58 protein-coding genes and 2 pseudogenes are annotated in these 54,348 nt (G+C 63.9%); 29 read left to right on the top strand and 31 right to left on the bottom strand.

All coding sequences use genetic code 11. The annotated features are described in order from the left end of the window. Positions 1-115 precede the first annotated feature (115 nt). Positions 116-895 (bottom strand): Rossmann-fold NAD(P)-binding domain-containing protein, encoded by a 780-nt coding sequence (locus tag IE122_RS11520; protein ID WP_189621318.1) that lies wholly within the window; start codon positions 893-895, stop codon positions 116-118. Positions 896-971: 76 nt separating this feature from the next. Here IE122_RS11520 and IE122_RS11515 point away from each other — a divergent pair, with 76 nt between their 5' ends. From IE122_RS11515 to IE122_RS11505, 3 genes are read left to right on the top strand one after another with little or no spacing between them, the layout of a single operon-like run. Further along, the gene (locus tag IE122_RS11515; protein ID WP_229814055.1) at positions 972-1,748 is read left to right on the top strand and encodes an ImuA family protein; all 777 of its coding nucleotides are present in this window, start codon (positions 972-974) and stop codon (positions 1,746-1,748) included. Then, positions 1,630-3,219, top strand: coding sequence for a Y-family DNA polymerase (locus IE122_RS11510; protein ID WP_229814054.1), 1,590 nt, complete (start codon positions 1,630-1,632; stop codon positions 3,217-3,219). Before IE122_RS11515 ends, IE122_RS11510 begins: the two co-directional genes overlap by 119 nt. Beyond that, positions 3,216-6,449, top strand: a complete 3,234-nt coding sequence (locus IE122_RS11505) for an error-prone DNA polymerase (RefSeq protein WP_189621317.1) — start codon at positions 3,216-3,218, stop codon at positions 6,447-6,449. The genes IE122_RS11510 and IE122_RS11505 overlap by 4 nt, the downstream gene beginning before the upstream one ends. Before the next feature lie 100 nt (positions 6,450-6,549). On the opposite strand, the gene IE122_RS11500 is transcribed toward IE122_RS11505, so the two are convergent. The 6 genes from IE122_RS11500 to IE122_RS11475 all read right to left on the bottom strand — a co-directional run bounded on the left by IE122_RS11500 (position 6,550) and on the right by IE122_RS11475 (position 13,075). After that, the gene (locus IE122_RS11500) at positions 6,550-7,722 is read right to left on the bottom strand and encodes an MFS transporter (protein WP_189621316.1); all 1,173 of its coding nucleotides are present in this window, start codon (positions 7,720-7,722) and stop codon (positions 6,550-6,552) included. Positions 7,723-8,021: 299 nt separating this feature from the next. Next, a complete protein-coding gene (gene pnp, locus IE122_RS11495; protein WP_189621315.1) occupies positions 8,022-10,325 on the bottom strand; it encodes a polyribonucleotide nucleotidyltransferase in 2,304 nt (767 codons plus the stop codon). Between the two features lie 170 nt (positions 10,326-10,495). Then, complete coding sequence (gene rpsO / locus IE122_RS11490) at positions 10,496-10,765, bottom strand: 30S ribosomal protein S15 (protein WP_189621314.1); 270 nt, start codon at positions 10,763-10,765, stop codon at positions 10,496-10,498. 5 nt (positions 10,766-10,770) lie between these two features. Next, the gene (gene truB / locus IE122_RS11485; RefSeq protein ID WP_189621313.1) at positions 10,771-11,763 is read right to left on the bottom strand and encodes a tRNA pseudouridine(55) synthase TruB; all 993 of its coding nucleotides are present in this window, start codon (positions 11,761-11,763) and stop codon (positions 10,771-10,773) included. Then, entirely contained in the window at positions 11,763-12,272 is a 510-nt protein-coding gene (locus IE122_RS11480) for a DUF2239 family protein (protein WP_189621312.1), read from the bottom strand. Before IE122_RS11480 ends, truB begins: the two co-directional genes overlap by 1 nt. Before the next feature lie 98 nt (positions 12,273-12,370). After that, positions 12,371-13,075 carry a site-2 protease family protein gene (locus IE122_RS11475; protein WP_189621311.1) on the bottom strand — a complete coding sequence of 235 codons (705 nt, stop codon included), beginning with the start codon at positions 13,073-13,075 and terminating at the stop codon, positions 12,371-12,373. Positions 13,076-13,303: 228 nt separating this feature from the next. Here IE122_RS11475 and IE122_RS11470 point away from each other — a divergent pair, with 228 nt between their 5' ends. Continuing rightward, entirely contained in the window at positions 13,304-14,902 is a 1,599-nt protein-coding gene (locus IE122_RS11470) for a DUF1963 domain-containing protein (RefSeq protein ID WP_189621310.1), read from the top strand. 6 nt (positions 14,903-14,908) lie between these two features. Here the strand turns inward: IE122_RS11470 and rbfA are convergent, their stop codons facing one another. After that, the gene (gene rbfA / locus IE122_RS11465) at positions 14,909-15,301 is read right to left on the bottom strand and encodes a 30S ribosome-binding factor RbfA (RefSeq protein WP_189621309.1); all 393 of its coding nucleotides are present in this window, start codon (positions 15,299-15,301) and stop codon (positions 14,909-14,911) included. Positions 15,302-15,411: 110 nt separating this feature from the next. Here rbfA and IE122_RS11460 point away from each other — a divergent pair, with 110 nt between their 5' ends. Further along, the gene (locus IE122_RS11460) at positions 15,412-15,735 is read left to right on the top strand and encodes an RcnB family protein (protein WP_189621308.1); all 324 of its coding nucleotides are present in this window, start codon (positions 15,412-15,414) and stop codon (positions 15,733-15,735) included. 456 nt (positions 15,736-16,191) lie between these two features. Here IE122_RS11460 and IE122_RS11455 read toward each other — a convergent pair whose 3' ends face one another. Both IE122_RS11455 and IE122_RS11450 read right to left on the bottom strand, forming a co-directional pair. Beyond that, positions 16,192-16,584 carry an ArsR/SmtB family transcription factor gene (locus IE122_RS11455; RefSeq protein ID WP_189621307.1) on the bottom strand — a complete coding sequence of 131 codons (393 nt, stop codon included), beginning with the start codon at positions 16,582-16,584 and terminating at the stop codon, positions 16,192-16,194. Beyond that, positions 16,581-17,204, bottom strand: a complete 624-nt coding sequence (locus tag IE122_RS11450) for a peroxiredoxin (protein ID WP_189621306.1) — start codon at positions 17,202-17,204, stop codon at positions 16,581-16,583. Before IE122_RS11450 ends, IE122_RS11455 begins: the two co-directional genes overlap by 4 nt. A gap of 87 nt (positions 17,205-17,291) precedes the next feature. On the opposite strand from IE122_RS11450, the gene IE122_RS11445 reads away from it, so the two are divergent. The 8 genes from IE122_RS11445 to IE122_RS11405 all read left to right on the top strand — a co-directional run bounded on the left by IE122_RS11445 (position 17,292) and on the right by IE122_RS11405 (position 25,030). Continuing rightward, a complete protein-coding gene (locus IE122_RS11445) occupies positions 17,292-18,209 on the top strand; it encodes an MBL fold metallo-hydrolase (protein WP_189621305.1) in 918 nt (305 codons plus the stop codon). After that, on the top strand, positions 18,206-18,649 hold the full coding sequence (locus IE122_RS11440) for a YeeE/YedE family protein (protein ID WP_189621304.1): 444 nt from the start codon (positions 18,206-18,208) through the stop codon (positions 18,647-18,649). The genes IE122_RS11445 and IE122_RS11440 overlap by 4 nt, the downstream gene beginning before the upstream one ends. Then, positions 18,646-19,056 carry a DUF6691 family protein gene (locus IE122_RS11435; RefSeq protein WP_189621303.1) on the top strand — a complete coding sequence of 137 codons (411 nt, stop codon included), beginning with the start codon at positions 18,646-18,648 and terminating at the stop codon, positions 19,054-19,056. Before IE122_RS11440 ends, IE122_RS11435 begins: the two co-directional genes overlap by 4 nt. 36 nt (positions 19,057-19,092) lie before the next feature. Further along, the gene (locus IE122_RS11430) at positions 19,093-20,673 is read left to right on the top strand and encodes a bifunctional protein tyrosine phosphatase family protein/NAD(P)/FAD-dependent oxidoreductase (RefSeq protein WP_189621302.1); all 1,581 of its coding nucleotides are present in this window, start codon (positions 19,093-19,095) and stop codon (positions 20,671-20,673) included. 4 nt (positions 20,674-20,677) lie between these two features. Further along, positions 20,678-21,463 (top strand): sulfite exporter TauE/SafE family protein, encoded by a 786-nt coding sequence (locus IE122_RS11425; RefSeq protein WP_189621301.1) that lies wholly within the window; start codon positions 20,678-20,680, stop codon positions 21,461-21,463. Between the two features lie 24 nt (positions 21,464-21,487). Further along, complete coding sequence (locus IE122_RS11420) at positions 21,488-22,894, top strand: cytochrome ubiquinol oxidase subunit I (protein ID WP_189621300.1); 1,407 nt, start codon at positions 21,488-21,490, stop codon at positions 22,892-22,894. Next, the gene (cydB, locus tag IE122_RS11415; protein WP_189621299.1) at positions 22,891-23,889 is read left to right on the top strand and encodes a cytochrome d ubiquinol oxidase subunit II; all 999 of its coding nucleotides are present in this window, start codon (positions 22,891-22,893) and stop codon (positions 23,887-23,889) included. The genes IE122_RS11420 and cydB overlap by 4 nt, the downstream gene beginning before the upstream one ends. Positions 23,890-24,139: 250 nt before the next feature. Beyond that, positions 24,140-25,030 (top strand): plasmid partitioning protein RepB C-terminal domain-containing protein, encoded by an 891-nt coding sequence (locus tag IE122_RS11405; protein ID WP_189621298.1) that lies wholly within the window; start codon positions 24,140-24,142, stop codon positions 25,028-25,030. 291 nt (positions 25,031-25,321) lie between these two features. Here IE122_RS11405 and IE122_RS11400 read toward each other — a convergent pair whose 3' ends face one another. Continuing rightward, a complete protein-coding gene (locus tag IE122_RS11400) occupies positions 25,322-25,780 on the bottom strand; it encodes an HxlR-like winged helix-turn-helix transcriptional regulator (protein ID WP_189621297.1) in 459 nt (152 codons plus the stop codon). A gap of 134 nt (positions 25,781-25,914) precedes the next feature. On the opposite strand from IE122_RS11400, the gene IE122_RS11395 reads away from it, so the two are divergent. The 5 genes from IE122_RS11395 to panB all read left to right on the top strand — a co-directional run bounded on the left by IE122_RS11395 (position 25,915) and on the right by panB (position 28,468). After that, positions 25,915-26,352, top strand: a complete 438-nt coding sequence (locus tag IE122_RS11395) for an MAPEG family protein (protein WP_229814075.1) — start codon at positions 25,915-25,917, stop codon at positions 26,350-26,352. Then, a complete protein-coding gene (locus IE122_RS11390) occupies positions 26,349-26,657 on the top strand; it encodes an antibiotic biosynthesis monooxygenase (protein ID WP_189621295.1) in 309 nt (102 codons plus the stop codon). The genes IE122_RS11395 and IE122_RS11390 overlap by 4 nt, the downstream gene beginning before the upstream one ends. 40 nt (positions 26,658-26,697) lie before the next feature. After that, positions 26,698-27,096 (top strand): VOC family protein, encoded by a 399-nt coding sequence (locus IE122_RS11385; RefSeq protein WP_189621294.1) that lies wholly within the window; start codon positions 26,698-26,700, stop codon positions 27,094-27,096. Positions 27,097-27,151: 55 nt separating this feature from the next. Beyond that, positions 27,152-27,592, top strand: coding sequence for a cupin domain-containing protein (locus tag IE122_RS11380; protein WP_308430416.1), 441 nt, complete (start codon positions 27,152-27,154; stop codon positions 27,590-27,592). 78 nt (positions 27,593-27,670) lie between these two features. Continuing rightward, a complete protein-coding gene (panB, locus tag IE122_RS11375; protein ID WP_229814052.1) occupies positions 27,671-28,468 on the top strand; it encodes a 3-methyl-2-oxobutanoate hydroxymethyltransferase in 798 nt (265 codons plus the stop codon). A gap of 50 nt (positions 28,469-28,518) precedes the next feature. Here the strand turns inward: panB and IE122_RS11370 are convergent, their stop codons facing one another. Genes IE122_RS11370 through IE122_RS11340 form a run of 7 tightly spaced genes read right to left on the bottom strand, consistent with a single transcriptional unit; the run spans position 28,519 to position 33,492 of the window. After that, positions 28,519-29,052: a response regulator transcription factor gene (locus IE122_RS11370; RefSeq protein WP_189621292.1), complete on the bottom strand. Its 534-nt coding sequence runs from the start codon at positions 29,050-29,052 to the stop codon at positions 28,519-28,521. Further along, positions 29,049-30,389: an ATP-binding protein gene (locus tag IE122_RS11365; protein WP_229814051.1), complete on the bottom strand. Its 1,341-nt coding sequence runs from the start codon at positions 30,387-30,389 to the stop codon at positions 29,049-29,051. The genes IE122_RS11370 and IE122_RS11365 overlap by 4 nt, the downstream gene beginning before the upstream one ends. Further along, positions 30,386-30,565 (bottom strand): hypothetical protein, encoded by a 180-nt coding sequence (locus IE122_RS11360; protein WP_189621291.1) that lies wholly within the window; start codon positions 30,563-30,565, stop codon positions 30,386-30,388. The genes IE122_RS11365 and IE122_RS11360 overlap by 4 nt, the downstream gene beginning before the upstream one ends. 5 nt (positions 30,566-30,570) lie before the next feature. Beyond that, a complete protein-coding gene (locus IE122_RS11355; protein WP_189621290.1) occupies positions 30,571-31,620 on the bottom strand; it encodes a cytochrome C in 1,050 nt (349 codons plus the stop codon). Beyond that, complete coding sequence (locus IE122_RS11350; RefSeq protein WP_189621289.1) at positions 31,617-31,946, bottom strand: c-type cytochrome; 330 nt, start codon at positions 31,944-31,946, stop codon at positions 31,617-31,619. Before IE122_RS11350 ends, IE122_RS11355 begins: the two co-directional genes overlap by 4 nt. Continuing rightward, entirely contained in the window at positions 31,943-33,088 is a 1,146-nt protein-coding gene (locus tag IE122_RS11345; RefSeq protein ID WP_189621288.1) for a cytochrome c, read from the bottom strand. Before IE122_RS11345 ends, IE122_RS11350 begins: the two co-directional genes overlap by 4 nt. Then, positions 33,088-33,492, bottom strand: a complete 405-nt coding sequence (locus tag IE122_RS11340) for a hypothetical protein (protein ID WP_189621287.1) — start codon at positions 33,490-33,492, stop codon at positions 33,088-33,090. The genes IE122_RS11345 and IE122_RS11340 overlap by 1 nt, the downstream gene beginning before the upstream one ends. A gap of 264 nt (positions 33,493-33,756) precedes the next feature. On the opposite strand from IE122_RS11340, the gene IE122_RS11335 reads away from it, so the two are divergent. The 9 genes from IE122_RS11335 to IE122_RS11295 all read left to right on the top strand — a co-directional run bounded on the left by IE122_RS11335 (position 33,757) and on the right by IE122_RS11295 (position 42,609). Further along, complete coding sequence (locus tag IE122_RS11335; protein WP_229814049.1) at positions 33,757-34,152, top strand: DUF2946 family protein; 396 nt, start codon at positions 33,757-33,759, stop codon at positions 34,150-34,152. Positions 34,153-34,230: 78 nt separating this feature from the next. Beyond that, positions 34,231-34,761, top strand: a complete 531-nt coding sequence (locus tag IE122_RS11330) for a DUF2244 domain-containing protein (RefSeq protein WP_189621285.1) — start codon at positions 34,231-34,233, stop codon at positions 34,759-34,761. 3 nt (positions 34,762-34,764) lie between these two features. Continuing rightward, a complete protein-coding gene (locus tag IE122_RS11325; RefSeq protein ID WP_189621284.1) occupies positions 34,765-34,962 on the top strand; it encodes a hypothetical protein in 198 nt (65 codons plus the stop codon). Beyond that, positions 34,959-35,450, top strand: a complete 492-nt coding sequence (locus IE122_RS11320) for a copper chaperone PCu(A)C (RefSeq protein WP_229814047.1) — start codon at positions 34,959-34,961, stop codon at positions 35,448-35,450. Before IE122_RS11325 ends, IE122_RS11320 begins: the two co-directional genes overlap by 4 nt. Then, positions 35,437-36,066 (top strand): SCO family protein, encoded by a 630-nt coding sequence (locus IE122_RS11315; RefSeq protein ID WP_189621283.1) that lies wholly within the window; start codon positions 35,437-35,439, stop codon positions 36,064-36,066. The genes IE122_RS11320 and IE122_RS11315 overlap by 14 nt, the downstream gene beginning before the upstream one ends. 41 nt (positions 36,067-36,107) lie before the next feature. Further along, a complete protein-coding gene (locus tag IE122_RS11310; RefSeq protein ID WP_189621282.1) occupies positions 36,108-38,147 on the top strand; it encodes a TonB-dependent receptor family protein in 2,040 nt (679 codons plus the stop codon). A gap of 20 nt (positions 38,148-38,167) precedes the next feature. Beyond that, positions 38,168-40,264 carry a TonB-dependent siderophore receptor gene (locus IE122_RS11305; RefSeq protein WP_189621281.1) on the top strand — a complete coding sequence of 699 codons (2,097 nt, stop codon included), beginning with the start codon at positions 38,168-38,170 and terminating at the stop codon, positions 40,262-40,264. Positions 40,265-40,275: 11 nt separating this feature from the next. Next, entirely contained in the window at positions 40,276-41,154 is an 879-nt protein-coding gene (locus tag IE122_RS11300) for a DJ-1/PfpI family protein (protein WP_189621280.1), read from the top strand. A gap of 39 nt (positions 41,155-41,193) precedes the next feature. Next, positions 41,194-42,609, top strand: coding sequence for a TonB-dependent receptor (locus IE122_RS11295; protein WP_189621279.1), 1,416 nt, complete (start codon positions 41,194-41,196; stop codon positions 42,607-42,609). On the opposite strand, the gene trbG is transcribed toward IE122_RS11295, so the two are convergent. From trbG to trbB, 6 genes and pseudogenes are all read right to left on the bottom strand, one after another. Then, complete coding sequence (gene trbG, locus IE122_RS11290; RefSeq protein WP_189621278.1) at positions 42,501-43,559, bottom strand: P-type conjugative transfer protein TrbG; 1,059 nt, start codon at positions 43,557-43,559, stop codon at positions 42,501-42,503. The genes IE122_RS11295 and trbG overlap by 109 nt on opposite strands. Continuing rightward, a complete protein-coding gene (trbF, locus tag IE122_RS11285) occupies positions 43,556-44,239 on the bottom strand; it encodes a conjugal transfer protein TrbF (RefSeq protein ID WP_189621407.1) in 684 nt (227 codons plus the stop codon). The genes trbG and trbF overlap by 4 nt, the downstream gene beginning before the upstream one ends. 259 nt (positions 44,240-44,498) lie before the next feature. After that, a pseudogene (locus IE122_RS11280) lies at positions 44,499-45,530 on the bottom strand (conjugal transfer protein TrbE); the annotation flags it as partial. A gap of 10 nt (positions 45,531-45,540) precedes the next feature. Then, the gene (locus IE122_RS11275) at positions 45,541-45,822 is read right to left on the bottom strand and encodes a VirB3 family type IV secretion system protein (protein ID WP_189621277.1); all 282 of its coding nucleotides are present in this window, start codon (positions 45,820-45,822) and stop codon (positions 45,541-45,543) included. Then, positions 45,822-46,154 carry a TrbC/VirB2 family type IV secretion system protein gene (locus tag IE122_RS11270; RefSeq protein ID WP_189621276.1) on the bottom strand — a complete coding sequence of 111 codons (333 nt, stop codon included), beginning with the start codon at positions 46,152-46,154 and terminating at the stop codon, positions 45,822-45,824. The genes IE122_RS11275 and IE122_RS11270 overlap by 1 nt, the downstream gene beginning before the upstream one ends. Then, entirely contained in the window at positions 46,151-47,137 is a 987-nt protein-coding gene (gene trbB, locus IE122_RS11265) for a P-type conjugative transfer ATPase TrbB (protein WP_189621275.1), read from the bottom strand. Before trbB ends, IE122_RS11270 begins: the two co-directional genes overlap by 4 nt. A gap of 404 nt (positions 47,138-47,541) precedes the next feature. Between trbB and IE122_RS11260 the strand changes: the two genes are divergently transcribed. Both IE122_RS11260 and IE122_RS11255 read left to right on the top strand, forming a co-directional pair. After that, positions 47,542-47,790, top strand: coding sequence for an AbrB/MazE/SpoVT family DNA-binding domain-containing protein (locus tag IE122_RS11260; protein WP_189621274.1), 249 nt, complete (start codon positions 47,542-47,544; stop codon positions 47,788-47,790). Next, entirely contained in the window at positions 47,783-48,172 is a 390-nt protein-coding gene (locus IE122_RS11255) for a type II toxin-antitoxin system VapC family toxin (RefSeq protein WP_189621273.1), read from the top strand. The genes IE122_RS11260 and IE122_RS11255 overlap by 8 nt, the downstream gene beginning before the upstream one ends. Positions 48,173-48,181: 9 nt before the next feature. Here the strand turns inward: IE122_RS11255 and IE122_RS11250 are convergent, their stop codons facing one another. From IE122_RS11250 to IE122_RS11225, 7 genes and pseudogenes are all read right to left on the bottom strand, one after another. Next, positions 48,182-48,622 (bottom strand): CopG family transcriptional regulator, encoded by a 441-nt coding sequence (locus tag IE122_RS11250; protein ID WP_189621406.1) that lies wholly within the window; start codon positions 48,620-48,622, stop codon positions 48,182-48,184. Positions 48,623-48,627: 5 nt separating this feature from the next. Continuing rightward, positions 48,628-50,619: a conjugal transfer protein TraG gene (locus IE122_RS11245; protein ID WP_189621405.1), complete on the bottom strand. Its 1,992-nt coding sequence runs from the start codon at positions 50,617-50,619 to the stop codon at positions 48,628-48,630. A gap of 90 nt (positions 50,620-50,709) precedes the next feature. Further along, positions 50,710-51,327: pseudogene (locus IE122_RS18635) on the bottom strand (DUF3363 domain-containing protein); the annotation flags it as partial. 22 nt (positions 51,328-51,349) lie between these two features. Then, positions 51,350-52,384: a DUF3363 domain-containing protein gene (locus tag IE122_RS18630; RefSeq protein WP_444544220.1), complete on the bottom strand. Its 1,035-nt coding sequence runs from the start codon at positions 52,382-52,384 to the stop codon at positions 51,350-51,352. Positions 52,385-52,615: 231 nt separating this feature from the next. Then, positions 52,616-53,338: a lytic transglycosylase domain-containing protein gene (locus IE122_RS11235; protein ID WP_229814043.1), complete on the bottom strand. Its 723-nt coding sequence runs from the start codon at positions 53,336-53,338 to the stop codon at positions 52,616-52,618. After that, positions 53,325-53,672, bottom strand: a complete 348-nt coding sequence (locus IE122_RS11230; protein WP_189621272.1) for a DUF736 domain-containing protein — start codon at positions 53,670-53,672, stop codon at positions 53,325-53,327. The genes IE122_RS11235 and IE122_RS11230 overlap by 14 nt, the downstream gene beginning before the upstream one ends. 68 nt (positions 53,673-53,740) lie before the next feature. Continuing rightward, complete coding sequence (locus IE122_RS11225) at positions 53,741-54,277, bottom strand: S26 family signal peptidase (RefSeq protein WP_189621271.1); 537 nt, start codon at positions 54,275-54,277, stop codon at positions 53,741-53,743. Positions 54,278-54,348 lie beyond the last annotated feature (71 nt).

Raw genomic sequence — 54,348 nt, 5'->3', positions numbered from 1 at the left:
ATCCATGAGGAACGCCTGCGACGCGGCGCGATCTCTCTGCGTCTCTGCGTGCCCTATAACTCCTCCGCGTCTCCGCGCCTCCGCGTGAAACTCCTGCTTCTAACGATCCGCCAAGTCAGGGGCGCAGCGCCGCCAGCCCTTCGGCATAAGTCGGATAGGCGGGCCGCCACCCCAGCAGGCGGCGGGCCTTGCCGCTGGCGACGCGGCGGTTCTCGGCATAGAAGGCGCGCGCCATGGGCGAGAGGTTGGCCGCTTCCAGCGACAGCAGCGGCGGCGGTTCGCGGCCGAGCAGGCGGCAGGCGTGCTCGATCACCCGGTTCTGCGGGCAAGGCAGATCGTCCGCCAGGTTCCACGCGCCGGGCGGCGCATTGAGGCCGAGCAGCACCGCCGCAACGATATCGTCGGCATGGATGCGGCTGAACACCTGACCGGGCAGGTCGATGCGGTGGGCGCGCCCTTCGGCCAGCCGGTCGAACGGGCTGCGGCCGGGGCCGTAGATGCCCGGCAGTCGCCAGACCCGCGCTCCCGCCGCCAGCCATGCGGCATCCGCCTCGGCCCGCGCGGTGCGCCGGCCGCGTCCCACCGGCGCGCTTTCATCGACCCATGCCCCGCCGCTGTCGCCATAGACCCCGGTGGAGCTGAGATAGTGCAGCGTCTTGCCGCGCAGTGCCTCACCATAACGGTCCAGCACCGGATCGAGTCCCTCCCCGCCGGGCGGGACCGATGACAGGACATGTCCGGCATCGGCCAGCGCCAGCCGGACCGAGCCTTCATCCTCGAACGAAAGCGTACCGTCGCGGCCGGTGGAAATGACCTCCCACCCCCGCGCCGACAGGGCGGTGGCCAGACGCGCGGCGGTATAGCCGAGGCCGAAGATGAAGAAACGCGGTGACATGCGGGGAACCGTAGTGTCGCCGGCGGCGATCGCAAGGCTGCTTGATCTTGCCCTGCCGTGAGAACATAATAGGAACATGAAGAGATTCGTTCCTGCTCCCGCCTGCGATGGCACGGCCGCTGCGGCGGTCGCGCGGCGGGCTTTCGGTGTCGCGTCGCTGGATGCCGCGCTGGGGGGCGGGCTGGCGCTGGGGCGGGTGCACGAAATCTATGCGGCAGAGGCGGATGATCTGGCGGCATCGGCCGGGTTCGTGATGGCGCTGGCGACGGGGCTGGCGGGTGCCGAAGGGATGGTCTTGTGGCTGCGGCCACAACGGGCGGTGGGGCAGGGCGGGGTGGCGCAGGCCATCGGCTGGGCCGAACTGGGCGGCGTCCCGGACCATGGCCTGATCGGCGTAGTCCGCGATTCCATGGCCCTGCTGCGTGCCGCCGTCGATGCCTTGCGCTGCCCGGCGCTGGGTGCGGTGGTGGTGGAAGGCTGGGGCGCGATGCGCGAGCTGGACCTGACCGCCAGCCGCCGCCTGGCGCTTGCGGCGGAAAAATCCGGGGTGCCGCTGCTGTTGCTGCGGCCTGACGCGGTGCCGGTGCCCAGCGCGGCGCAAACGCGCTGGCAGGTGGCGGCAGCTCCCTCGCGCGCGCTGCCCGGCCATGCTCCCGGCGGGGCGACCTTCGATGTGACTTTGCTGCGCCAGCGATCCGGTCCTTCCGGCCTCGACTGGCGGCTGGAGTGGGACCGTGACCGACGTTTGTTCCGTGAAGCGCCGCCATCTGGCGCTGTGGTTCCCGTTCCTGCCCACCGACCGGCTGCGCATCCAGCAAGCGCCGGCGGAGGGGGCGGACGGCGCGCGGCCTGACGCGCCGCTGGCGCTGATCGCCAGGGAACGGGGTGCGCTGCGGCTGCGCGCGGTCAACGCCGCCGCCCGCGATCAGGGGATCGTGCCGGGGATGGCGCTGGCCGATGCCCGGGCGCTGCATTCCGCCCTGGTCACCGCCGATATGGATGAGAGCGCCGATCGCCACTGGCTCAAACGGCTGGCGGAACACTGCCTCGGCTGGTCGCCGCGCGTCGCCATGGCCCCGCCTGACGGCATCACCCTGGACATCACCGGGGCCGAACACCTGTTCGGCGGCGAAAGCGGGCTGGCCGCGCAGACCGAGGATGCGCTGGCCGGCATCGGGATGAGCGTGCGGCTGGCCCTGGCCGATACCCCGCAAGGCGCGCAGGCGCTGGCCCGCCATGCCCGCCTGCCGGTGGTTGACGAGCGGCAGGCGCTGCGCGCGCTGCCGGTGCTGGCGCTGGGGCTGGATGAAGAGGCCACGCTGGCGTTGCGCCGGGCCGGGCTCAGGACCATCGGCGATGCCGCCGCCCGCCCGGCCGCCAGCATCGCCGCGCGGTTCGGTGCCCCGGCGGTGACCGCGCTGCGCCGGCTGCTGGGCGATGAAAGCGCGCCGATCGATCCGCTGGCCCAGCCCGAACCGCTCCACTTCGAGCGCCGTTTCCCCGAACCGGTGGCGCTCCAGGCCAGCATCGCCGCCTGCTTCCTCGACCTGCTGCGCGAGGCGGCGGACATGCTGGAACGGCGCGGTCTGGGCGGGCGGCGCTTTGTCCTGACGCTGTTCCGCAGCGATGGCGCGCGCCACCGGCTGGCAATCGAAACCGGCCTGCCGACGCGCGATCCGGCCCCCGTGCTGCGCCTGTTCGACGAGCGCATCGCCACGCTTGCCGATCCGCTCGATCCCGGCTTCGGCTATGATCGCATCACCCTGTTCCTGCCGGTGACCGAACCGCTGGCCGCCAGCCAGGCCACGCTGGACGGGAGCGGCCGGGAGCCCGCGGCGCTGGCCGATCTGATCGACCGGCTGAGCACGCGGCTGGGGCCCGCCAGCCTGTGCCGTCTGGTCCCGCGTGACAGCCATATCCCGGAACAGAGCCAGTTGGCGCTGCCCGCCATCGAAGCCCGCGCGCCGCTGCGCTGGCCCACGCCCCCTGCGGGCGAGCCGCCGATGCGCCCGCTGTTCCTGTTCGATCCGCCGCAACCGGTCGAAGTCATCGCCGAAGTGCCTGACGGGCCGCCGCACCGCTTCCGCTGGCGGCGCAAGCTGCACGAGGTGCGGCTTTACGAAGGGCCCGAACGGATCGCCTCGGAGTGGTGGCGGCTGCCCGATGGCCACAAAAGCCGCAGCGAAGCGCCGGAGAAGGGCGGGCTGACGCGCGACTATTTCCGGATAGAGGACGTGCGCGGGCGGCGGTACTGGATTTTCCGCCACGGCCTTTACGCCGAAAAGCCCGATCCGCGCTGGTATCTGCACGGGCTGTTCGCATGACCGCCGCGCCGCCCTTTGCCGAACTGATCGCGGCGACCAATTACAGCTTCCTGCGCGGGGCCTCGCACCCGGCGCAGATGGTCGTCCAGGCGCACCATCTGGGGATGGCGGGGCTGGGCATCGCCGATCGCAACACCGTGGCCGGGGTGGTCCGCGCCCACATGGCCTGGCGCGACATCGGCGGGCCGGGGGGCGGCTTTCGCCTGGCGGTGGGCGCGCGGCTGGTGTTTGCCGACGGCACCCCCGACGTGATCGCCTACCCTGCCACGCGCCACGGCTGGGGGCGGCTGACACGCCTGCTGACGCTGGGCAACCTGCGCGCGAGCAAGGGCGATTGCACGCTGCACCTGGCCGATCTGCTGGACCATGCCGATGATCTGCTGCTGATCGTCACCGGCCGCGAACGGGCGCCGCTCGAACGGCTGGCCCAGGCGCGGCCCGGTGCGGTGTGGCTGGCGGTGACGATGCCGCGCGCCGGTGCGGATGCCCGGCGACTGGCCGAAGCGCAGGCGCTGGGCGCGGCCTGCGGCGTGCCGCTGCTGGCCACCTGCGATGCGCTGTACGATCATCCCGATGCCCGCCCGCTGCACGATGTGCAGACCTGCATCCGCGAAGGGACGACGATCGCCGCCGCCGGCCGCCGCCTGCTGGCCAATGCCGAACGCCATCTCAAATCCCCAGCCGAAATGGCGCGGCTGTTCCGTGCCTACCCCGAAGCGCTGACCGCGGGGACCGATCTGCTGGCGCGAATCGCCTTCACGCTCGACGATCTGCGCTATGAATATCCGCACGAACCGGTGCCCGAAGGCTGGCAGCCGCAGGACTGGCTGGAACATCTGGTCCACGAAGGCGGGCGGGCATGGTTTCCCGAAGGCCTGCCGCCCGCTTACCGCGCCGTGCTGGATGAGGAGTTCCGGCTGATCCGCAGCAAGAACTACGCCTGCTATTTCCTCACCGTCCATGACATCGTCCGCCATGCCCGCACGCTCGATCCGCCGATCCTGTGCCAGGGGCGGGGCAGCGCCGCCAATTCGCTGGTCTGCTATTTCCTCGGCATCACGCCCATCGATCCGGTGCGCGAGAAGCTGCTGTTCACGCGGTTCCTGTCCGAACAGCGCAACGAACCGCCCGATATCGACGTGGACTTCGAGCATGAGCGCCGCGAGGAGATCATGCAGTATATCTACGCGCGCTATGGCCGCGAACGGGCCGGCATCGCCGCCACCGTGATCCATTACCGCCCGCGCAGCGCCATCCGCGAAGTGGGCAAGGCGCTGGGCCTCACCGATGACGTTACCGCGCGGCTGGCCTCCACCATCTGGGGCAACTGGGGCGATGACGTGCCCGAGGAGCGGCTGGCCGAAGCCGGGCTGGATGTGGCCAATCCGATGGTGGCGCGGCTCAAGGCGCTGGTCGACCGGTTGCTCGAATTCCCGCGCCATCTCTCGCAGCATGTCGGCGGCTTCGTGCTCACCGAGACGCGGCTGGATGAACTGGTGCCGATCCACAACGGGGCGATGCCCGATCGCACGTTCATCGAATGGGACAAGGACGATATCGATGCGCTGGGCCTGATGAAGGTGGATGTGCTGGCGCTGGGCATGCTGACCGCGATCCGCAAGAGCTTCGATCTGCTCAGCCGGCACGGGCTGGGCGATTGGGCGCTGGCCACGGTGCCGCGCGAGGATGAGGCCACGTATGCCATGCTGCGGCGGGGCGACAGCATCGGTACCTTCCAGGTGGAAAGCCGGGCCCAGATCGCCATGCTGCCGCGCATGAAGCCTCGGAATCTTTACGATCTGGTCATCCAGGTGGCGATCGTCCGCCCCGGGCCGATCCAGGGCGGCATGGTCCACCCCTATCTGCGGCGGCGCAACGGTGAGGAAACGTTGATCTTTCCCAGCCCCGCGCCGCCGCACAATCCCGGTGAACTGCGCGATGTGCTGGGCAAGACGCTGGGCGTGCCGCTGTTTCAGGAACAGGCGATGAAGCTGGCCATCGTCGCCGCCTGTTTCACCCCGCCGCAGGCGGACGGCCTGCGCCGGGCGATGGCGACGTTCCGCCATCACGGGACGGTACACAATTACCAGGACCTGCTGATCGACGGCATGGTCCGGCGCGGATACCAGCGCGATTTTGCAGAGCGCTGCTACGAACAGATCAAGGGCTTTGGCGAATACGGCTTTCCCGAAAGCCATGCCCAGGCCTTTGCCTGGCTCGCCTATGTGTCCTCATGGCTCAAGTGCCACCAGCCGGCGGCGTTCACTTGTGCCCTGCTGAACAGCCAGCCGATGGGCTTCTATGCCCCCGCGCAGCTTGTCCGCGATGCGCAGGACCATGGCGTCGATGTGCGCGCGATCGATGTGAACGCCAGTGATTGGGACTGTTCGCTGGAAGGGCCGGCCGGGGGGTGGCCGGCGCTGCGCCTCGGTTTTTCGCGGATCGACGGGTTTCGCCAAGGCTGGGGCGAAGCGATCATGGCGGCACGCGGCGCCGGTGCGTTCGTTTCGGCCGAAGACCTCGCCCGGCGCGCCGCGCTGCCGCCTGCGGGCTTGCGCAAGCTGGCCGATGCGGATGCTTTCGGCGCGCTGGCAGCATCCCGGCGCGATGCCTTGTGGGAAGTGCGCCGCACCCCGGCCGCGCAACTGCCGCTGTTCGCTTTTGCCGATGCGCCGGAACTGGGGCGCGAACCCGATGCGCGCCTGCCGACGATGCCGTCGTGCGAGGAAGTGGTGGCCGATTACCAGACCGCGCGCCTGTCGCTCAAAGGCCATCCGCTGCAGTTTCTGCGCGATGATCTGGCCCGCGAAGGCGTGCTGACCTGCGCCGATGCCAACGCCGCGCCCGATGGCCGCAAGGTCCGCGTCGCCGGGGTGGTCCTCACCCGCCAGCGCCCGGGCAAGGGCAACGCGGTGTTCATTACCATCGAGGACGAGACCGGGGTGGTCAACGCGCTCCTGTGGTCGCGCGATCTGGAACGGCAACGCCGCGCGGTGATGGCGGCGCGGCTGATGCTGATCGAGGGGGAGATCCAGAAGAGCAAGGAGGGCGTGGTCCACCTGATCGCAGAGCGGATCCTCGATCGCACCGCCATGCTCGATGCGCTGGCCGATGGCGGCCGGCCGCTGCGGGTGACCGATCGCGACGAAGTGCGCAATCCCCAGGGGTCACGCGGCCACGGCCACCCGCGCAACGTCCGCATCCTGCCCAGGTCCCGCGATTTTCATTAGGGCATCTAGCCTTTAATCAGCACCACGAACGGAGAATGATTCAGACTTCGCCAGCTTGGCTCCAGGCAGGAAATCATCGGCGGGCCCTGATGCGCTCCCGTTACGAAGCGGGCACCAGGCGCGGCGCGGTTACTTTGGCCACGACGAGGAAAACGATGGCGATGGCTGCCGAACCGCCGCTGATCGTCGCCGCCACCAGATCATAGCTTCCGGTTGCATCGCGCAGCACGCCCGCAAGCTGCGGGAGGGCGACCGTGAGGGGTGCCATGAGAAGACTCGAAAGACCCAGCACGCGCGCCAGTGAAGCCTGGCCGAAGGACATGCCGAACAGCGTGCTCGTGGCGGGAAAAACGCCGGCGGTGCAGGCACCGATCACGATCGCGGCAGCCGTCATGAATGCCAGTTCGGGTGCGACAAGCAACGCGAGCCAACTCACCGAAAATCCTGCGCCGAGGAGGGCCAGCGTGCGGGACGCGCCCAACCGGCCGCACAACATGCCGACCAGCAGCGATCCGATAACGCTGGCACCGCCCAGCAGCGACATCACGATGGCGGCCTGTGTCGCCGGAATGCCCTTTTCCAGACCGAATGCGAACAGGTGCGACATCCCGCTGATCGCCGCGGCATTGAGCGTGCCGGCACCCAGCACGATCACCCAGAAAAGCGGTCGGGCAAGCGCACCCCTCGTCGTAATCGAAGCGGAGCTCGCTGCGTCCGATGACCCGGTGGACGTATCTTCCGGCGCTTCTTTCACGCCCAAGACCAGCGGAAGGACCAGAAGATGCAGTGAAGCAAGGATGATATACAAAGAAGTGAGGCCGTAATGGCTGATGACTGCCTGGCCTGCGAGGGGCATCAGCGCCAGGAACAAAGGTATATTGACGAATCCGAGCGCCGGGCCGGGGTTTTCGCGAAACCAGTTGCTTGCCAGAACGGCGGCCGGAAAGGGGCCGAACATCGCCAGCCCCGCGCCGATCGGCAGGGCATAGGCGAACAGCACGGTCAGCATGTTCGAGGCGAAAGCGAGCAGTGCATAACCGAGGCCCGATATGACGACCCCGGTCGCCATGGTTCGCCGCAAGCCGAAACGGCTGATCATGGTTGCGACCAGCGGACTTGCGAGGCTGATGACGAGCACCGCGAGAGCCAGCCCCAAAGACGCAGTTGCAAGGCTGACATGAAACTTTTGCTGCAGGGGCAGGACGGTGACGCCGAACGCACCGAAGGCGCACCCGGATGCTACATTCTGCGCAAAGAAACCTCGAACCGCCATCGATCGGCGTAGGGTGGCATGCGATCGCGCTATCACCGGGGGATCCTCTTCAGCCGTTTGTTGTAATTTTCCCCGCAGCTTAAATCACGGCGTTACGATCCATCTATATTCCCAAATCCGACTTTAATTACCGATCGTCCAAGGGACGGCGTGGCCCGCCGCCGCATGCGGAAGGGCGGCTGTCGATGTAGCGGTCCGGTCAGGCCCGTTCAGTCCCGGGGTGTTCCAGATGCGCCCGCGCAAAAAAAGGGCCGCGCCGAAGCGCGACCCCTCTTGTTCGTTCGCCCTGAAAGACGCGATCAGTCTTCCTTGAGGAAGGCCGGCATGTGGTTGGGATCGCCACCGCCGCTGTCACCGTCGCGATCGCGGCGGGGGCCGCGGTCGTTGCGGGGGCCGCGCGGGCCACGATCGCCGCCGCCGTCGCGGCGTGGGCCACGACGATCACCGCGATCACCACGATCGCCGCGCGGTTCACGCGGTTCGCGGGGCGGGCGGGTGTCTTCCAGCTCGGCACCGGTTTCCTGATCGACGACGCGCATCGACAGGCGAACCTTGCCGCGCGGATCGATCTCGAGGACCTTGACCTTGACGGCCTGGCCTTCGGAAACGACGTCGGTCGGCTTCTCGACGCGCTCGTTGCGCATTTCCGAGACGTGGACGAGACCGTCCTTGCCGCCCATGAAGTTCACGAACGCGCCGAAATCGACGATGTTGACGACCTTGCCGTCGTAGATCTTGCCGACTTCCGCTTCCTCGACGATGCCGAGGATCCACTTCTTGGCCGCTTCGATCTGGGCGATGTCCGAGGACGAGATCTTGATCACGCCTTCGTCGTCGATGTCGACCTTGGCGCCGGTTTCGGCCACGATCTCGCGGATCACCTTGCCGCCGGTGCCGATGACGTCACGGATCTTCGACTTGTCGATCTGGATCGTCTCGATGCGCGGGGCGTGGGCGGACAGCTCGGTGCGGGCAGAGCCCAGCGCCTTGGTCATCTCGCCCAGGATATGGGCGCGGCCGGCCTTCGCCTGTTCGAGCGCCTTGCCCATGATTTCCTTGGTGATGCCGGCGATCTTGATGTCCATCTGCATCGTCGTGATGCCCGCTTCGGTGCCGGCCACCTTGAAGTCCATGTCACCCAGGTGATCTTCGTCACCCAGGATGTCGGACAGCACGGCGAAGTCGTCACCTTCGAGGATCAGGCCCATGGCGATGCCCGAGACCGGACGCTCGATCGGCACGCCCGCATCCATCATCGACAGGCAGCCGCCGCAGACGGTGGCCATCGACGACGAGCCGTTCGACTCGGTCACGTCCGAAAGGACGCGGATGGTGTAGGGGAAGTCCTCGCGGGCGGGCAGCACCGGGTGCAGCGCGCGCCATGCCAGCTTGCCGTGGCCGACTTCGCGGCGGCCCGGCGCGCCGAAGCGGCCCACTTCGCCGACCGAGTAGGGCGGGAAGTTGTAGTGCAGCATAAACGGCGAATACGACAGGCCTTCAAGGCCGTCGATCATCTGCTCGGAGTCCTTGGTGCCCAGCGTGGTGGTGCAGATGGTCTGCGTTTCACCGCGCGTGAACAGGGCCGAACCGTGCGTGCGGGGCAGGAAGCCGACCATCGATTCGATCGGGCGGACCTGATCGAGCTTGCGGCCGTCGATCCGGGTGCCGTCCTTGAGGATGGCGCCGCGCACGATGTCCGCCTCGACCTTCTTCATGGTCTTGATAGCGACCATCTGGGTCTGCGGGGTTTCGTCGGCGAACGCGGCCTTGGCCTTGGCACGCGCTTCGTTGAGCGCGTTCGAGCGGGCCGACTTGTCGGTCAGCTTGTAAGCGGCGGCGACGTCCTTGCCGACGGCCTTCTTCAGCTTGGCCTTGATGTCGGCGGTGTTGTCCGACAGGTCGATCTCCCAAGGTTCCTTGGCGGCCTTTTCGGCCAGATCGATGATGAGGTTGACGACCTTGCGGCATTCGTCATGCGCGAACATGACGGCACCCAGCATCTCTTCCTCGGTCAGTTCCTTGGCTTCGGATTCCACCATCATCACGGCGCTGCCGGTGGCGGCGACGACGAGATCGAGGCGGCCGTCCTTGAGCGCGGCGTCCTGCTTGGGGTTGAGCGTGTACTGGCCGTCGACGAAGCCGACACGGCACGCGCCGATCGGGCCCATGAACGGCACGCCCGAGATGGTGAGCGCGGCGGAGGCGGCGATCATCGCGACGACATCGGGCTCGGTCTCGCCGTCATAGGACAGGACCTGCGCGATGCAGTTGATCTCGTTGTAGAAGCCTTCCGGGAACAGCGGGCGGACCGGACGGTCGATCAGGCGGCTGGTCAGCGTTTCCTTTTCGGTCGCCCCGCGCTCGCGCTTGAAGAAGCCGCCCGGGATGCGCCCGGCGGCCGAGAACTTTTCCTGGTAGTGGACGGTGAGCGGGAAGAAATCCTGCCCTTCCTTGACCGATTTGGCGGCGGTCACGGCGCACAGCACCACGGTTTCGCCATAAGTGGCGAGGACCGCGCCGTCAGCCTGACGGGCCACGCGGCCGGTTTCGAGGGTGAGGGTCTTTCCGCCCCACTCCATGCTTACTGTCTTGACGTCGAACATATCTGTTTCCTTCGCCCGCGGGCCCTATTGCCGGCGGGGTCTGCTGCCGGGGATACCGTCCCGGTCCGGTGCGGGGCCTTCCAGGCCCTCTGGTCCGATCGTCGCCGAATTGCGCCGATCTTTCCGTTTTCAAAAACTAAACGGCCCGCCGAAGCGGGCCGAAGTTCACGTCACTTGCGCAGACCAAGCTTCTGGATCAGCGCATTGTACCGCGCGACATCCTTCTTCTTGAGGTAGTCGAGCAGCGAGCGACGCTTGTTCACCATGGCCAGCAGGCCACGACGAGAGTGGTTGTCCTTGTGGTGCGACTTGAAGTGTTCGGTCAGGTTCTTGATGCGCTCCGTCAGGATCGCGACCTGCACTTCCGGGCTGCCCGTGTCACCAGACTGGCGGGCGTTGTCGGAAATGATATCCTGCTTCTTCTCGGCGGTAACCGTCATGTCATTCACTCCGCGACATCGTTGAGGTTGAAGCCCCTGACCACGCGGACGTCACCGTCCGAAAGCTCTACCAGCGCGACCGGAACCGATCCTTCGCGCGCCCAGTATTGCCCGTCTTCAAAGGCCTGTCCGGTAAGAACGCGGCCCTGTCGGACCGCCCTTGCCTGCTCCGGATCGAGGTCGATGGCCGGGATGTCGTCCAGCCCCGCCTCCAGCGGCAATAGTATGTGCTCAAGCGGCGCGCCCTTGCCGATTTCGTTCAATTTGTCCAGCGAAATCGCGTTCGACAAGGCGAACGGCCCCGCAGCCACGCGGCGCAGAAGCGTCACCGTGCCGCAGCTCCCCAGCGCCTGCGCGATGTCCCGCGCGAGGCTGCGGACGTAAGTGCCCTTGGAGACATGGGCCTCGAATGTCATCTCCTCCAAAGGCGCTTCCCCTTCAGGGGAGGGGGTGGGGAGGGGGCTCTCCCCCTTGAGCGACGCTTGAGGACGGGAACCCCCACCCCCGACCCCTCCCCTGAAGGGGAGGGGGGTCAGGGCAAAAACCGTCACGTTGCGCGCCTTCAGTTCCACTGCATGCCCGGCCCGCGCCAGATCATAGGCGCGTTCGCCATCCACCTTGAGCGCGGAATAGGCGGGCGGCACCTGCTCGATCGGGCCGGTGAAGCGCGGCAGCACAGCGTCCAACATTTCCCACGTTGGCCGTACGGCGCTTGTGGCGATGACCTTGCCCTCCAGGTCGAGGGTGTCGGTCTCCTCGCCAAAGCGCACCGTGAACAGGTAGGTCTTGCTGGCATCGAGCATGCGGCCGGTCAGCTTGGTCGCCTCGCCCAGCGCAATGGGCAGCACGCCCGAGGCCAGCGGATCGAGGGTGCCGCCGTGGCCGACCTTGACCTTCTTGCCATGGCCTGCCTCGCGCAGGTTGCGCTTGACCGCCGCCACGGCTTGGGTCGAGCCAAGCCCCACCGGCTTGTCGAGGATGATCCACCCGTGCGGCATCACGCCTGTCCGTCCGGCCAGGCCAGCAGGCGGGCGTGATCGGCGATCGGATCGGGCCACAGCATCGCCAGCGCGTCGAAATTCTCGCGATCGCCGGCATAAAGCGCGCGGATGGCCTCTTCGTAGCCGGGCCGGTCACCGGCGATCACGGTCAGGAAGCGATAGGCGGCATCCTGCCGCTCGCGCTCGGTCCGGCCACGGCGCATCGCTTCCTCGACGATCTTGCGCAGGGTGACAGAGGCGCTGCCGGGCTGGCGCGACAGCCATTCCCAGTGGCGCGGCAGCAGCGATATCTCGCGCGATTCGACGCCCAGCGCCGGTCGCCCGCGCGAACGGGCGGCGGTGCCGGAACCATCCAGCTCAAGGTCCACCTGCCGCCCGGTCTCGTCGTCGAATGCCAGAAGGTCGCTGCTGCGGGCAATGGGCTGCAAGGCCCGGATCGTATCGGCAAACCCGCGCGGATCGCCCCGCGCGATCACCGCGTCCCTGTAAAATACCGTTGTCGACATGCTGTGTCCTTCGTCCCCGCCGCTTCGGCCTTGCGGGGACGGCGTTTATTTACCCGGACAATATCTGTCAATTAAAGCCGGGTAATTTTATTCCGCATTCATACCGGCATCGCGATCGGCACGCCGGCGATGGCGCTGGCAAGGGCGAAGTAGTGTTCGCCGATCCACAGGACCGGGGGCAGGACGAGGTTCCGCACCACGCCCCACTCGGGGTAGAAATGCGGCACCACCAGCAACAGCAGGATCATCAGCATCAGGCCGTAAGGGCGCAAGCCCGCATAGCGGCGCGCGGCACTGCGGGGCAGCAGGCCTTCGACGATGTGCGAACCGTCAAACGGCGGCAGCGGCAGCAGGTTGAAGAACGCGAGGAACACGTTGACGAAGATGAAGTTGACCGCGTTAAGCGCCATGAAACCCCAGACAATGCCGGGGTCATCGCTGCCCATCAGCACCAGCAGGCCCAGCAGCACCGCGCCGACGGCCGCCAGCACCAGGTTGGTGCCCGGCCCGGCTGCCGCCACCAGCATCATGTCCCGACGCGGATGGCGCAGCCGCCACTTGTTGACCGGCACCGGCTTCGCCCAGCCGAATACCGGCAGCTTGGCCAGCGCCAGCATGCCGGGGAGCAACAGCGTCCCCACCGGATCGACATGGCGGATCGGGTTCAGGCTGAGCCGGCGCTGTTCCTGCGCGGTCGGATCGCCCAATGCGCGGGCCACCCAGCCGTGCGCCACCTCGTGAAAGACGATGGCGACGATAAGGGGAACGATAAGCGCTGCAGCCTGCAGCAGGGTCTGGTTCATGGCGCATAGCTAGGGTGCGGACGCGCATTGCGCAACGCGGGTGACTGCGTGGTCGCCACAAGGAAGCGTGCGCGGCAATCCTTTGCAGTCCGGCGCGGCCCGGATTGTGCAATTGTCGGCACAACTGTTCACAAAGTCGCCCGCCAGCGCGTGATACCGGGGCCTGCGCTTGCCCGTTATTTACCATCCTGCTCTATTAAGCCCGAAAAATGCGGGTGGGAGCCTAAGATGAGACGTGTGCCGGCCATGGTCCTGACCTTCGGGTTCGCGGTTGCGTTGACCGGCTATGTCGCCATGGCCCCCTTCGCCGGTTCGCCGCCGGGCAGCCCGGCCCGGCCGGTGCTGCTGGTGCTTGATCAACTGGCGGCGCAGCTCAATGCCGTCGCCGGGCGCGGCGTGGCCATCATCGGGCTGCTGGTGATTGGCGGCATTCTGGCTCTGCTACTGGGGATGCCAGGCGGCCCCACCGCTCAGCCCGGCACCGCCTCTTCGCGCGGCCGCAGCCGCCGGGATCGTGCTGAACCGGCCGGGACCGCCATCTTCCGCCCCGAGCCGGCAATTTCGCCAGATCGCATCGCCGCCCTGCGCCGCCGCGCCGGCGGGGAAGAGGCGGTCGGGGTCGATGAGATGTTCGCGCCGATCGCTGATTATGGCGACGCGATGGAGGAGCCCGAAGCCCCGGCCGCCGGTCCTGCGACCGATCTCCGCACTCTTCCGGTCGTGCTGGTCCGCAAGCCGCGCGAGCGCGATCGGGACTGGACCGGCGACCTGAGCTGGCTCGGCGGGCTGCCGCGCCTTTGCGATGCGTCATGGCCGCAAGGCGTCCACGGCGCGCCGCTGCCGTTCCTTGCCCAGATTGACCTGGCCGATGTCGCTGCCGCCTGCCCGGACAGCCCGCTGCCCGCCGGCGGCTCGCTGGCATTCTTCGCCCGGCTCGATCAGGACCGGATTGCGGATGGTGCGGTCGTCCATGTCGCGGACGGCGTGGGCGATTTCACCGATCCGCCCGCTGGCCTGCCGCCGGCGTTCGATGAAGGTGGGGCACCGTTTCCCGCCGCGCCCACGCGCGGCAGCCGTGCCGTCTTCCCCTTCTGGCCGGTCGAAACGGTGCCGCTGGCGCTCTCCGCACATGATGCGGCCGGCTTCGCCGCCGCCATGCGCGCCGCGCTGGACGATGCCATCGGCCCGCCGCCGATGGAGGATTTCTCGGCCCAGCCCGGCGGCGCGGCGCTCGAAGGGCTGTGGTGGCACAGCGTCCACCATCTCGGCGACCGGCTGCATGACATCGCGGCAATGGCCGAGGATATCGTCGCCCAGGGCTCAGCGCCCCCTGACGAACTGGCGCGTATTGCCGAGGAGCGCGTGGCGCTGCCGCCGATGCTGGCGGCGATGGACCAGTTCGTTGAGGATCGCGATCCCTGGCAGCCGCTGACGGACGAGGAACTGGCGCTGGTCGAGGATATCCTGACCGAACTGCACGCCAGTTACCCGGCGCTGATCGCATGCACCCGGCCCAATCTCAGCCTCGCCGCGCTGGCCACCGCGTCACTGCGCGCGATGATAACCGGCGGGCCGGAGGCGCTGGCCGCGCTCCCCGAACCGGTGCTGGAACGGGTCAACGCTGACCACGCCTTGCCGCGCGGCCCGCAGCATCGGCTGTTCGGCGCCGGCACCAGTGGCGATGATATCGTGCTGCTGCAGCTTGGCCGTGACGATCTGATGGAGTGGCGCTGGCGGGAAGGGGCGGCGATCCGTTTCACGATTGCGCTGGACCAGGCCCGTATCGGCAACTGGTCGGCCGCGCAGGCCGCGCTCACGGACGACTGATCGTGCCTATTCTTCCAGATCGCGCTGCACGCGCGGATCGCTCAACAAGGCATCGATGCGGCTGGCCTCGTCGAAGCTCTCGTCGGCGCGAAACTGGATCTTGGCGGCAAACCTGAGCTTGAGGCGTTGCGCCACCTCGCGCTGGAAGAAGGCGGTGTGGGTGCGCAGGGCTTTCAGCACTGCTTCCTCATCCTCGCCCAGCAACGGCTTCACATAGGCGGTGGCCTGCCGCAGGTCCGGGGTCATCCGCACTTCGGTGACCGAAACTGAATGCGCGCTCAGCGTATCGTCGTGCACCTGTTGGCGGGTGAGGATTTCCGACAGGACGTGGCGCACCTGTTCGCCCACCTTGAGCAGGCGGACCGAGTGCTGTTCGGGCGTGAATTGCTGACGGACCATCGGTTCCCATGTGGGCCAAGCGCGACAATTTGCAACACTCGATTACGGCTCCGAAGGCCGCTTTCGTGGTTATGCCAGATGAAACATTCGCAGCCACGAAAGAGGACACGATGAAAAAGTTCACCACCGCGCTGATCGCAGCCGCCCTGCTGGCCCCCACGCTGTCGGCCGCGCCCGCGCTCGCCCGCGACGATCACCGCCCGCAGCAGAGCCACAAGGTCGTCACCAAGAAGGTGACGTACAAGAACTTCCGCAAGGGCGACCGGTTCGACCACCGCTATGCGCGCAACTACCAGGTCGTCGATTATCACCGCTATCGCAACCTCAAGGCCCCGCCGCGCGGCTATCACTACGTGCGTTCCGGCAATGACGTGCTGCTGGTCGCCATCACCAGCGGCGTGGTCGCCTCGGTGCTGACCGGGATGATCCGCTAGATCAAATGCGGCGATACCGGAAATACCACATTTTAGGCGCAAATTCCTTTTACCGTGTTGATTTTAATATATAAAAAGTCTGATTTTGAAGGCCGATTTTTCCCGATGTAATCACATGGTAATCACCATTTTCGGTCGACATTGGCGTATGCTGACCACTTTCCTTCGCTCTTGAGCCCATCTGGACTCTGACCGGATTTGGCCGGATACTCCTGACCGATCAAACCTCCTTCTCAGTCCGCCTGTAAGCAGTGGCTCTCGCGGACCCGACCTTCTCGAGCAAGCCAGCTGCATCAAGGTCCGACAAGTCACGGCGAGCTTGGCGCTCAAAGAGATCTTCTTCAGCCATATAGTCGTTGGCCCGCACTGCGTCACCTGGCCGGAGCCTTTGGTGCGGTTGGCAGATTCACTGTTCGCGATAGCGTTAAATTCGCCCCAGACTTGCTGCCTCGCCGCTCAATCTAGAACCCTTGCAAAGCCTGCAACTCCGCTTGGCCTAGGTCGGTCAACCACGGGTTTTGCGGGCATGAGAATGTCTTCGATCTTACCCACACCACCGAAGATTGATTCCATCGTCCGAACGCAGATCGCCACTTCATTGTCAGCCAACTGGTACCATACCTGCTTCGCTTCCTTGCGGGTCTGGACAAGGTTGGCCCGGCGCAATTCCCCAAGTTGTTGGCTCAAGGCCGGCTGAGCGATCTCGGTCGCCTCGCCAATCTCTGCGACGGTCCGCTCCCCGCGCAGGAGGCAAGACAGGATCATGAGTCGCTGAGGCTGCGCGAACACCTTCAGCTTCTCCGCGGCGGTTCCTGCGGAGTCGCGATCCCTGTAGAATGCAGACTTCATCGGGCGTCTTCAAAGCGGCAAAACCAGTCCGGGCGATCGTCGGGCATTTCACCCGGCGGTTGCAGCAGAGGTGCCCCGTTCCGCCACCCTTCGGGGGCGAGATGGTTGCCATCAGCGACAGCCTTGAGCGCCTTGGCCAGCCTCAACATCTCTTCGACCGATCGGCCTACGTTGTGCGGATAGCAGGTGATGGCCTGGATCACCCCATCCGGATCGATGAAAAAGGTTGATCGCATCGCCGTGCTGTCGGCGGAAGTGTCGTCGATCATGCCATAGGCGCGCCCAATGGCCATTGTCGGGTCCTCGATGATGGGAAAGCGGACGACTTCCCCAAGGGTTTCCCGGATCGCCCGAACCCAGGCGAGATGCGAATAGAGGCTATCGACCGACAGTCCGACAAGCGAGACTTCCAATGCGTCGAACTCTGCTTGGCACCGTGCCAGTTCGGCAAACTCGGTGCTGCACACGGGCGTGAAGTCGGCCGGGTGAGAGAAAAAGATCACCCACCGTCCGCGCTGCTTTGACAGCTGGAAATCACCAGTGGTCGAGCGCGCGCGGAAGTCAGGCGCGACGTCGCCGATACGGGGAGATCGATGCTCCAAATTGCCGGTCGTATCCATAGCTGGCCTTTCGCAACGCTGCTCGCTTGACACAACGGAATTATTGAATTACACGATATATGTAAATATGAAAATGTGAGGTTCCCGGTGACCGACTCAGTCCTCAAAATTGCATCAATCCAGATCGCTGCCGCCCAGTCGGGAGTGCCGCAGATCAAGGCATTTTTTGACGAGCCGACGTTCACGGTAACCTACGTGGTTCACGATCCCGAAACGCGGCGTGCTGCCATCATCGACAGCGTTCTAGACTATGACCCCGCCTCGGGTCGCACCTCCTTCTGCTCGGCAGACGCGGTTCTGGCGTATATCGGAGACAAGGAGCTAACCATCGACTGGCATCTCGAAACGCATGCTCACGCCGATCACATGTCGGCTGCACCCTATCTGCAACAGCGCCTCGGCGGGCAGATCGCGATCGGCGAGCATATCGTCACTGTGCAGCAGACCTTCGGCAAACTGTTCAACGCCGGGACCGAATTTGCCCGCGATGGTTCCGACTTCGACCGCTTGTGGCAGGATGGCGACCGCTTCCGGATCGGCAACCTGGATGTCACCGTGCTGCACGTGCCCGGGCATACACCGGCATGCATCGCCTATGTGATCGGCGATGCAGTGTTCGTCGGCGACACCATGTTCATGCCTGATTACGGCACCGCACGGGCAGACTTCCCCGGCGGCGATGCGGGCACTCTGTTTCGCTCGGCGCGTCGCCTGCTGTCGCTGCCGGCAACAACGCGGCTGTTCATGTGTCACGACTATCTGCCTGAAGGGCGCACAGAATATGTCTGGGAGACCACGGTCGAGGCCGAACGCAAGGCCAACGTGCACATCCACGACGGCGTGACCGAAGAGGATTTCGTCGCGATGCGTGAAGCTCGCGACAAAACGCTGGCCATGCCGCGCCTGATCCTTCCTTCGGTGCAAGTGAATATGCGCGCCGGCCACCTGCCTCCGGCTGAGGACAATGGCGTGACCTACCTAAAAATCCCGGTAAACGCCGTATGACCCTCGCGGCCTACCCCCATGCCATGCCGCTTTCAGGTCTTGTCGGCGGCCTGCTGATCGGTCTTTCGGCCACGATCATGTTGCTCGCGCTGGGCCGAATTGCCGGCGTCAGCGGCCTCACCGCGCGCGCGGTCGGCATTGCCGATACCGGTGCGCCGCGCGGCGTGGCGATTGCCTTCATCATCGGCCTGCCGCTGGGTGCTTTTTTTGTCGCGCAGGCAATTGGCGGCGTGGTCGCCCAGTTTCCGCCATCGGCCTCCCGGCTCGCCGTTGCCGGGCTGCTGGTTGGCTATGGCACGCGCCTCGGGTCGGGCTGCACAAGCGGCCACGGGGTTTGCGGAATGTCGCGACTTTCGCGCCGCTCGATTGCGGCCACGGCAATCTTCATGAGCGCTGGCTTCGCGACCGTCGCCTTGATGCGAGCGGGAGGCTGGCTTTGACCCGCCTCGCCATTGCCTTGTTCGCCGGGCTTCTGTTTGGCGCGGGCCTCGCATTCTCGGGCATGAGCGACCCGGCCCGCGTGCAGGCCTTCCTCGACCTGTTCGGCAGCTGGGACCCGACCCTGGCTTTTGTCATGGCGGGCGCCATGGCGCCGATGGCTCTGGCATGGCTGCTTCAGCAACGGCTGCCAAAGCCGCTCGCTTGCGACACGTTCGACTTACCGGGAACCACATTGCTCGATCGCAGGCTGGTCGTCGGAGCGATCCTGTTCGGGGTCGGCTGGGGGATCGGAGGGCTTTGCCCTGGCCCTGCCGTGGCTGATCTCGCGGTCGCTCCGCTGGCGGCCGGGACATTCGTCATCGCCATGCTGATCGGCATGGGAGCCCATCGCATCACCGCAAAATAAAACAAACCCCGCGCAAGTCGGGGTGGAGGAGAAGTCATGCAGATCACGCCCGTCACTCAGAATTTCGCGGTTTCGCCCCAGCTCACCCCCTCTGACGTCGCAGCAGTTGCCGCGAAGGGCTTCAAGGCGATCATCTGCAACCGCCCGGACGGTGAGGAAGAAGCCCAGCCCGCAGCAGCCGCCGTGCGCGCGGCAGCAGAGCAGCACGGGCTTGCCTTTGCCCACGTCCCGGTCGTTTCCGGCGCGATCTCCGCAAAGGATGGCGAAGCCATGGCGCGTGCATTGGCCTGGTTGCCGGGCCCGGTCCTCGGCTACTGCCGGTCCGGCGCGCGCTCCACAAAGCTTCATGAACTGGCTCGCTCGGCCGCGGCGTCATCCGGCAGTGCACGCACCTATGATGTGGTTATCGTGGGCGGCGGCAGCGCCGGGATCGCCACTGCGTCCAGCCTGCTCAAGCGCAATCCGAAACTTGATATTGCCGTTATCGAGCCAAGCGAAGTCCACTATTATCAGCCGGGCTGGACGATGGTCGGCGCGGGTGTATTCGACCCGGAATTCACTCGTCGCACTGAAGCACAGGTGATGCCGAAGCAGGTGACCTGGCTCCGCAACGCAGCTTCCGGATTCGTGCCCGACGACAACAAGGTGCTGCTGACCGATGGCAGAGAAATTGCTTACCGAGTGCTGGTTGCATGCCCAGGCGTCAAGCTCGACTGGGACGCCATTCCAGGCCTTGCCGAAACGATCGGCCAGAACGGCGTGACATCCAACTACCGCTATGACCTTGCTCCCTACACCAATAGGCTGGTCAAGGAGTTCAAGCGCGGGCGGGCACTGTTCACGCAGCCCGCCATGCCGATCAAATGCGCAGGCGCCCCGCAGAAGGCAATGTATCTTTCCTGCCATCGCTGGGAGAAGGCCGGCGTGCTGGATGACATCGACGTGCAGTTTCACACTGCAGGCGCCGTGCTGTTCGGCGTTGCCGCCTACGTCCCAGCCTTGATGGACTATGTCGAGCGCTACGACGCGCATTTGAACTTCGAATCGAAGCTGGTAGCCATCGATGGCGCGGCCAAGGTCGCAACGTTTGAGCAAAGGCGTGGCGACGAGGTTACCTGTGTCGAGGAACGTTTCGACATGATCCATGTCGTACCGTCGCAAGTGGCGCCGGACTTCGTTCGTGGCAGCCCGCTGGCCGCGGCATCGGGCTTCATAGAGGTCGACGAGGCGACGCTTGGGCACCCGCGTTACGCCAACGTGTTCGCTCTGGGCGACGCCTGCGCGGCCTCCAATGCCAAGACCATGGCCGCAGCGCGCAAGCAGGCGCCGGTTGTTGCACTCAATGTGCTGGCCGCGCTCGATGGCAAGGCACCGGTTGCCGAGTACGATGGCTACGGGTCCTGTCCGCTGACAGTCGAGGCCGGCAAGATCGTGCTGGCCGAATTCGGCTACGGGGGGAAATTGCTGCCCAGTTTCCCCAACTGGCTGATCGACGGCACCCGCCCTTCGCGCCTCTCATGGCTGCTGAAGGACACCATTCTCCCGCCGATCTATTGGCACGGCATGCTCAAGGGCCGCGAGTGGATGGCAGAGCCGCACATGATGGCGGAGGCCTGATCCGGTGATCGACACGTTGCACTACGCGCTCGGCGGCTTTTCGGGCACGCTGGTCGGCTTTGTCCTCGGGCTGGTTGGTGGCGGCGGGTCGATCCTGGCCGTGCCGCTGTTGCTCTATCTCGTCGGGGTCAAGGAACCCCATGTCGCGATCGGCACGAGCGCCTTTGCCGTCGCTGCAAATGCCGCCATCGGATTGCTCAATCACGCGCGCGCGGGAACGGTCAACTGGCGGTGCGGATACATTTATGCCGCTACCGGTGTGGTCGGTGCCTTTGGCGGATCGACGCTCGGCAAAAGCATTGATGGCCACAAGCTGCTCATTCTCTTTGCCCTGCTGATGATCGGCGTGGCGATCCTGATGTTCCGCAGCCGTGGTGATGAGGGCATCGACGGGGCGCAGTGCAACCGCGAGAATGTGGGCAAGGTTGCCGCCTATGGTCTAGGCACGGGCGCCTTTTCGGGATTCTTCGGCATCGGCGGTGGCTTTCTTATCGTGCCGGGGCTTATCGCCTCGACGCACATGCCGATCCTGCGGGCGATTGGCACGTCGCTGATCGCCGTTACCGCTTTCGGCCTGACGACTTCGATCAACTATGCCGCGTCGGGTCTGGTCGACTGGACACTGGCATTTGTGTTTATCGTCGGTGGCTTGGTCGGCAGCGCACTCGGCACCCGCGCCTCTCGCGCCCTTTCGGCTGAAAAGGGCAAGCTCAACACCGTGTTTGCCAGCTTCGTGATGATCGTCGCATTCTACATGCTGTGGAAGAGCTGGGGCGCTCTGACGGCCTGACAAACATTGGATTGGAACGCTGTCATGATCGAACAAGACTGGGCCATTCTCCTAGCCCGAGCGCAATTCGCTTTCACCGTAAGCTTTCACTTCCTGTTCCCCGCCTTCTCCATCGGATTGGCGAGCTTTCTGGCGGTGCTCGAGGGGCTGTGGCTGAAGACCGGCGAAGGGGTCTACGCCAACCTCTATCGCTACTGGATCAAGATCTTCGCCGTCGTTTTCGCGATGGGCGTCGTGTCTGGCATCGTCATGTCCTACCAGTTTGGCACCAACTGGGCGGTGTTCTCGGACAAGGCCGGTCCGGTGATCGGACCACTGATGGCTTATGAAGTGCTGACGGCGTTCTTCCTGGAGGCCGGGTTCCTCGGCGTGATGCTGTTCGGGATCAACAAGGTCGGGCGCAAGCTGCACTTTGTCGCCACGCTCGCGGTTGCGCTCGGAACGTTCGTTTCCGCGTTCTGGATCCTTTCGGTCAACAGCTGGATGCAGACCCCGGTGGGTTACGAAATCGCGGCCAACGGCCAGTTCGTGCCAGGTGACAGTTGGCTCACGATCATCTTCAACCCCAGCTTTCCTTACCGCCTGGCGCACACGGTGCTGGCCGCCTACCTCACCACCGCCTTCATTGTGGGCGGGGTCGGCGGCTGGCATTTGCTCAAGGACCGCGCCAACCCCGGCGCGCGCAAGATGTTTTCGATGGCGATGTGGATGGCAGCCCTTGTCGCACCCGTTCAGATTTTCGCTGGCGACGCGCACGGGCTCAACACGCTCGAACACCAGCCAGCAAAAGTCATGGCCATGGAAGGGCACTACCAGAGCCATCCCCACGGCGCGCCTCTGATCCTGTTCGGAATTCCCGACAGCGACAGGCAAAAGGTCGACTATGCCATCGAGATTCCCAACGCCTCGTCGTTGATCCTAAAGCATGATTTGCATGCCCCGCTCAAAGGGCTGGATACGGTGGCACGCGCCGATCAACCGCCAGTCATCATCGTGTTCTTCGCGTTTCGCGTGATGATCGGGATCGGTTTCGCGATGCTGGGGATCTGCGTCTGGAGCCTGCTCGCCCGCTTGCGCGGCAAACTGTACGACTGGCCGCTCCTGCACCGCTTCGCCATCCTGATGGGACCTTCGGGGTTGGTCGCGGTTTTGTCGGGCTGGATCGTGACCGAAACCGGCCGCCAGCCCTACACGATCTATGGTCTATTGCGCACAGCGCAAAGCGCCTCGCCGCTCGATGCGCCGGCGGTTGCGGCATCGCTCGCGGCCTTCGTCCTCGTCTATTTTGCCGTGTTCGGCATGGGCATATGGTATCTGCTCCGCCTCATGAAGAAGCCGCCCCAAGCCCATGAAGCCCCGCTCGACGACGCGCCTATCCGCAGCGCGGGGATCACACCGGCGCCAGCCATGATCGAAGGAGGCGCGGCATGATCGACCTGACTGTCATCTGGGCCTGCATCATCGGCTTCGCCATTGTCGCCTATGTGGTGATGGACGGGTTCGACCTGGGTATCGGCATCCTCTTTCCCTTCTTCAAGGTCGGGCAGGATCGCGACACTGCGATGAACAGCATCGCGCCGGTCTGGGACGGCAACGAGACCTGGCTGGTCATGGGCGTGGGCGGTCTGTTTGCCGCTTTTCCGCTCGCCTATGCGATCGTTTTGCCCGCGCTCTATGCCCCGATGATCGCGATGCTTCTCGGCCTGGTGTTTCGCGGTGTCGCGTTCGAATTCCGTTGGCGTGATCCTGCGCACCGAGCGTTCTGGGACAAGGCCTTCACCACCGGATCGATCGTTGCGACAATGGCGCAGGGTATTGCGCTCGGAGCGCTGTTGCAGGGCATCACGGTCAAGGGGCGCGCCTATGGCGGGGGCTGGTGGGAATGGCTTTCACCCTTCAGCCTGTTGACAGGCGTTGGGCTCTTGGTTGGATATGCCCTCCTTGGCGCTTGCTGGCTGAACTGGAAAACCGAAGGCGGCCTGCAACGCCAGGCGGTCACCTATGCCGGCCGGCTCGGCATAGGCCTGCTTCTCGTCGTCGCGCTCGTCAGCATGGCGACGCTGGGGCTCGAAGCCCAGTACTACCGCCGCTGGCTGAGCTTTCCTGGCGTTCTTGCCACCGCGCAAGTTCCACTGGCGACCGTGATTGTCACCTTTCTGTTCTACCGCAGCCTGCGCCTCAAACGGCATGCACAGCCGTTTTTCTGGGCGCTGTCGCTTTTTGGCCTGTGTCTGGTGGGGCTAGGAGTCTCGATCTGGCCCGACGTGATCCCGGCGCGGGTCACGATTTGGCAGGCGGCGGCACCCGAGCGGAGCCAGCTGTTCATGCTGGTGGGCGCCGCAATCATGGTCCCGGTGATCCTTGCCTATACCGGCTGGTCCTATTGGGTCTTCCGCGGAAAGGTCGGAACGGAGGGGTATCACTGATGCCGCTGTGGCTGAGCCGTTTGAGTTGGTTCGTCGGCATATGGACCGCAAGCGTCACTACGATGCTGATCGTTGGAGGTTTTCTTCGGTTGTGGCTGCGCTAGATCGCCTGCGTCTTGCTGCTTCGGCGTCCCTGATCTTTGGCGTGGCTGCGCCTGGCCGACGAACACTTCGTCACCCTGCTGCGTGCCGAAGGCCTCAACAGTATCCCGCAGGCTTTGGCCGAACGGATCGGACCGGTAGAGCGATCATGAACAGTCCCGTCAAAATCGCGTTCGAGCAGCAAGTGCTCCAGATCCCGATCAGCAAGCTGTTGCCGACGAGAGCCCTCCCCAAAGGGGTGCAAGAAAGCGTGAAATATCGCGGGATCGCCGCCTCGGTCGCCGAAGTTGGCCTCATTGAACCGATCTCGGTCGCACGCCAGCGCGGCGGGACATTTCTGATCCTAGACGGCCATGTCCGCCTCGACGCTTTGATCGCACTGGGGGCGACGGTCGCGGCCTGCGTCGTTGCCAGCGACGACGAATCCTTCACCTACAACAAGCGCGTGAACCGGCTTGCGACGATCCAGGAACACTACATGATCGTGCGGGCGCTCGAGCGCGGAGTGTCAGAGGAGAAGCTGGCGCGCGCACTCAACGTCGATGTGAAGGTCATCCGCCAGCGGAGGCATCTCCTGTCGGGGATCAGCCAGGACGTCGCGGAATTGCTGAAAGACAAACCTGTCGGGCATAACGCTTTCCAGAAGCTGCGAAAAATGAAGCCGATCCGTCAGCTCGAGGTCGCCGAACTCATGGTGTCGGCCAACAATTACACGTCCTCTTATGCAAAGGCGCTGCTGGCGACATCCAAGCCTGCCGATCTGCACAAGCCGGATGACCTGAAGAAATCAACGGGCCTCTCCTCCGAACAGATGGCACGGCTCGAACGGGGAATGGCTTCGCTCAACGCGGACTACAAGGAACTGGAGGTCTCCTACGGGGATGACATGCTGGTCCTTGTTGTCGCGTCCGGCTTCCTCGAACGATTGATGTCGAAGCCCGAGATCGAGCGATTTCTGGAGACGCGGCACCCTGAATTTTCCGAGAATTTTCGCGCGATCGTGCAGGCAACGTCGCTTGATCACGCATCCACGGTTTGAACGTTAGCAGCGTTTCGGGGACCGGGACCCACAAGCGCCGGGACCGTCGGAGAAGCCGCCGAGAGGGGCGGATCGAGGGCGGCGGCGGGAATGGCGGCGAACCCGCAGGTAGCCCGCTAGGTCAGTCGTCATAGGACTGACTGCATGCCGCAATTTCGGCATGTTCATCATAGGAAGGGCGCGCCGATTCAGGGACCACAGGTCATCGGCGCGCCCATGTCTCCAGTTCATCTGGATTCGACGTGATACTCTGTCTGACTGAGGCGACAAACCTCGCCTGCGTATGAGCCATCAGCTTTCAGCAGGCGGGTTGGCTGCCCAGTCCTCGAAGCGGACGGCCAGGTCATCCGGAGGCACGACGCGGCCTTTGTCATCAACCAAGGCGACGCGAATTTCGGAACCGTCCGACCGGCGCACCGGGCGCATGGGCGGCATCCGGCCCTTGCCGACCCAGCGATCGGACCACTCGCGCATGGCTATGAATGGCAGGCTCAGCGCCTCGCCCATCTCGGTGAGACAGTATTCCTTCCGGGGTCGGCTGCCGTCCGCCTTGTAGTCCTGCTGGATCATCAGTCCTGAAGCGACGAGGCGCTTGAGTCGGTCGGCAAGGACTGTCCGCGGAATTCCGATCTCGTTTTGGAAATCGTCATATCGCCGCACCCCGTACAAGGCGCTGCGCAGGATCAGCAAGGACCAGCGATCTCCCAGGAAATCGAAGCTCGCCGCTAGCGTGCAGCGGCTGATGTGCACCGGGGATTGTCGACGAAAAGGAGGTGTGGCCATGCGGCCCAGAATATCTGGGTTGCAAAAGCAAATCCAGCATCTATGCCTAGGTGTCAAATTTGGACTCAGTATCGATGCGAGGAGGCACCGTCGTGAACGCAATGAGCCTGGCCATTCTCTGGCCGACCGTGGCCCTGGCAGGCCTGACATTCGTCGTCTGGTCCATTCTCCTGCGCAAGCGCTTCGCCCATATTGCGGCCAACCGGCCCACCGCTGCCGACTTCGCCAATGCGGAAGCCGTCGGCCGCTACTTTCGTCCGGTCGAGCGGCCCGCGCAGAACCTCGCGAACCTGTTCGAGATGCCGGTCCTCTACTTTGTGCTGGTGCCGCTGCTGATCCTGACGGGCAGTGGCTCGGCCGCGCAGGTCGTTCTGGCGTGGGTCTTCGTCGCGCTCCGGTTGGCGCACACCGTCATTCACATTGGCCCCAACACGGTTCGGACCCGCGCCCGCGTCTATATCGCCTCAAGCATTGTGCTGTTCGCGATGTGGGTGGGCTTCGTCATCGATCTCCTGGCAATCACCGGAGCTGGCGCATGAGCTTTTCCAACGGCGACGCCCAGCAGCCCCATGTCCTCATCATCCATGAAGTGGAGGACTACGAGAAGTGGAAGGCTGTATTCGACGATGCAGCCGTGATCCGGCGCGAAGCAGGCGAGATCGCCTATCAACTGCTGGCCTACGACAGGGATGCCCGTCAGGTCGTCCACTTCTCGCATTGGACTTCGCTCGATGCGGCTCGCGCCTTCTTCGAATCCCCGCAGCTCGTTGAAATCCGGCGTGTCGCCGGCGTTCGCGCGCCGGAGTTTCGCTATCTCAACCAGATCGAAGCGGGTTCGCTCTGATGCGCGTGAACCGGTTGATCGTCCATCAAGGAGGTTCGCGATGATCTCTCATGTCTTTGTCGGCACGAATGACCAAGGTCGCGCCAGCGACTTCTATACCCCGATCATGGATGAACTGGGATGGCGGCGGCGGCATTCCGAAACCCCGACACATCTGGTGATCTGGAACCCTGCTACCTCGACGCGCCCGCTGTTCGTTCTGGGCCCGCCGTTCGACGGCCATGCGGCTGATCCGGGTAACGGGGGAATGGTGGCGCTTCTGGCGCCCGACCGCGCCACAGTCGATCGCGCACATGCAATCGCCATGACCAAAGGCGCGACATGTGAGGGAGCACCGGGTTTGCGGCCACAATATCACGCCAACTACTATGGTGCCTATTTCCGGGATCTTGACGGCAACAAGATTTGCATCGTCTGCCATGAGGCAGAGAATTCCTAATGCTTACGCAAAGGTCGATCCCATGAACCATTCTCCACCAGCCCCCCGCCACGCCATGGACGTCGCGCCGCGCACTAAGCCATCCAACTATCCGCCGCAGTTCGCCGCGCGCGTCGCTGGCCGGATCAAGCGCCAGTTGGGCGATGTCTTCGGGCTGTCGCGCTTCGGGGTAAATCTCACGATACTGCCGCCTGGGGCACAGTCCGCCCTGCTACATCGGCACACAGAGCAGGAGGAGTTTGTCTACATCCTCTCCGGTCATCCCACCTTACGAACCGACACGGGCGAGGCCCCGCTAGAGCCCGGGATGTGCGTGGGGTTTCCAGCGAACGGTATCGCCCATCACTTGGTCAACCAGACCGGGGTGGAGGTTCACTATCTTGAGGTGGGCGACCGTAGTGCCACCGATCAAGGCGAATATCCCGAGGATGACCTGGCCGCCGCATGGTCCGAAGGTGGCTGGCGCTTCACCCGTAAGGATGGAGCCCCCTGGTGAGCGACGGCAGCGAGCCCACTGACGAACCGAAGGGCAACATGTCTGCACAAACTTTGATCAAGCGCCGTACGGCTGCAAGTGCTGGCAGCCAAGGGCGGTGATAAGCTGGTAGCCCTGACGGCCTACCATGCACTCAGCGCATCATTGGCCGATCCCCATTGCGATATCCTGCTTGTCGGCGATTCACTGGGCAACGTGTTGTATGGTTTTGAATCGACGCTGCCGGTGACGCTGGACATGATGATCGCCCATGGACGCGCGGTTGTGGGCGCATCCGACTATGCGCTCGTGGTCATCGACATGCCGTTCGAATCCTACGAGCAATCGAAGGAGCAAGCCTTTGCTTCCGCAGCGCGGGTAATGCGGGAAACGGGCTGTGGGGCAGTTAAGCTAGAGGGCGGCAGCCACTTTGCCGAAACGATAGCTTTTCTCACAGCGCGCGGGATTCCAGTCATGGCTCATATCGGGCTGACGCCGCAGTCCATTCACACTCTTGGTTCGTTCAGGGCCCAGGGCCGCGACGAAGCGGCGGCCCTATCGCGTTCCAATACTCCGGGGCCGATCGAGATGGACGCGGAAGCCGTCGCGGCGGCCGGAGCTTTTGCGGTCGTAATCGAAGCGGTCGTTGAGCCACTGGCCAGACATATCTCTGCCAAGGTCGCGATTCCAACGATTGGCATCGGTGCAAGTCCAGCCTGCGACGGGCAAATTCTGGTTCTGGAGGACATGCTTGGAATGACAGAGCGGACGGCCCGTTTCGTCGAGCGCTTCGCTGATGTCAGATCGACTATGAATGCCGGGATTGCAGCATTTTCATCGGCTGTGCGCAACGGTTCCTTCCCCAAGAACGGCAATCTCTATGGTGTGAAGGCATGATCGGCAATTGCGGCGTTGCGCCGGTAGGCGTCGCGGCCGGCTAACCGCTTTCATTTGACCCTTTGCTTTGCCAATTTTCTCGTCAAAGTCCTGCGGTGCATGCCAAGTCGACGGGCCGCTTCGGAGACGTTGAACCCTGTCTCTGCCAGAACCTCATGGATTTTCTCCCATTCCAGCGTCTTGACCGATGTCTGTCTCCGGGTGACCGCAATGCCGGTATCGACCTCGTCTTCAGCAAAAGCCGCTTCGATATCGTCTGCGCTGGCGGGCTTGGCGAGGTAGTGACAGGCACCGAGCTTGATCGCCCCGACTGCCGTCGAAATTGACGCAAATCCGGTGAGCACGACGATGCGCATTGCTGCATTGGCCGTCGCCAGCGCCTTGATGCACTCGAGACCCGAAGCCCCACCCAGTTTCAGATCGACCACGGCAAAGTCCGGGGTAACCTGATTGAGCATTCCAATGGCCCGTTCTGCGCTATCGGCATGATGCGGCGAATAGCCGCGGCGTTCGAAGGCGCGCACAAGCGCCCCGGCAAGGGCTGCGTCATCTTCAACGATGAACAGATTGCGCGCGCCCGTCATGCCGCTTCAAGCCGCAGGGCGCTGACGGGAAAACGCAGAGTGACAGTGGCGCCACCTTCAGGCCGGTTCGTCGCGACCGTACTGCCGCCAATCTTGCGCAGGACATTGACCACCAGGAACAACCCGAGCCCCGACCCATCCCGGTCCTTGCTTGAACAATAGGGAACGCCGATTCCTGTGAGCATACACTCGGGGAAGCCGGTTCCGCGATCATGCACGGCGATCACGACATCATCGCCTTCGCTGTCCACCTGAACTCCGACCCAGTGGGGCGAGGCTTCCACGGCATTGTCGAGGACATTGCCCAGCATTTGACGGAACACGGTGTCCGAGACGATCGGCAAGTCTTCTGCGAGATTGTTGCGATACTCGAGTTGCCCCGGCTTCCTCCGTTCGCCCCATTCGGAGATCGTGCGGTCCAGAAATTTGCCGATCGTCTCGCGGCGGGCATCCTCGCCACGCGCCTGGCCTGAGGACAGCAGTATGCCCGAGACGATTTCCTTACATCGCTTGAGCTGCGACTGCACTTCACGAAGATCGAGGCTAAGCGTGCGGTCGTTGCGGATCGTATCGACCTTGTCCCAGTCACTGAGGATCACCGTCAAGGTGGCAAGGGGCGTGCCGAGTTCATGCGCGGCGCCTGACGCAAGCAGGCCAAGGCGCATGATGTGCTCCTCTTCAAACGCCTGATGCTCTAGCTGGGTCAGGCGCGCGTCCCGCTCACGCAGATTGGCGTTGATGCGGTTGATGAACCACACCAGCAGGACGGCTGCGAGCAGAAAGCACAGAAACATCCCTTGGATATGCAGGTCAAACATTCCGCCAGCATGATTGCGGTGCATTCCTGAATGCAGCCCGCTGATCGGGCGATAGGCCTGGGTCAACCAGATGAAACACCCGGCGGTAACGGCGACAATTGTCCATGTGGCCCAGGCTTCAAGCAAGACCGCGCCGAGAATGACCTGGAGAAGGTAGAGCGAGACGAACGGATTGGTCGCGCCGCCACTGAGATAGAGCTGCGCGGTCAGAGCCGCTACATCGAGCAGCAGTTCCATGAACACGGCCGCGCCAGACCGATCCTGACTGTGGGCCCTGCGGTGCAGGCTGACGATGTTGAGCGTGACGAGAAAGCCTATGACGCACAGCATCTCTGGCAAAGGTAGCGCGATGCCGAAATAGAAATGAACGACAATAATCGTCGCGATCTGGCCGACCACCGCGATCCAGCGCAGGTAAATCAGCAGCAGTAGATTCTTGGCGTTCATCGCCGCCCGGGCGTCGTCGTTCAGCGCAGCCCGGTGCCGCTCAACCGGCCTTATGGTGACGTCACTATTCATCGCTCAAACCACCAGATGACCAGTGGCACCCAGACGAGGGTCGTGGTGGTGACGCCCTTGACGGTTTGATAGGCAATCCATAGCCAGAAATAGCGGCGGCAATGCCCTTTCAGTTGTTGCAAGCCGCCGCGCACATTCCACTCGAACACACCTTCGCCAAGAGAGCCTGGGATCATTTGCCTCAGTCCTGCGCGGCAGTTGCGGCTCGCGCGGCGTCGACTTCGCGCATGTACTCGTTTGTCCGCTCTTTCACCAGTTCACGGTGCTCGCTCACTGCGGCTTCACGGTAGAGATGCCGCCCGGCACCCATAAGCAGGATGACGATGGCCATCAGCGTGCAGACCGCGCCGAAGCTCGAGCCGATCTTGTCACCGCCGCGCCGTGTTTCTGCGAACATCAGCAGGCACATGATGGCCGAGACGACGATGCTGATACCAAAGACGATGGTGACGCTGGCGGTTGAGCCCGGCACCGCCGGCAGCGTCACGAGCGCCAACGGACCAATGGCGAATTGCAGCACAGTCGGCCAGAGCGCCCAGCGATAACCCTTGCGCAGCAGTTCGCCGCGCTCGAAGCCGGTCGCGGCAATTTCCTCGTCGCTCCCGCGCCGGAACAGCCAAACCATGAGCAGGCCGGTCATTGCGGGACAGGCGAGCAGAAAATGGGCATAACGCGGCCAGATGTTCGGCAAGGTCAGGGCCGAGAAAAAGCCATGAACGCCTGCCCATTTGTCCGGGTACAGCATCAGGGTGATGTTGGTCAGGAAGATGAGCGGCACGAACAGGAAGATCAGGCTGGTCAGCGTGATCAAGGTCAGATGTAGACCCTTCGCATTCTTCATCCTGTGCCACAGATATTTGTGCGCATAGGTCAACAGGAATGCAGTGATGACCAGCGGAATGATGCTGATCCAAGCGAAGCCGGTCAGCGCGTTCGCGGTGTAGAAATAGACGGTGTAGAGCGTGTTGATTGCCAGCAGCGGGCCGACACCGAGCACGACAGCGATGCTCTTGTTGGCCGTGATCGTCGAAGAGATCGCATAGGCCAGCCTGTCGTAGCGCCGCTCCTTCAGGCCTTTCAGTTCATACCACAGGGTCAGGAAGGTGCCGCCGACCATGAAGTTCACGAAGGCGATGTGCATGACGAAGAAGCCGACGAGAAGGGCAACCAGAACGGGTTCTGGCGCGGGCAGCGGCAACGGGATGTCGACCGGGACGGGTGTCGCGCTCATCGTGTGATCTCCTTGGCCGCGATCTCCTTGGACCTGGCGGCCTTCAAGGCTTCGGCCGTGTAGGTGGGGTTGACGGTGACGCCGGCGCTTTGGCCGCCTGCAATCGGGGCGCCATTGGCCTGCAAGTGCAGCATGTAGCCACCGAGCAGCTTGAGATCATTCTCGTTGCCCGGGAACGGTGGCATGAACGGCTGGGCGTCATGCATGTTGGCGAGATAGGCCTGGATCGCGGCAGGATCCCATTTGCCGTCGCCCATCATCCGGCGGAACTGGCCGGTGACACTGTTGACGCCGTTGCCGGTGTGGCACCGCGAACAGGCAATCATGAAGACGTCCTTCCCTGTTGCAGGTGCGGGATCTGTGCAGCCGGAGCCTTACCGATCTCGGCGGAGGTCAGCGGCGTCGAATAGGTAGCGTGAGCGAGCAGGCCATCGCGCTGGAGCAGCGGGTAATCGTCAACCCGGATGCCATTGGCATACATGTAGCGGCCGATGACATAGGGCTTGCGCACGAATTCGCGCACCCGCTCGAAATGACCGGTCATCCAGATGATAGCAGCCAATGGCACCAGCGGCAGCCATCGCGGCACGCGGTTGGGACGGTAGATGGCAAACTGCGCCACGATGAGGATCAGCGCCAGGCTGCCGACGATCACCTTGATCAGCAGATCATGCCATTCGGTGAACTGCAAAGTCAGCAGGCCGACGCTGAGGTTCGCGGCCATGGCCTCGGGCACCTTGGAATAGTACCACCAGCCTCCCACCAGCATCAGCGGGGCAAAAATCATGATCCACAGGCCGGCGGCCCGGATCGCATTGGTCCGAAGCTCCGGATCCTTGCGGGTAAAGCAGAGCGTCAGGAACATTGCGATCACGCCCGCCTCCATCAGCGCCAGCGGCGTGCGGAAGGCGAGTTGCGGCAGGTACATGGGATTGGTGAAGCCGACGAGCAGGCTGCGGTCGGTCAGCCAGTTGCCAGGGTCCATCATGAAGCCGAGGATCGAGACGATGATCGCCATCGTCACCCAGGAGAAGAAGCCGAGAGCGAAGCCGAGCTTGATATGCCGGACCTTGGCGGCGCCTGTGCTCCGCTTCTTCCAGGTCAGTGTGTAGGCGACGATCAGGACGACTTCGGTAATGAAGACGAGCCATTCAATGAACCAGCCCCAGAAGAACACCCGGATGAGGCTGGCGATCGAATAGGGATTGACCAGTGAAACCGACAGCCAGATGCCAACGCCGGTGAGCGCTCCGACTGTAGTCGTGATGAGGAAACAGACAAACAGGATCTTGTAGGCAAGCTGGTCCCAGCGTGCGTCCTGCTTCTTGTGGCCATACCATTCCATGGCGGCGACCAGCGGCATCATGCCCACCGCAAGACCGTGGTTGATGAGAACGTGCAGGATGGCGATAATCGCGACCAGGCCACGGTTGCCGAGCAGATCGAGGTGGAAAATCGGAAAATCCATCAGCGCGCCTCCACGATTTCAGCGCGATTGGCGCGAAGATCGGCTCCAAGGAGGACCAGAAGCCAGGCTTCGAAGCCAAAGAAGATGGTGCCCAGGATGTAGGAAGGGCTACCCGAATCAGCACCAAGGATCAGCCAGAGGCCGAGCCCTGCAAGGACGATCGCAGTTGCGCCCGGCGCCCAGAGGTAGGTGAGTTCATAAGGATGAGAAGTGTTGCGGGATAGGCGCCAGCGCACCAAGGTGCCGCGCAGACCAGCGACCGCAAGCACTGCAATCATGATGCTGCCGATCATCAGGAAAAGCTGCGGTTGCCCGATCAATGCAAGCAGCACAGTCAGCATAACAACATTGAGCGCAATTGACCGATAGGGCCGCTCGCCAAGCCATTCGGCTAATCTGTTCATGGAAAACACTCACTTTCCAGCAATGGAATAGCGGCGCTCTTGAGGTTCAACGGCAAGAAGCGGAATGGGACAAACTGTCACAGGGAGGGCAACGGCGAGGCCCTCAACTTGTCTAACGCCCGCAAATGCTAGCGTTTTGGGGTGCTCACCAGACGCAGACCACTTTGACCCAAGTCGTTGAGCAATCGCGGATTGTACCGCAGACTGCGCAAACCGGATGACAATCGACCTTGCAGGGATTAGTGGCGCCCTTGAATGTCTGTGATGCGTGCCCTTCTGATGCGACACCGCGCCTTGGCCCTGTTGGTGGTCATGGCGGCACTGTGCATGAAGATCGTCGTGCCCACAGGTTTCATGATCGGGCAGAATTCCAAGGTTCTGACCGTTCAGATCTGCGATGAAGCCTTCGGCAATCATGCAGTAAAGCAGATCGTCATTCCGATGAAGGATGGCGGAAGCGACTCAGGTCAAAAGCAGGGCAAAGGCGAGTGTCCTTTCGCGTCGCTGTCGATGGCCTCGATGACTGGTGCCGATCCTTCGCTGCTCGCGTTGGAGTTGGCCTTCATTCTTGCGCTTGGCTTTGCGCCCGCGCGTATCACTCTTCCCAAACGCATATCCCATCTGCGGCCGCCTCTGCGCGGACCGCCGGCTTTGGTCTGACAATCTAACCGATTTGTCGGACCGGCCGGCGTGCGCGCCTTCCCATTGCGTGCGCCGGCTTAGCCGGAGCACGATTCCATGTACGAATTGCTGTGCCGTTCTGCGGAACGGCCTTGGGCGTCAAAGCCCGAAAAGCTGGACCGTCTTCCAGAGACAGCCAGTGCCAAGCCTCTTATCCTGCACATGCAGGAGAACCGCTCGCACCTGAGCCACGACGCCCGCGTCACCTTCAGCATGATCGCGCTGCTGTTCATGGTCACCAGCATCGGGCCTGCCCTGCACGGTCACTGGTTAGTCCCAGCCTTTTCCATTCTGGCGATGGCTGGTCTGACATTCGCGCTTGAGCGCCATGGCAAATCGGAGCCGGCGCAAGAGACGCTCGAACTGGCCGATGGCCGGGTGCGGCATCGCGATAGCAGCGGCCGCCAGATCGAACTCCCGGCGTTCTGGATGCGCCTAGCGGCGGACGCGCGCAACCCGACCGACCTGCGCCTGTTCCTGCGCGGCCGCGACGGCAGCATCGAGTTCGGGCGCTGCCTCAGTCTCGATGAACGCCGCGCTGTGGCGCCGCTGGTCGCGGCTGCGCTCGCGCAAGCGCGGGGGCGCTGAACCATGGGCATTTTCACGGTTTCTGACGCGCGGCATCACAGGCTCCAGAGCTTTCGGCGCAATACCTGGAAGGCGATCGCGCTCTGCGCCGCGCTGCGCCTCGCCGACACGGCCTTTGGCTTCGGCCTGGTCGAACCGACCCAGACCCTCGCCGCACAGGACATTCCCGTCTGCACCCTCGAACAGGATTTCAAGCTATGATGCGCCTTCCTCCCAAAGCCCTCGTTCCCGCTCTGGCCTTGAGCGCCATGGCCAGCGCCGCGCTGGCGCACGGCTATCGGACCGGAAATCTGACCATCCAGCACCCCTGGTCGCGCGAGACTGCCCCGGGACAAGCCGTCGGCGGCGGGTTCATGACCATCACCAACAAGGGCGCGTCCGAAGATCGACTGGTCTCGGGCACAAGCCCGGTGGCGGCCGAAGTCCAACTTCATACCATGACCATGGATGGTGTTGTCATGCGCATGCGCCAGGTGGAAGGCGGCATTGCTGTTCCGGCCAGAGGTGCGCTCGAACTAAAGCCGGGCAGCTACCACATCATGTTGATGGGGCTGAAGCGCCAGCTGCGTCAGGGCGACCGATTCCCCGTGACGCTCCGCTTCCAGCGTGCCGGAAACGTGACCGTGCAATTCGCGGTCCAGCCTGTGACCTCGACCGGCCCGATGGAAAGCGGCCATGCTGGACACTGAGCAGCAGGAATCTCGCTCGGGTTTGGCCCGCCTGCGCACGGCTTTGTGGCTTGTCCTCGGGGTGGCCACACTGGTCGGTCTCGCCGTGATCTATGACCGTGGCCATCCGGCGGGTAATCCTGCGGATGACTACGCCCATGCCTTCGGCGGGCCATTCACGCTGACCGCGCCAGACGGGGCGACGGTCACGGAGAAGACGCTGGCGAGCAAGCCCTATGCGATCTTCTTTGGCTTCACCCGCTGTCCCGATGTCTGCCCGACCAGCCTCGCCCGCATGGCGCGCTTGAGAAAGCAGCTCGGGCCGGACGGCATGAAGTTCAATATCGTCTTCGTGTCGGTCGATCCGGGCCACGACAAGCCTGCTGACCTTGGCAACTACGTGGCGCTGTTCGGCACACCAATCCTCGGCCTCACCGGGACAGATGCCCAGCTTGATCAGATCAAGAAGGGCTACGGCGTCTATTCGGCAAAAGTGCCGCAGCCGGGCGGCGACTACACCATCGACCATACCGCCGCGATCTACCTGATGACCGCCAGGGGCGAGTTCTCGGGGACGATCGACCACCAGGAATCCGACGCGACCGCGCTGGCCAAGCTCAAGCGCCTGATCGCGTGACATCCAAAACCAACAAACAGCCATCCCAGGGGGGAATTTCCATGAAGACATCTCTGTTCGCCGTCGCAGCCGTGCTGCTGTCCAGCCCCGCGCTTGCCGACGACGCCGGCACTGACAATCCCGACACGATCATCGTCACCGCCAAGCGCAATGCCGATGACCCCGCGATCGTCGGCGATGCCCGTGAGCGGCTTGCCCGCACGCCTGGCGCCGTCTCCGTTGTGGCGGCGGAAACCTATGAAGGACGTCTCGCACTCGGCATGCCGGACCTGCTCCGCGACGTCCCGGGTGTGCTGTCCAACAAGCGCTATGGTGAGGAAGCGCGGCTTTCGATCCGCGGCTCCGGGATCGACCAGAGCTATCACCAGCGCGGCGTCCTGATCGCACAGGACGGCGTCCCCTTTGCCGATGCAGATGGCTTCTCTGATTTCCAGAAAGTCGATGCGCTTGGGGCCCGTTATGTGGAGGTTTACAAGGGCGGCAATGCCCTGCGCTTTGGCGGCGCCCAGCTCGGCGGTGCGGTCAATCTCGTCACCCCCAACGGCAAGACAGCACAGTCGCCCAATCTGGTCCGCCTCGAAGGAGGCAGCTTCGATACCTATCGTGGGCAAGTCGCCCTCGCACGGCAGGTCGGCCAGTGGGACTTCTACGGTTCATTCTCGGCAGCCAAGTCTGACGGCTACCGCGTCAACAGCGGCCTCGAGCAGTATCGCGGGACCCTCAACATTGGCTACAGCTTCGGGGGCGACAACGAAGTTCGCCTCATCGCCTATGCCGCCGACATCAAACAGGATGTCCCCGGCACGCTGAGCCTCGCCAATGCCCTGACCACGCCGCGCGCGGCCGGTGCCGGCGTCGTGGCCAACAAGTGGGCGCGCGATCAGGACATTCAGCGCGTTACGCTCCAGACCCGGCTACACCTGACTGACAGCCTGCTGTTCGAAGGCGGTGTCTATACCACCTGGACCGACCTGCATCACCCGATCCCGATCGTGATCGATCAGAAGATCGACACCCAGGGCGCATTCGGCCGTTTCAGCTGGGATGGCGAACTTGCCGGCCACAAGGCCGACATGTTCTTTGGGGCCTACTACCGGCAGGGCGGCAACAAGCAGGGCCTGTTCGTCAACATGGGCGGGGTCAACGGCTTTCAGTTCGGCAAGGCTTCACTCGATGCCTCCGGGCTCGATGTCTTTGCCGAAGGGCGGTTCTGGGCAACCGACAGCTTCGCACTGGTGGCCGGCGGCTCCTACGGTCACGCCTCGCGCGACTACAAGGATCTGCTGTCCTCAGCCAATGACCGTTCGAAGAGCTTCAACTGGTTCTCACCGCGCCTCGGCCTGCTTTGGCAGAACAGTGAGGGGCTGCAGGTCTACGCCAATGTCACGCGTTCAGTCGAGCCGCCGCATTACGGCGCGCTCGTCCAAGGCGGCGTTCCCGGCTTCGTGCCCGTCAGCGCCCAGAAGGCATGGACTGCGGAACTCGGCACACGCGGCAAGGCCGGGGCGGTCACCTGGGATTTCACCTTCTATCGCGCCTGGCTGAAGGGCGAGCTGCTCAGCTTCAACGGCACCACCGGGTTCCCCGCCTTCTTCTTCAACGCGGGCAAGACGGTGCATCAGGGGATCGAGGCCAGCCTCGACTGGCGCATCATCGATGATGCGAATGCCGGCCTGCTGCGCTTGCGCCAGACCTATGCCTGGTCCGATTTCACCTTCGACAATGACCCGGTCTACGGCAACGGCCGTCTGCCGGTTGCGCCCCAGCATCAGTATCGCGCGTCGCTGCGCTACGAGCATCCGTCCGGGGGTTACATCGAACCCGCGCTCGACTGGCGGATGAAGTCGGTCTGGGTCGACTACGCCAACACCCTGAAGGCACCGGGCTACGCGCTGCTCAACCTCGAACTCGGTTGGAAATTGTCCAACGGACTGACGCTGTTCGCGGACCTGCGCAACCTCACCGACAAGCGCTACGCGGCCGAGTTCGCGGCACTGACCGACGCGCGCATCGACGCAACCGACGTCTTCTACCCGGGTGAGGGCCGCTCGGCCTTCGTCGGCGCGACTTTCCGTTTCTGACAATTCCAGGGGATCAAACCATGCGTACATCACTCATCGCGCTTGGCGCGGCGCTCGTAGCTGCCGCGCCTGCCCACGCCGAAACCGCAGACCAGTCCACCGGCTGGACGCCGTCCGAAATCGTCGTCACCGCTCGCAAGGACGATGGCTACAAGGTCACTGACGCGGCGTCGCTGCGCACGCCCGTGCCGATCCTGGAAACGCCCCAGTCGGTTCAGGTGCTGACCCGCACGCTGATCGACGAGCAGAACCTGACCACGCTGTCCGAAGCTCTGCGCAACATATCGGGTGTCGTCCCGGCGCAGCCGTCCGAAGCCGTTCTGATCAAGCCGATTATTCGCGGCTTCTCGTCCGAGATCTACGTCGATGGACTGCCACAGTATGGCGACGCCTCAACCTACGATCCGTCGAGCCTCGTTGGGGTCGAGCGGATCGAAGTGGCCAAGGGGCCGACATCGCAGCTGTTCAGCGGCGGCACCGGTGCGCCGGTCGGCGGGTTGATAAACGTCATCAGCGCCAGCCCGGAACAGAAGGCGAGCTACAGCGCAGCCTTCCGCACCGGTAGCTTCAGCACGATCCAGCCATCGGTCGATATCAACCAGCCTCTGGGCCGCAATGTCGCGGCACGGATTTCGGCAGAATATGTTCAGGCCGATGATGCCATCGATGCAGTGACCAACAAGCGCATCACCGTGGTGCCGGCGCTGCGGATCGGCTTCGACGACACCAGCCTGGTTCTGCGCGTCAATTACAACCGCATCGAGCAGCTCGAATATGCCGGACTGCCCTTTGCGATGATCGGCTATCCCGGCGTCAACCCGTTCCGCTTCTCAGGCGCAAAGGACGCACCGAAGACGACCATCGAGAACGTCGTCCTGACCGGCGTCTTTTCGCACCGCCTGTCCGACAGCCTCACCGCCCAGCTCCGGGTGCGCAGCTACAACAACACGGTGAACGAGAACGGGAGCTTCCCCTTCTTCGCGTTCTACCCGCCGACCGGGTCGGTCTATCCGATCATCACTGCCCGCATGCCCGGGACCAGGATCAGGGAGATGACCTTTGACGGCAGCCTGACGGGGACGTTCTCGACCGGCCCCATCGAACATGTCCTGATTGCCGGTGCCCAGTACGATCACGTCGACTACCACGGCACCATGGGCTTCAATCTCTTGCCGGCGGGCCTGCTCGACTACGCCGACCCCGCCAGCGACGTGCCGTTCGGTCCGACCGATTTCCCCTACGATACATACGTCAACACCTACCGGACCATCGGCCTCTATCTGCAGGACCAGGTCACGATCGCGGAGCGCATCCATATTTTGGCGGGGCTGCGGTACAGCCGACTGGAGAGCACCGAAGGCTTCAACAACGTCTTCAGCCCCAAGCACAGCTTCAACCGTGTCGACCCCCGTGTCGGTGTCACGTTGGACGTCACCGACGGCGTGTCCCTGTTCGGAGGTTACGCAACGGGCTCCAGGCAATCGATCTTCTTCAACCCCGGGGTAACACCGACCACCCCCGAGACGTCGCAAAGCTGGGAGGGCGGCCTCAAGTTGGCGCTGCGCAAGGCCGGCCTGTCGGGCACGATTGCGGCTTTCCATCAGACCCGCAACAATGTGCCGCTCACCGATCCGTTCGGCGTTCTCGGCACGCGCCAGATCGGTCAGCAACGGTCCAAGGGCATTGAAGCCGATGTGATCTGGGAGCCCGCCAAGAGCTTCTCGCTGCTGGCAAGCTATGCCTACACCCGCGCGCAGGTCACCAAGGACGATCTCACCGGTAATGCCGGCCAGTTTCTGAGCCGCGTGCCAGAGCATAGCGGGCGCATAGCCGCGCGGTATCGGTTCCTCGATGGGGCGCTCAAGGGCTTCGGCCTGGGTGCCGGGATGACGGCAGCATCGGGCGCGTACACGACGCTGCCCAACACCGACAAGACCGGCAGCTATGCGGTCTTCGATGCACAGGCAAGCTACGAAACCGGGCCGTTCAAGCTGAGCGCGACCGTCACCAACCTGACCAACAAGCTCTACTTCCAGCCCTATCTCTACCTCAACCAGTCGGTGGTCCGACCGGGCACGCCCCGCTCGGCCTTCGTGACGCTCAGCGTCAGCTATTGAGGAGGCCGGACATGGAAACCAACCGCCGCACCCTCCTCCAGGGCATGACCGGAGCGGCCTTGCTCGCTCCCTATCTCGCGATCGAAAAAGCCATGGCCGCGCAGGCCACCGGGGGCGCTGCTTCGCCCTCGGCAAATCCGTCTGCTGCCGAACAGACAGCGATGCACGACAAGCACATGGAGGCGATGAACCGCGTCCTGGGGCCGGGCCTGTGGGGGCAGGAGCAGATCGCGATGCTGCTCTACCCCAAGTTCACCGCGCTTGACCTTGTCGGCCCGCACTATTTCTTCGCCTGCCTGTTCGGCGCGAAGGTCCACCTCGTCACGACCGAGAAGGATCTCTCGCCGGTGATGTCCGACCTGGGCCTGGCCATCACACCCACCGTGACGATGGCCGACGCGCCCAAGGATCTCGACGTGCTCTTCGTGCCCGGCGGGACCGAGGGCACACTCTCCGTCATGGGCCGGACGGACACGATGGCGTGGATCCGGGATCGGGCTGCCCGCGCCAAGCACATCACCAGCGTCTGCACCGGCTCGATGGTGCTGGCCAAGGCCGGCTTGCTGAAGGGCAAGCGCGCGACCTCGCACTGGGTCGCCCGCGACGTGCTGGCTGATTTCGGGGCGATCCCGGTCAATGAGCGTGTGGTCAAGGATGGCAATATCCTGACCGGCGCCGGGGTCTCGGCAGGCCTCGATTTCGCGATAGCCTTGGTCGAGCAGCTCCGCGGGCGGGCCTATGCCGAAGCTCTGGTCCTGCAGGGGGAATATGCCCCCGGTCCCTCGATCAAGGGCGGCACGCTGGCCACGACCTCTGCGCCTGTCGGCGAGATGATGAGCGAGATGTTCGCGCCTGTCGCCGGCATGTTTCGCGCCATGGCCAAGAGCTGATCCCCATTTTCAAAACATCCAGCATTCAAGGAAAGTACAGTGAAAACTTCTATTATTGCTCTCGCGTCTGCCCTTCTGGCTACCACGCCGGCCTGGGCCGATGAGGCCGCTGACAATGCCAATCCCGACAACCGGGACATCATCGTAACCGGCACCAAGCTTTCGGGCGACTTCGGCGCGAAATCCGGCATTCCGATCGCGAAGGTGCCGCAGTCGATCCAGATTGTGACGGCGGACGAGATCATCGAGCAGGGTGCCCGCTCCGTCGGCGACCTGCTGCGCAACGTGCCCAGCGCCAACCCCGGTTATTCCCGGGTCGGGGCCTATCAGTCGTTCAGCCTCAAGGTGCGCGGCTTCCTTGCCGACCAGATGCGCAATGGTATCCGCCAGCGCTACTATGAAGATGTCGATGCTTCCGCGCTGTCCAATATCGATCGCGTCGAGGTGCTGAAAGATCCGTCGGGCGTGCTCTACGGCCAGTCGGCCGTGGGCGGCATTGTCAGCATCATCACCAAGCAGCCGCAGGACAGCCAGTTCGGCAGCTTCGCCGTCACGCTCGGCCAATATGATCAGAAAATGCTGACCGTTGACATGAACACCGGCCTCGCACCTGGGCTGGCAGTGCGGGTAACCGGCGAAGTCGAACGGTCCGGCACCTTCGTTGACTATCAGGACATGAACCGCAAGAATGTCGCGTTCAACCTGCTCTACGCGCCGTCCGACAGCGTCGCGGCGCATCTGGTTGCGGAATATGTCGAACGCGACACGCAGCGCAATCCCGGCCTGCCCATTCCGGGCACGGTGCAAAGTAACGGCGCCCGCGCGCTGTCCCGCAGCCTCTACCTTGGGGAACCGGCGGTTGACGCCCTGACTGCGAATGCCCCGCTCGTGCAGGCCTGGGTCGATGTGAAGCTCTCGGACAACTGGACAGTGACGCCCCGCATCCAGTATCAGGAATTCAACAGCAGCTTCCTTCAGATCCGGCTACGCGCGCCGGATGCCCTCGATCCGACGACGATCACGCGGAACGGCCGCATCGGCCGCGAGGATGACAGCTATACGATTGCCCAGCTCGACATGTCGGGGCGGCTCGAAACCGGCCCGATCACCCACAAGCTGCTGATCGGCTATGAATACGACCATGAGCGGGGCCGGTTCACCCAGAGCAACCTCACCAATGTCACCTCGATCAATGTGCTGGCGCCGGTCTATGCCTTCTGGCCGCAGGCGCATGCGGGCGACCGGCTCACCGACGAGCGGCAGCGCTCCATCGCCGTCGTCCGCTTCCGCCGGGGCAGCCCCTTGCGGCACCGCATTTTCCTTCCTTCCGGGTTCCTGTCGCTCGCTCACGATGCCGGCCTCCCGTCGGTGCGCGAAATCCGCACCCGCTGCTGGCGCTTGCCGGACCCGAAGCGCAGTTCCGCAGCGGCAAACAGGCGATCGACGATCATGTAGTTGGCCCGGACCCGATAGTTCACCAGTTCGGACGTACTGCCTTCGGGGCCGACCACGAAGATTGGCGGCATCTCGCCCTGGGCTACACCGCGCGGGAATTCGATGAAGACCTGGCGACCGTCATCAAATGCCCTCAGTGGCTTCCACGGTGCACGATCACCCGCAATCTCGTAACGGAAATTGACGCGGGTGAGATCGATGCCCGACGCGACGGGCTCCGCGGCTCTGGCCTCGGCATTCTGGCGGCGGAGCGCGATGAGCTGGTCTTGCGGATACTGCCACGAGACAGAGGCCATGTAGGTCTTCTCGGTCGAGCGCAGCTCGATGTGGTAAGTGCGTGAGGTGGTGTTGATGACGAGGTTCGTCATCAGCGCTGCCCGCGTCGGTTTGACCAGAATGTGGACCTGCCGCGATGCACCCACCCCGCTTTCGGTGTCGCCGATGATCCAGCGAACGGTATCGCCAGCAGCGACGGGGCCGGCGCCGACGAGCTGTTCACCGGGTTGCAGGCTTATGTCGGTGATCTGCCCCGGTGCGGTGTAGACCTGATAGAGCGCTCCATCGACGAACGGATAAACCTGAATGGCATTGATGAAGCCGTTCCTCACCGGCTGCATGCGCGCGGCGGCATTGGCGGCGTTCACACGGGATGCTGGATCAGGCAGGTCGGGCGTTGACGGTCCGTCCTTGCCGACCGGTTTCAGCTGACCCGGTAGCGGCAGTACCTGCGGCATTTCGACTACGCGGACGGGTGCCGGTGTTTCGGCCGCTTGCATGGCTGCGGGCGCATCGTCGAAATTGATGGCTGGTGGCTTCTGCACCGTGGCGCAGCCGCCCAGCGTGGACGTGACCAGCAGCAGAGGCAGCGCAGATCTGCGCACGGCGGGGATGGCTGCGAACAGGAAAGCCGGGAACCTCGGGCTCGCGGCTCGGCGCAAGGTGGATGTCATTGTCCAAGCTCCTTCGACCAATTGATGGCGTTGACGTAGATGCCGAGCGGATTGACCCGGAGTTTCTCGGGATCGCGGGGCGGCTGCACGGCGATGGTGAGAATGGCGGTCCAGCGCTCGGTCGCAGCGAGCACACCGTCCTGATAGGTTCGCTGGACCCAGGCGACGCGGAACGAGCTGGGCGAAGCCCGGATCACGCTGGAAACATCGATCGCGACCTGCGTCTTCCCGACTTTGGCAAAGGGATCATTTGCACGGGCATAGTCGCCAAGCGAGAGTGCCCCGGCCTGCGTCGTGAAGTCATAGGCGCGCAGCCAGTTCTGGCGCACGATGATCGGGTCAGCCGGAATGCTCCTGACCTGCTCGATAAAGCGCGCGAGATAGAACGCGATCTGTGGGTCGCTCGGCTGATAGTCGGCGGTCGCTGGAGCAACGGCCTGGGCCTGTCCCAGATGGTCGACCTGTACCACCCAGGGCACGATCGAGCCGCTGGCGGTCTGCCAGACCAGCGCTGCGGACAGGCCTGCTGACAATGTCAGGGAACCGAAAGCCATGAGCCGCCAGTTGCGGGCCTGGACGCGGGCCGAACCGATACGGTCGTCCCAGATCTGCGCTGCGCGTTGGTACGGTGTCTCTCGTGCGGGCGATTTGCCGTAGTGGGTCGATGGTCTCTTGAAGATGCTCATGGTTCAGTCGCTTTCTGAGAGGTTGATGGAAGCACCGCCGCCGTGGCTGTCCCCCGATTTGACGGCGTGCGCGGCGACCTGAACGCCTTGGGAAAGCTGCTGATTGCGCTTCATGCGCTTGGCCCAATCGGGCTGCCCCTCGGCAGCTACGGTGGTTGCAGCAGCGGCAGCCGCCGGTTCTGCATCGGCTGTGGCGCCCGCAATCTCGGCAGCAGCATTGGCGCCGGACTGGTAGCTCGATTTCAGGCTGTCTGCGGCCTTCGGCGTCCCATACGGTGACCGTGGCCGTGACATAGGCCATGCCGGCATAGTCGGCGCCGAGTTCCTGGAGCGCGAGATCGGCATCTGCCGCCTTGTTTGCAGCGTCGGTGTCGACGAGGACCGATGCCTCGTTGGTCATCACCTCCTTCAGGATCGCAGCGACGCTTTTGCGCTTGGCGAACCATTGCCGTCTGATCTTCGTCAGCAGCTTGGTCGTATCGGTCTTGTCGAGCAGGATCGCGCGTGTCGCCCACCGGTAAGGAAAGGCCAGGCGATTGAGCTCGTCGAGCAGGCCCGGCGTGGTGGCGGTCGGAAAGCCGGTGATGGTGAGAACTCGCAAATGCGACACGCCCAGGCGCGGCTCGAGGCCGCCGGTCAGCGGTTGATCGGCGAGCAGCGCATCAAGGTACATCGGCGTCTCGGGCACGCGGACCCGGTGCCGCTTGGTCGAGACGCAGCCGTGGAGGTAGGTCAGCGTTTCGGCGTCATCGAGCCAGCGGCATTCGGGCATGAAGGTTTCGATCAGCCGCAGGATGCGATCGGTGCGGTCTGCAAAGCCACTCAGGACTTCGAATGGCTCGATGCCGGAATGCTCCCGGCCTTCGTAGAGCCAGGTTTCTGCGCGGGAGGCATCTTCCGCCGGCGGCAGATAGCAGATGGTGAGGAAGTAGGCGGACTCGAAGTGTGCGCCGGCCTCCTCGAAATCGGCCTTGCGCTCGGCATCGATCAGCGCGGACGCGGGGTCAGGAAACCGGCTCGTCGGATAGTTTGCAGCGGCGTGGCGATCCGCTTCCACGAAAATGGCCCAACCCGATCCCAGCCGCCGGAAAGCATTGTTGAGCCGTCCGGCGACTGCGACCAGTTCGGCGGGCACGGCGGAATCGAGATCCGGCCCGCGGAATTGTGCTGTCCGTTGAAAGCAGCCGTCCTTGTTGAGAACAATGCCTTCGCCGACGAGTGCGGCCCACGGAAGGAAGTCGGCGAGCCGACTATTGCGGTTACGGTATTCGGCCAGGTTAAACATGGGCGGCCCCTCAGACGGAAAGATGGCCGGGGATGCGCAGATGGCGGCGCACCACATCGACGAAGAGCGGATCGCGTTTGGCAGCCCAGACCGCGACGACATGGCCGATGGCCCAGATCCCGATGCCGATGAGCCAGAGGCGTAGGCCGAGGCCGACGGCGCCTGCGAGCGTGCCATTCAGGATGGCGAGACCGCGCGGTGAGCCGCCCAAAAGGATCGGCTCTGTGAGCGCCCTATGAACCGGGACCGTATAGCCCGCGATCTCGCCGCCTTGATCACCGCCGCTTATCATCAGACGAGCGCACCGCCGCCGAACGAGAAGAACGAGAGGAAGAAGCTCGACGCGGCAAATGCGATCGAGAGACCGAAGACGATCTGGATCAGCCGGCGGAAACCGCCTGACGTGTCGCCGAACGCCAGCGTCAGGCCCGTGGTGATGATGATGATCACCGCGATGATCTTGGCTACCGGGCCTTCGATCGACTGAAGGATGGATTGCAGCGGGGCTTCCCAGGGCATGGACGAGCCCGAAGCGTGGGCGGCGGGCGCCATGACGGTGGTGAGGATGATCGCGGACAGGGCCGTTGTCAGGCGGCGATAGGGACGACGGACAGGCGCATTCATTGGCAGGCTCCTTCTTCAGGCTGAGGGATGATGGGAGTGACGTGGTAGTCACCGTCCGGCCCCAGGCCCTCGACGCGGGCGAGTTCGACCAGGCGGCGAGAGGCACCGCGGCCGGCGAGGACGGCGATGAGATCGATGGTTTCCGCGATCAGCGCGCGGGGCACGGTTACGACGGCTTCCTGGATGAGTTGCTCCATCCGTCGGAGCGCGCCGATGGCGCTGCCAGCGTGGATCGTCCCGATCCCGCCGGGATGTCCGGTGCCCCAGGCTTTGAGGAGATCGAGGGCTTCGCTCCCGCGCACCTCGCCGACCGGAATGCGGTCGGGGCGAAGACGGAGCGACGAACGCACCAACTCGGACAGTGATGCGACACCGTCCTTGGTGCGCATGGCGACGAGGTTCGGCGCGGTGCATTGCAGCTCGCGCGTATCTTCGATGATGACGACGCGATCGTCGGTCTTCGCGACTTCGGCCAGGAGCGCGTTGGTGAGCGTGGTCTTGCCGGTCGAGGTGCCGCCCGCGACCAGGATATTCCAGCGGGTGGCAACGCCTGAGCGCAAGGCCTCGGCCTGATCGCTCGCCATGATCCCGGCCGCCACATAGTCAGCGAGCGTAAAGACCGCGACGGCAGGTTTGCGGATGGCGAAGGTGGGCGCGGCGACGACAGGTGGGAGCAGGCCCTCGAACCGCTCCCCCGTTTCGGGAAGCTCGGCGGATACGCGCGGCGCGTTGGCATGAACTTCGACGCCGACATGGTGCGCGACCAGGCGAACGATGCGTTCGCCGTCGGCGGGAGACAGATGCTCGCCGGTATCGGAGAGTCCTTCCGACAGGCGGTCGACCCAGAGCCGTCCGTCGGGATTGAGCATGACTTCGACGACTGAGGGGTCTTCGAGCAGGCGGGCGATGGCGGGACCGAGCGCCGTGCGCAGCATGCGCGCGCCGCGTACCGACCTTTGCGAATTATGGTGTGAAGCCGCCATTGGGTCCCCGTTTCAGCGGGGAGAACAGGCGCTCCCCGGCTTGGGGATGATTAAGAGAGCCAGAAATTTGCCCGGTTCAACAGGTTTCGGTCGTAGTAGAAGCGTGGCGTGCAAATACAGGGAAACGGCGGAGTTCCGGCGTCAGGCAGGGTTCGCCTCGTTGGTCAAAACGGAAGCATATGCTGTCCGCACCATTTCGCCTGCCCGCCGCCAAAATGGACGTTATGACGGTCACAAAGCCCCTTCGTGACCGTTGTAACCGGCATCAAGGCTCGCTGCCGTTCGTTCGCAGCCCGTGGAGGGTAGAGGATTGAATGGCACGATGACCCCCGCGCAAGTTCAATTGCCAACTCTGCAAAAAATGTATAGATAGGCAGCATCTGTACAATGTCAGGACATGCTACATGAATGCGCAACGAGGCAAATTGGTGAGCGGAGGTCGGTTGCAGGTTCCGGCCGACATTCGGCGTGCCCTCGGCCTCGCCGATGGCGACCCGGTCTTGTTGCGCATCGTCGATGGCGAGTTGCATGTGCGGCCCGTGCACAATGCGCTGAGCCGGGTGCAGGCGCGCCTGCGCGCGCATATTCCTGCCGGGATCAGCCTCTCTGACGAATTGATCGCTGAGCGCAGGCAAGCATCCGAGCATGAGTGATGTTCGTTATGTGCTCGATGCCTCGGCATTGCTGGCGGCGATGATGGGTGAGCGTGGGGCGGAGACGGTCGAGGCGCACTTTGCCGACGCCTGCATCAGCACGGTTAATCTCTCCGAGGTCGTGGCAAAACTGACCGAGCGCGGCGTGCCCGCCGATTCCATTGAAGAAAGCCTGTCCGATCTCGACCTCGATGTGCGCGATTTCGACACACCGCAGGCTCTGCGCGCCGGGGCCATGCGCAACATCACCAGATCGAAGGGTCTGTCCTTGGGGGATCGGGCTTGTCTTGCGCTGGCCGGTGAACTCAAGGCCATCGCCCTGACAACGGACGCGGCATGGGCGGAGATCGATCTTGGGATAGCGGTCGAACTGGCCAGGTAAGAACTTCGTTCACCGTTCTGTACCACCAGCGCTGGAAGACACGTCTTCCGGGATTTCCTGCCGCAACTTGGGGCCTTTCGCGAGCCGACGACCGAGCGAGGTGACAAAAGCGTCATAGCGTTCGCCAGCTTTGGCCCGGGCGGCCTGTGCCGCCGGTTCGGGCAAGGTCGGCGTGGTCGCCAACCAGAAGCGGATGAAGACTGCCAGGGTCTCCACCGCTATCCCTACATCTCGGTCCATCCGCATCATTCGCCGATCGATTTGGTCGAGACGTTTTGCCAGTGCCGCCTCGCGGCGATCGGCAGCATCGGGCGAAAGGAAAGAAGCAATCGCAGCCTCGGCCACCAGTGACTGCGACTGATTGCGGCGAGCAGCATAGTCAGCCAGCATCGTCATGACTTCGGGATCGAGATAGACGGAAATCTGGGTCTTCTTTTTGCGGAGGGACATGGCGATCATATCTCCATGCCATCGTCGAAGTCGAGTGATGCCTGCCGGGCCACGCCCTGCATGATGCCGGTCAGCCGTTGATTGCGCGCGGCCAGATCGTCATCCTCGTCGGTGTGATCGCCATCGAGATCAAACTCGTTCTGGACGGGTTGCCGGTTCTCGACAGGTTGGCTGAGACTTAGCTCGGGCTGCTGCCGCCGTTCGGAATCGGTCGTATCGTCGTCCTCACCACTTGCGACCGGCGCTGCCGGAGCGGACGCAATCTTTGGCGGCAGGGCCAAGCCCGTCCAGTCGTCTGCCTGCACGTTCTTCGGAGCGGCCAAAGCGGGCGGCGGCAAGATCCGTTCCTTGAAGCGCGCGTCCTCGTAATAGCGGGCCTTCTTGGCTCTGATCGGCGGAATGCCGGCGACCATCACGATTTCATCGGCGGGTGGCAGTTGCATGATCTCGCCCGGCGTCAGCAAGGGGCGCGCTGTCTCCGAACGCGATACCATCAAATGCCCGAGCCAGGGCGAGAGCCGGTGCCCGGCATAGTTGCGCATCGCCTTCATTTCGGTGGCTGTGCCAAGCGCGTCCGATACGCGCTTGGCGGTGCGCTCGTCGTTGGTCGCGAAACTCACACGGACGTGGCAGTTGTCGAGGATCGAATTGTTGGGGCCGTAAGCCTTTTCGATCTGGTTCAGGGACTGCGCGATCAGGAAACTCTTCAGCCCGTAGCCCGCCATGAACGCAAGCGCGCTTTCGAAGAAGTCGAGGCGGCCCAGGGCAGGAAACTCGTCCAGCATAAAGAGCAGCCGGTGCCGCCCGCGCTTCGCCTGCAAATCCTCGGTGAGACGGCGCCCGATCTGATTGAGCAGGAGCCGGATGAGCGGTTTGGTACGGTTGATGTCGGATGGCGGGATGACGAGGTAGAGCGTCGTCGGATGCTGCCCGCCGACAATATCGGTGATGCGCCAGTCGCAGCGCCGTGTCACTGCCGCGACCACCGGATCACGATAAAGGCCAAGGAAGGACATGGCCGTGGACAGCACGCCCGAGCGCTCATTGTCCGATTTGTTGAGCAGCTCGCGGGCTGCGCTGGCGATGACTGGATGCGGGCCGTCCTTCCCCAGATGCGCCGTCGTCATCATCGCGGCGAGGGTCGATTCAATGGGCCTCCTGGGATCGGAAAGGAAAGCGGCGACGCCGGCAAGCGTCTTGTCGGCTTCGGCGTAAAGCACGTGGAGGATCGCGCCTACCAGCAGGGCGTGGCTGGTCTTTTCCCAGTGATTGCGCTTCTCGAGGCTGCCTTCGGGATCGACCAAGATGTCCGCAATGTTCTGAACGTCGCGCACTTCCCACTCGCCGCGCCGGACTTCGAGCAGCGGGTTGTAGGCGGCCGATTTCGCATTCGTCGGATCGAACAGCAGCACCCGCCCGAAACGCGCCCGGAAACCCGCGGTGAGTTGCCAGTTCTCGCCCTTGATGTCGTGAACGATGGCGGAGCCCGGCCATGCGAGCAGCGACGGCACGACCAGGCCGACGCCCTTGCCTGACCGGGTCGGGGCGAAGCACAGCAAATGCTCCGGTCCATCGTGCCGCAGATAGTCATGGTGGAAACGCCCGAGCACCACACCGTCCGGACCGAGCAGACCGGCTGCGCGAACCTCATTCGGCTCCGCCCAGCGCGCCGAACCGTAAGTCTCGACCTTCTTCGCTTCGCGTGCGCGCCAGACCGACATGGCGATCGCAACGGCGACCGAGATGATGCCGCCAGACGCCGCGACATAGGCGCCTTCGATGAAGATGGCCGGGGCATAGGCATCGAAGCCATACCACCACCAGAAGAACGAGGGAGGCGGATAGAACGGGAAGCCGAAGAGGTGAAACCACGGGCTGCCCAGTTCCGGTTGGAATGCGAGGCGCCAGGCTACCCATTCGGTCGCAGCCCATGTGGTCGTGAGCACGATCAGGAAGACGGCGATGATCTGGCCCCAGAGGATTTTGGTGGCGGCCATGGAAAGTCCTTTCGAGAGGGTGGGTGAGAGGCCGAGGCCGCGTTTGCGGGCAAAGCTCCAGTCGATGCCGCCGTCGGCGCGGGCCACGCCCGAGACGTGGCGACCAAGGTGCTTTTCGAGAGCGGGCGTCCAGGGCACGAGTTGGAAGCCGAGACCATCGTCGAGCATCGCGAAACGGCCTGAAGCAAGCGCCAGACGCTGCCGGTAAGAGCCGGCGACATATTCGCCGCCTCCGGTCTGATTGAAGGGCTTGCCGGTCTCGGCGGAGAGCTTCTCGCCTACCGCCGCGATCTCCTGGCCCCGCAACGTCTCGATGAGATTGCTGGCAAAGCGGACCTGAGTGCCGCGCTGGACGGCAAGGCCCTGCTTCATGAGATGTTCGGCCCTGCGATCCAGAGCCTCGCGCACTTCGCCGCCGAAACCGCTGTCGGACATCGGGGCAGGCGCGCGGGCGATAGCTTGCCGGTCCAGCCAGGTCGCGCCAGAGGCCGTGATCTGGCGGTCGATGTCGAGGTCCGACCGGACGGCCAGGGCTACGCGCCGAACGCCGCGGGCATCGTCAAAGCTGCGCAGTTCGACCATCGAGCCCGGCGCACTGTCGCCCGCCGCATCAAGGTCGGAAAGCCTGATGTGATGGGTACGACCATCAAGGCCGTCGACCACGGCAAAGGCACTGCCCCTCAGCTCATCGTCGAGACCGCGCGCCACCAGGCGACCGACGACCGGCTGGTCAAGATGTTCGGCTGCCAGCACGTAACTCGCCGACGCGCGCTCGATCCCCCCGATCGGTCAGTGCCCGGTGCATGCGCTTGATGATGTCGCCGCGTTCGCCGATTTCGCGCAAGGTCGCTTCGGCCTTGTCGTCGATGTTCCATTGGCCGGGACCGATCTGCGTCGCGAGGCCGAGGGTTTCCAGCTTGCGGAGCCGCCCGACCTTGAGCGTCTGGAACGGATCAGGTTCACCACCCGGCAGCCGAGCCACATCGATGACACCGTTCCTGCGGCGATCGCGCACCAGTTGCCGATCGAGCTGGGTCCAGCGTTCGGCGCCGATCTGCTGATCGAGGGAACGGCGTATATCGAGATCGGTCCGCGGTCCCAGTTCCTGCGTGATGAGGTCGCGTGCCCGATCCCGCATGCCTTCCTTGATGTAGTCCCGGGCAATGACGAGATCGTACCCATCGTCGCGCACGCCGCGGACGATCAGGTGAACATGAGGATGCTCGGTGTTCCAATGGTCGACGGCGGCCCAATCGAGCCGGGAGCCGAGATCCCTTTCTATCTGACCGACCAGTTCTCGGGTGAAGCTTTTCAGATCCGCCATCTCCAGTGCGTCGTCAGGTGAGACGATGAAGCGGAAGTGATGGCGATCGTCCTTGCAGCGCTCTGCAAACTCGGCAGCATTGACGTGGCCTGGCTCCGCGCCGAACAGGCGGGCCTTCGCGCCATCGCGGGTGACGCCTTCGCGGCGCAGGTAGTCGAGATGGGTCGCCAGCGGCGCGCTACGCGCCTTGAGCCGAACGATGCGTGCCTTGACGACGGCGCCGCGCGTGCGTGCGGTGATGAGCCGGTTAGCGTGGATGCTGGCGCGTTGTCCGCGGCCGAAGCGCGAGGTGTGGCCAGACTTGATGCGTCCGGTCAGCGAGATGCCGCCGCCAGCTCGCTGGGCTGCTGCCAATGCCTGGGCGATGAACGGCCGTGCGCGCTGCGAACCCGATGAACGAACGCGGCCGGGACGGATGCGAAACTCGCGGTCATCGGCCATCGGCGCACCGGACAATGTGCAAATGACGGTGAAAAATCAGACTGTTAGATGGGTTCAGCACCTTGCCGATACCCGGCGCAATGTGTGCGAAGGCCGCAAAAACCTCGGAAAAGCAACCAACCGACCGGGGCACAACGTGCGCCCTTTTATCCTGCCCTCCTTCGGTCGTGGTGACAGTCTCCCCCGATCCTCCGCTATCGTGCGAGGCGATGCGATGGGCGGATGCAGCGATCATCGAAGACCATCCCCCGCCGCCCGCGCTACAAACAGCCCATGCGGTTGCGGTTGAGCCGCAAGTTCGCTGGCCTGTGAAGGCTTGGCGAATTGCTGATCGGCGGTCCCGGTGGATGGCATGCTGGATGCCGCCGCGCGTGCAACGAAGATCGGTGAACGTGTCCAGGCAAAGCGATCGACCATGGCAATCGTGGTCGTATTTACCGCATCAGCCTGGCCAATCGCAGGTGAAACCACCGCGACATAGGCACGCGTTTCAACGGGCAACGGTCTGCCCCTGAGCGCAGCTTCATAGCGCCCGGGACCGGCATTATAGGCAGCGATCCAGCCTGGCGATCCGTAGCGATCGAACAGTTCGCGGATATAGCCAGCGCCCGCGATGATGTTGTCATGCGGGTCGAAAGCATTCGCCCCCAATCGGTGTCGGGCGCGCAGATAATCCCACGTCGCAGGCATGATCTGCATGAGGCCCATTGCGCCCTTGGGCGAAACGGCGCGAGGCTTGCCGCGACTTTCCGCATGCATGATGGCGTGCAGCCAGGCGGGAGGAATCGCAAAGCGCGACGCGCCCTCGGCAATGAATTCGCCGAATGGAACGCCGGGCATTGCGCGCTCGGCCGCAGCCGATTGCGCGAGCGTGGCGGTCGGTAAGAGGCAGAAGCCAATCAGGCCGGAAAGGGAAAGGAGTGCGGAGCGGCGCATGGCATCAATCCCGTGCATCGCGCTTGGAAAGGCGATTCCAGTGCAGCGACCAGGACATGCCATCGGCGCCGTCGCGGAACAGATTGGCGCGAACGGGCTGCGGAAGAGCGGGATCGTCAATGATCAGCGCGATGAAGTTGCCAGCGCGTTCACCTGTGCGCTTCCAGCCCGCACCGATCTCAGGTCCGACTTCCATGCCGTCGGCGTGGCGGAGGTGAACGCGATAGTCCGGCGCATTGTCGGTATCGGATGGTTCGGCATGCACGATGTCGATTTCGCGGCAATGGGCGAAGGTATGGATGCGTCCGACAAAGCCGTCCGTCGTTTCAGTGAACGTGCCGATCTGTGGCATGGAGAATCTCCTTGGGTTGCAGGTTCAAATTCCGACTGGCGAGCAACGGCGCGGCCGGGCGGTGGCGGTCAGCGCGCCGTTTGGTGGGCGTTTGCGCGCCAGACGAATTGGCCGCGGGCCGTTTCATCCGTGTAGATTGGCGTCGCTCGTCCGATGATCGAGCGCGCCGGTACCGGGCCGAAATAGCGGCCGTCGAGACTGTCCCGCACGGCGGAATTCATCAGGAAGACAGTGCCTGCGGAAATGTGGCGACAGCCCCGCCAAACCGGCAATCCGCGTCCTTTGCGGTCGTGATCGAGCGCCTCGCCAAAGACCACGCCATCAATGGTGATCGTGTTCGTCAGCCGGCAGACGGTCTGTCCCGGCAATGCCGCAACATGCTTCATCAGCGGCACGCCCCGACCGAGATAGCCGCGCGCCGCCGTAAAATCCGCCAGCGGCCGCGACGGTGCCACGGCGACCAGATCACCAACGCGAAGATCATGCGGGGGTTCGAGATCGTAGAGACCTACTGGGACACTGGCCGACGCATTCCAGACGAGCCGGAGCGGCACAGGGAGGAACGACGCGATGCCAATTCCCAGCACGGAGAAATACGTCGTCATGACATAACCGAAGCGGGTGTGGATTCACATCCGAAGTGCAACGGGTTGAAAGTTTCGGCTGGAGTTTTGAA

This window comes from Novosphingobium colocasiae (assembly GCF_014652555.1).
Taxonomy (GTDB): Bacteria; Pseudomonadota; Alphaproteobacteria; order Sphingomonadales; family Sphingomonadaceae; genus Novosphingobium; species Novosphingobium colocasiae.
The sequence above is the reverse complement of the archived record's forward strand: the minus strand, read 5'-3'. Positions and strand labels throughout refer to the sequence as shown.

Excerpts from the sequence above, each read along its gene's own strand:
- IE122_RS11520 (WP_189621318.1), bottom strand. The coding sequence starts at position 895 with ATGTCACCGCGTTTCTTCATCTTCGGCCTCGGCTATACCGCCGCGCGT.
- IE122_RS11515 (WP_229814055.1), top strand. The coding sequence starts at position 972 with ATGAAGAGATTCGTTCCTGCTCCCGCCTGCGATGGCACGGCCGCTGCG.
- IE122_RS11505 (WP_189621317.1), top strand. The coding sequence starts at position 3,216 with ATGACCGCCGCGCCGCCCTTTGCCGAACTGATCGCGGCGACCAATTAC.
- IE122_RS11500 (WP_189621316.1), bottom strand. The coding sequence starts at position 7,722 with ATGGCGGTTCGAGGTTTCTTTGCGCAGAATGTAGCATCCGGGTGCGCC.
- pnp (WP_189621315.1), bottom strand. The coding sequence starts at position 10,325 with ATGTTCGACGTCAAGACAGTAAGCATGGAGTGGGGCGGAAAGACCCTC.
- rpsO (WP_189621314.1), bottom strand. The coding sequence starts at position 10,765 with ATGACGGTTACCGCCGAGAAGAAGCAGGATATCATTTCCGACAACGCC.
- truB (WP_189621313.1), bottom strand. The coding sequence starts at position 11,763 with ATGCCGCACGGGTGGATCATCCTCGACAAGCCGGTGGGGCTTGGCTCG.
- IE122_RS11480 (WP_189621312.1), bottom strand. The coding sequence starts at position 12,272 with ATGTCGACAACGGTATTTTACAGGGACGCGGTGATCGCGCGGGGCGAT.
- IE122_RS11475 (WP_189621311.1), bottom strand. The coding sequence starts at position 13,075 with ATGAACCAGACCCTGCTGCAGGCTGCAGCGCTTATCGTTCCCCTTATC.
- IE122_RS11470 (WP_189621310.1), top strand. The coding sequence starts at position 13,304 with ATGAGACGTGTGCCGGCCATGGTCCTGACCTTCGGGTTCGCGGTTGCG.
- rbfA (WP_189621309.1), bottom strand. The coding sequence starts at position 15,301 with ATGGTCCGTCAGCAATTCACGCCCGAACAGCACTCGGTCCGCCTGCTC.
- IE122_RS11460 (WP_189621308.1), top strand. The coding sequence starts at position 15,412 with ATGAAAAAGTTCACCACCGCGCTGATCGCAGCCGCCCTGCTGGCCCCC.
- IE122_RS11455 (WP_189621307.1), bottom strand. The coding sequence starts at position 16,584 with ATGAAGTCTGCATTCTACAGGGATCGCGACTCCGCAGGAACCGCCGCG.
- IE122_RS11450 (WP_189621306.1), bottom strand. The coding sequence starts at position 17,204 with ATGGATACGACCGGCAATTTGGAGCATCGATCTCCCCGTATCGGCGAC.
- IE122_RS11440 (WP_189621304.1), top strand. The coding sequence starts at position 18,206 with ATGACCCTCGCGGCCTACCCCCATGCCATGCCGCTTTCAGGTCTTGTC.
- IE122_RS11430 (WP_189621302.1), top strand. The coding sequence starts at position 19,093 with ATGCAGATCACGCCCGTCACTCAGAATTTCGCGGTTTCGCCCCAGCTC.
- IE122_RS11420 (WP_189621300.1), top strand. The coding sequence starts at position 21,488 with ATGATCGAACAAGACTGGGCCATTCTCCTAGCCCGAGCGCAATTCGCT.
- cydB (WP_189621299.1), top strand. The coding sequence starts at position 22,891 with ATGATCGACCTGACTGTCATCTGGGCCTGCATCATCGGCTTCGCCATT.
- IE122_RS11405 (WP_189621298.1), top strand. The coding sequence starts at position 24,140 with ATGAACAGTCCCGTCAAAATCGCGTTCGAGCAGCAAGTGCTCCAGATC.
- IE122_RS11395 (WP_229814075.1), top strand. The coding sequence starts at position 25,915 with ATGAGCCTGGCCATTCTCTGGCCGACCGTGGCCCTGGCAGGCCTGACA.
- IE122_RS11390 (WP_189621295.1), top strand. The coding sequence starts at position 26,349 with ATGAGCTTTTCCAACGGCGACGCCCAGCAGCCCCATGTCCTCATCATC.
- IE122_RS11385 (WP_189621294.1), top strand. The coding sequence starts at position 26,698 with ATGATCTCTCATGTCTTTGTCGGCACGAATGACCAAGGTCGCGCCAGC.
- IE122_RS11380 (WP_308430416.1), top strand. The coding sequence starts at position 27,152 with ATGGACGTCGCGCCGCGCACTAAGCCATCCAACTATCCGCCGCAGTTC.
- IE122_RS11370 (WP_189621292.1), bottom strand. The coding sequence starts at position 29,052 with ATGACGGGCGCGCGCAATCTGTTCATCGTTGAAGATGACGCAGCCCTT.
- IE122_RS11365 (WP_229814051.1), bottom strand. The coding sequence starts at position 30,389 with ATGAATAGTGACGTCACCATAAGGCCGGTTGAGCGGCACCGGGCTGCG.
- IE122_RS11360 (WP_189621291.1), bottom strand. The coding sequence starts at position 30,565 with ATGATCCCAGGCTCTCTTGGCGAAGGTGTGTTCGAGTGGAATGTGCGC.
- IE122_RS11355 (WP_189621290.1), bottom strand. The coding sequence starts at position 31,620 with ATGAGCGCGACACCCGTCCCGGTCGACATCCCGTTGCCGCTGCCCGCG.
- IE122_RS11350 (WP_189621289.1), bottom strand. The coding sequence starts at position 31,946 with ATGATTGCCTGTTCGCGGTGCCACACCGGCAACGGCGTCAACAGTGTC.
- IE122_RS11345 (WP_189621288.1), bottom strand. The coding sequence starts at position 33,088 with ATGGATTTTCCGATTTTCCACCTCGATCTGCTCGGCAACCGTGGCCTG.
- IE122_RS11340 (WP_189621287.1), bottom strand. The coding sequence starts at position 33,492 with ATGAACAGATTAGCCGAATGGCTTGGCGAGCGGCCCTATCGGTCAATT.
- IE122_RS11335 (WP_229814049.1), top strand. The coding sequence starts at position 33,757 with ATGCGTGCCCTTCTGATGCGACACCGCGCCTTGGCCCTGTTGGTGGTC.
- IE122_RS11330 (WP_189621285.1), top strand. The coding sequence starts at position 34,231 with ATGTACGAATTGCTGTGCCGTTCTGCGGAACGGCCTTGGGCGTCAAAG.
- IE122_RS11325 (WP_189621284.1), top strand. The coding sequence starts at position 34,765 with ATGGGCATTTTCACGGTTTCTGACGCGCGGCATCACAGGCTCCAGAGC.
- IE122_RS11320 (WP_229814047.1), top strand. The coding sequence starts at position 34,959 with ATGATGCGCCTTCCTCCCAAAGCCCTCGTTCCCGCTCTGGCCTTGAGC.
- IE122_RS11315 (WP_189621283.1), top strand. The coding sequence starts at position 35,437 with ATGCTGGACACTGAGCAGCAGGAATCTCGCTCGGGTTTGGCCCGCCTG.
- IE122_RS11310 (WP_189621282.1), top strand. The coding sequence starts at position 36,108 with ATGAAGACATCTCTGTTCGCCGTCGCAGCCGTGCTGCTGTCCAGCCCC.
- IE122_RS11305 (WP_189621281.1), top strand. The coding sequence starts at position 38,168 with ATGCGTACATCACTCATCGCGCTTGGCGCGGCGCTCGTAGCTGCCGCG.
- IE122_RS11300 (WP_189621280.1), top strand. The coding sequence starts at position 40,276 with ATGGAAACCAACCGCCGCACCCTCCTCCAGGGCATGACCGGAGCGGCC.
- trbG (WP_189621278.1), bottom strand. The coding sequence starts at position 43,559 with ATGACATCCACCTTGCGCCGAGCCGCGAGCCCGAGGTTCCCGGCTTTC.
- IE122_RS11275 (WP_189621277.1), bottom strand. The coding sequence starts at position 45,822 with ATGATAAGCGGCGGTGATCAAGGCGGCGAGATCGCGGGCTATACGGTC.
- IE122_RS11270 (WP_189621276.1), bottom strand. The coding sequence starts at position 46,154 with ATGAATGCGCCTGTCCGTCGTCCCTATCGCCGCCTGACAACGGCCCTG.
- trbB (WP_189621275.1), bottom strand. The coding sequence starts at position 47,137 with ATGGCGGCTTCACACCATAATTCGCAAAGGTCGGTACGCGGCGCGCGC.
- IE122_RS11260 (WP_189621274.1), top strand. The coding sequence starts at position 47,542 with ATGAATGCGCAACGAGGCAAATTGGTGAGCGGAGGTCGGTTGCAGGTT.
- IE122_RS11255 (WP_189621273.1), top strand. The coding sequence starts at position 47,783 with ATGAGTGATGTTCGTTATGTGCTCGATGCCTCGGCATTGCTGGCGGCG.
- IE122_RS11250 (WP_189621406.1), bottom strand. The coding sequence starts at position 48,622 with ATGTCCCTCCGCAAAAAGAAGACCCAGATTTCCGTCTATCTCGATCCC.
- IE122_RS11245 (WP_189621405.1), bottom strand. The coding sequence starts at position 50,619 with ATGGCCGCCACCAAAATCCTCTGGGGCCAGATCATCGCCGTCTTCCTG.
- IE122_RS18630 (WP_444544220.1), bottom strand. The coding sequence starts at position 52,384 with ATGGCCGATGACCGCGAGTTTCGCATCCGTCCCGGCCGCGTTCGTTCA.
- IE122_RS11235 (WP_229814043.1), bottom strand. The coding sequence starts at position 53,338 with ATGCACGGGATTGATGCCATGCGCCGCTCCGCACTCCTTTCCCTTTCC.
- IE122_RS11230 (WP_189621272.1), bottom strand. The coding sequence starts at position 53,672 with ATGCCACAGATCGGCACGTTCACTGAAACGACGGACGGCTTTGTCGGA.
- IE122_RS11225 (WP_189621271.1), bottom strand. The coding sequence starts at position 54,277 with ATGACGACGTATTTCTCCGTGCTGGGAATTGGCATCGCGTCGTTCCTC.